The following is a 57,671-nucleotide window of genomic DNA, read 5'->3' as shown; positions in this document are numbered from 1 at the left end:
TGAAACCGATACTGCTGGGTATTTTATCCGCCTTTTTCTTCGCCATTACGTTCGTGCTTAACCGTAAAATGGAGCTGGGAGGAGGGAGCTGGCTCTGGAGCGGCTCTCTGCGCTACCTCTTCATGGTTCCGTTCCTGCTCCTGATCGTAGCGGGCCGCCACAACCTGCAGCCTCTCTTCCGCGTCATGCGGCTGCATCCGTGGAAATGGCTCCTGTGGAGCACGGTCGGCTTCGGGCTGTTCTACGCGCCCATGTGTTTCGCCGCGGCCTATTCCCCCGGCTGGCTGACCGCCGGAACGTGGCAGCTCACCATCATCTCGGGCTCCCTGCTCGCCCCGCTCTTCTGGGAGACGGCCATGACTCCGGGCGGTCCCGTGAAAGTCCGCAGCCGGATTCCGCTGCGCGGGCTCGCGATGTCGCTCGTCATTCTGGCCGGCATCTTCCTGCTCCAGCTTGAGCAGGCCGGCTCGCTGACGGCGAAGGATTTGCTGCTCGGCGTCCTGCCGATCGTGGTCGCATCCTTCGCCTATCCGCTCGGCAACCGCAAGATGATGGAGCTGTGCGGCGGCAAGCTGGACGTGTTCCAGCGCGTGCTCGGCATGACGCTGGCCAGCCTGCCGTTCTGGCTGCTCCTGGCGGGCTGGGCTTACGCGAGCGCAGGACTGCCGAGCCCCGAGCAGACCTTCCAGTCGCTCACCGTCGCGCTGTCTTCCGGCGTCATCGCCACGATTCTCTTCTTCCGGGCCACGGACATGGTCCGGGAAGACGTGTCCAAGCTGGCTGCCGTGGAAGCGACGCAGTCGGGCGAAGTGCTTTTTGCCCTGGCGGGCGAGGTGCTGCTGCTGTCCGCCGATCTTCCTTCGGCATTGTCGTGGCTCGGCATAGGGATTATTGTGGCCGGTATGGTACTGCACAGCCATGTGTCTCATCAGCGGCCCGCAGCCCGCTCCCAGGCAGAACTTTCGATGGAAAAGTAACCGAGAATTTCCGGTTATCCCCAGAAACCGTACTCCCCAAAGAGAATTTCCTCTTCCTGGGAGGCGGTTTTTTTCGATTCACCAGAAGTTATCAACAAAGTTATCCCCATAATCTACACCTTTAAAAGCCCATCTGTGCATAGAATGGAATTTCATTATTAACATATCCACAACAAGACTTGTCCACAGGAGGTTCGCCCATTGCTTACAAAGAACCGGAAAAAGGAGATGGGCAGGCAAAATCGAATGTATGTAGAGACACTTTTACGGGATACATGTAAAAACCCGCAGGAAACCTGCCAGAAACCCGCCCGGAGCATAGAATGAGTGCGCAAAATGAAGGAGCTTACTTTAAAACACGTGGACGCCAAGCATTCCGATCTATGGATGCTGATTGAAAAACTGGACGAGGAGCTGCTTCAGCGCTATCCCGCCGAGGACATTTTCGGCCTTGACCGGGACGATCCCCGTTTGGATCAATCTGTTTTTGTGGTCGCATACGATGGCGACCGGCCGGTCGGCTGCGGAGGAATTCGTCCGCTTGATGCGGAGAGCACGGAGCTGAAGCGCTTTTTTGTGGACCGGGATTATCGCAAAAGAGGAGCCGCGGGACGCATGCTCGCGTTTCTGGAGGACCGGGCAAGGGAGCGGAATTTCGTTTCGGTCAAACTGGAAACGGGCCCGGAACAGCCGGAATCCCTCTATTTCTATAAGAAGCATGGCTATGCGGAAATCGACAGATACGGCGAATATATCGGCAGTGAAGCGAGTATCTGTTTCGAGAAACGCCTGGCGGGCGGGCCTGCCCAATCTTCCAAAGCTCCTACCGGGTAGAAGCAGAAGCAATTCGGGCCGGTTCGGGCAAAGCTCCGATCATAGGGTGCAGGATGCGGATAAAGACGGCAGGATACAGATAAAGGCGGCAGATTACCGGTTGACCACCGTCATGTGACGCCGGGCACCGCGCGCTGGGAGCTTCGCGTGGTGAGGAAAAAGAATGAAATCAATAAGGGGAGGGATACAAAATGGCGGTAACGACTTTATATTTGACCCGTCACGGGCAGACCGAATGGAACGTGCTCCGCAAAATGCAGGGGCATCAGGATTCTCCGCTGACTTCCCTCGGCGAAACCCAAGCGGTCTGGCTGGGCGAAGCGCTGGAGGAGGTGCCGCTGGACCGCATCTATTCCAGTTCGAGCCCCCGGGCTGTCCGGACAGCCGAGATTATCCGGGGCGCTCGTAAGCTGGACATTGCGGAGCGGGACAGCCTCAGAGAGATGAACCTCGGGGAGTGGGAAGGACAAATTTTATCGGATATCGAGCAGCGCGAGCCGGAGCGGCATCATGCTTTCTGGAAAGCGCCTCATGAATTTCGCGCGGGTGAAGGCGAATCGTATGAGGACGTAAGGGAGAGAGCGGTCGGTGAGATTTTGAGGATCACGGAAGAGAATCCGGGCAAAAGCGTGCTGATCGTGACTCACACGGTTGCCCTCAAGCTGATCATGGCGTATTTCGAAAGCCGCGATCTGCGCGATCTGTGGGAGCTCCCTTATATCCATCCGACCTGCCTGTGCAAGGTGGAGCTGGAGGACGGCGTTCCGCGGATCGTTCTGCACGCCGATATCTCTCATTATAAAAATGAAATCGAAGGCGCATTCTGAGCGGAAATGATTGATTTTTTTCATAGAGTATGCAAAAATACCACAAAAGATCGCATTGGATAATCATTCCGGTCCAGATCTGACGTAGAACTAAAAGCTGACCCGTCCCGGTATGTCCGCCACTCTTATGAGGCGATAAATCTAATCTTGTTAGGAGGAAGATAGGCGCTAGTCTATCGAACCGCGATGAAATTTGTCTGCGTTGAGTGCAACAAGGTGTTTGCCGAATTCCGTTATACCTGTACGTGCAATGGAATGCTTGATATCTCTCAGGATTTTACCGGTCTGGATGCCGATGAACTGAAGCAGCGTTTCCACAATCGGCTTTCCGACAGACTTTCCCCTTATGCAAGCGGAGTATGGCGTTATAAAGAACTGATTTTCCCGGAAGTGGAAGATTCGGCGATCGTGACCAAATACGAAGGAAATACGGGGCTGTACCGGAGCGATGCGGTTGCCTCTTACGCGGGGACAAGAAGCGTCTGGCTTAAGGCTCAGAGCGAGAATCCGAGCGGTTCCTTCAAGGACAACGGTATGACCGTTGCGGTTACGCACGGCCGTTCCCTGGGCTATGACCGGTTTACCTGCACCTCCACGGGCAACACGTCGTCTTCTCTTGCGATGTATGCTTCTCTGGCGGGCCGCAAATCTTACGTGTTCGTGCCGAACAAGAACATTTCCCTGAACAAAGTGCTGCAAACGTTAGCTTACGGCGCTAATATTTTCTCCATCGAAGGAACTTACGATCACGGCATCAAGTTTCTGGAGGAAAGCAGCGAGAAGCTTGGTTTATATATTTGCAACTCGATCAACCCGTTCCGCATCGAAGGCCAGAAGAGCATCGTGTACGAGCTGGCGCAGGTGATGAGCTGGAAGCTGCCCGACTGGATCTTCGTACCCGGCGGCGCGCTGAGCAACGTTTCCGCTCTCGGCAAAGGGCTCTCCGATCTTTATGCGCTCGGTCTGATCGATAAGCTGCCGCGCGTGGCGCTCGTGCAGGCGGAGGGTGCGAGTCCTTTCTACAAGATGGTCGCGGAGGGCAAAACGGCGCTGGAAGCGGAGCCGAATCCGTACACGAGAGCCTCGGCCCTCAACATCGGCGATCCGCCGAGCTGGCGCAAAGCGCAGCGCACCCTCCAGGAGACGAACGGCGTTGCCGTATCCGTCACGGACGAGGAGATTCTGAACGCGAAGGCGGTTATCGACGCGTCCGGCATCGGCTGCGAGCCGGCTTCCGCGGCGACGGTAGCGGGTCTGCGCAAGCTGGTTTCCCAGCAGATTGTGGACAAAGACGAGACCGTGGCCTGCATTCTGACGGGTAACATGCTGAAAGATACGGATGCGCTCCGCGAGTACCACCTGGAGGATAACAAACCGTTCTCCAACAAAATCATTCCGTCCAGCCTGACCTACGACGACATTTTTGCCATGATAAAATAAATGAGGTGCCAAGCCCCGTTTTTCCCGTAAGGGAGGACGGGGTTTTTCTTTATTAAGGCCGGGCCGCACAGCAAAAAGCCGCCTTCTCGCGAAAACGGCTCTTTCATTAAGCGGATTCCTTCTCCCGTAGGAAGGGGGTTATTTTTTGCTTGTCATAATGCCGTAGGCGACCCGCAGGATGAGCCCCAGGAACAGGCCGGTACCGGCAATGATGTAAATGATCGTGAAGATTTTACCCAGCTCGGTATGGGGAACGAACTCGGGATGTCCGACCGTGCTCAGCGTCGCCACACAGAAATAAAGGGCATCCAGGACCGAGAGCCCCTCCACCTGCGTGTAAAAAATCGTGCCGGACATAAGAATCAGCAGTATCAGCACGAACAGAACTTGAAAATCCTTTTCTTTAAAAGCGTGCCATAAACCGCTGACGAGTCTTTTAAGGGTGAGTATAAACGATACCATGGTTTCACTCCTGCTTCAGATGAAAGTGCGGGCTGTCGATACCGGCAAAGTGTCCGCTGTTCGTTGTCCGTGTTCCGTATTCCGTATTCCGAATCCGAGTTCGTTTTCAAAGCGGCGGCTGCCGTACAAAAGCTCCGGATCGCCTTAAGGAACCGCTTAGCCGGGAACCCGCCTACCAGGTACGTCAGGCTTCCGGTTTGACGAGCGCCTTCTGGCTCTGAACCTCGTTGTTCAGCGCGAGCATCCGGGCGTCCAAGGAGGCGATCAGATCGGCAGTGTCCTTAAGCTCCTGACGAATCTCAGCCGGAACGCCTTCGTTGTATTTGTAGTAAATTTTGTGCTCCAGGCTTGCCCAGAAATCCATGGCCACCGTGCGGATCTGGATCTCCACGGGCACATGCTCGATCCGGTTGGTGAGAAAAACGGGAATCTCAATAATAAGATGAAGGCTTTGATAGCCGTTGGGTTTCGGGTGCTTGATATAATCTTTCGTCTGGACAACCCGCACATCGTTCTGGCCGCAAATCATGTCATGGATCCGGTAGATGTCGGTCGAGAACGAGCAGATGATGCGGATGCCGGCAATGTCACGGATATAGGCGCGGGTGTTGTCCATCGTGATTTCGAGATTTTTACGTTTGAGCTTGGCGGCGATACTCTCGGCCGCTTTGATTCTCGTTTTCATATGCTCGATAGGGTTGTAATCGTGAATGAACTGGAACTCTTCGTTCAGGATTTGCAGCTTGGTGCCGACCTCATCCAGAGCAAATTTGTAGGTGAGCAGAAAATGCGCCCAGCTTTTCATGTTTTTTATATCCACAATCAAAATAAATCCTCCTAACCGGCCGGAAAGTCTGCCGGGTTTTCGAAAGGTACGGTTGGTATAAATTTTACAGGCTGCGGACCCCGAACACAAATTCCTCCGTATTTCGGCTTAACGCAGCCGTTCCGGAATACTTATCCTTGCCCTGAAAAGCGCAGACATATCCCTGCTTTACGCCGGATATCCGAAACAAGGACGTTCTGCCGAACGCCCTTGTCAGGTTTCAGGTCAGCTCTCGATGATATGCCCGATAAGTTCTGAGACATCCCGTTGCCTGGCGAGCGGGGAGAGCGCTTTTCTGAAAAGCTGATAAGTGGCGGGTTCATGCTGTTCCAGCCATTTTAGAGACTTTTTGGGCCCCCAATACCAGCGGCTTTTGAGCTTAAAGTATATTTCCAGACTGTCCGTGAGCATCCAGTGATACCTGAAATCGCCCTCGGCGTCGCCTTTTCCTGCCCGTTTCAACATTTTTTGAAGCCATGCCTTCTGAAAATCAGCCTCTTCCGGACCTAATTTTTCCGGTCCTTTCGCGACTATGGCTTTAATCTTCTCCAGAAAAGGAGCAGCTAGCCCGCAGCTGTCGGTCACAATTACACCATCATGAATATGCAGAAAACGGATCGGATCGTCCATGGACGATGTGGGATGAATCCAGGCATCGAGCAGCAGGCCGTCTATCCGGGAGGTGTCGTTTCTTTTGAAATTAAAATCCGAGAAGATCATAAGATCCAGATCGCTTTCGTCCGTATAATCCCCGTTCGCGTAGGAGCCGTAGAGGATAATCGAATGCCCTTCGTACTTGTCCGACAAATAGTCCGCTGCTTTTTGTATGTGTTCGTTGTTCATTGATATCCCCCGCTATCTATAATATTGCGTTATTCCGCTATCTGTTAATGAAGCGGGGAGGTAATCAAATGGGTGATATTCCGTATCTCATGGACAATCCTCCTTAGGCAAAATGAAAATGGCGTTCAAACTTTGGGAAGTTTAAACGCCATTCAGGGTAGGTTCATTCGTTTTCGACATTTCATATCGTTCTCCGCCAGCCTTTAGACAGCTATTTTAGGAAATTTAGAGAAGTGCTTTGAGTTCCCGGCAAGCTTTATCGTATGCCTGCCACAGCTCTTTAAAGATGGTGCCCGATAGATGAACGGTTCCGTTCTTGGCCTGACTTTCGATTTTTTCGATGAGCTTCGAAAATTGATCGATTCCAAGGCTAAGACTTGTCGATTTAAGGTCGTGTGAAATATATTGGACGGCGGTCAGATCGCCCGCCCGCATTTTTTCTTCCAGCTGATTCAGCTTGGAAGGCGTCTGCTCCTGGTACATGCCGAGCAGCATGGCCAGCACGCCGGGAGAGCCGGGTTCATCCAGCCCGTTAAGCTCCCGGATAACCTCCGGGATGAGCACATGCTCGCTCAGGGGCTCGGGCGGACCGGCGGGAAGCCATCTGCGGATGACGGACTGGAGCTTCGAGAGCTGGATCGGTTTCGTCAGGAAGTCGTCCATCCCGGCTTCCAGGCAGCGCAACCGGTCGCTCTGCATGGCGCTTGCCGTCAGCGCGACGATGGCGCTCCGCGGATGCCGGCGGGCATTCTCCCATTCGCGGATGAGCTGAGTCGCCTGGAGTCCGTCCATGACCGGCATCTGCGAATCCATCAGCACGAGCGCGTAATCTTTGCGGGAGCGCGCTTCCAGAGCTTCTTCGCCATTGCTCGCCGTGTCGATGTGCATAAAGCCCAGCTTCTGGAGCTGGAGAAGGGCGACCTGCCGGTTGATGGCGTTGTCTTCGACAAGCAGGAGCGGCTGGCTCCGCTCTTCGTCCGTGAAGGCGGGGCCGATGCCGTTTCCGGTCGGCTGCAGGGCGGCAGCCGCTTCCTGCCGGTATTCCGCTTCAGACGGAATCGCGAGCTGCAGCTCAAACCAGAAGGAGGAGCCGATGCCCACCTTGCTCGTCACATCGATGCGTCCTTCCATCCATTCGACAAGCCGCTTGCAGATCGAGAGCCCGAGGCCCGTGCTCTTCTGAGCGTCCTCCCGCTGGGTATGAGCCTGGTAAAACGGCTCAAACACGCGATTGACGTGCTCTTCGGGGATACCGACCCCTGTATCCGTTACTTCAAAGCGCAGAGTCTGGAAGCTCGCCGAGCTTTGCAGCAGGCGGATCCGGATGTGAATCTCGCCGCCGTCGGTAAATTTTATGGCATTTCCCGCTAAATTAATCAGAATTTGTCGGATTCTTCCTGCATCTCCGGTCAGAAATTGGCCTACGGATTCATCGACGGTCCCCCTCAGCTTATTTCGCTTACGGGAAGCGTTCGGTTCCAGAAGTCTCAGGGCGTGATTCAGGAGTTTCCGGACCTCGAAGGTTTCGGGTTCCGGCTGCATATGGCCGGCCTCGATTTTGGAAAGATCAAGTATATCGTTAATGATCGTCAGAAGAAGCGAAGCGGACTCTTCGATAATGGCGATGGATTGTTTCTGCTCTTCGGTCTGCAGAGTGTCGGCGAGGAGTTCGGCCATACCGAGAATGCCGTTCATGGGTGTGCGGATTTCATGGCTCATGGTGGCGAGAAACATGCTTTTCGCCTCATTGGCTCTTTCGGCCTCCGCTTTGGACTGGACCAGTTCTACATTTGTTTTGGAAAGCTGTCTCTGCAGCGTAATCAGTTCGTTGTTCAGGGAGCTGAATTGGGTAAGGGCTTGTTCTTCGCGCTGTCTTGCCTGAATGACCTGCTGGGAAAGCTTCTCGATCGTTTGGCGATAATGGGCGATTTCCAGGCGTTCGTCCTCTGTTTTCATATTGGGATCCACGTAGAATCCTCCTTCCTCGGTAAACGAACGGTCTCAGGTGGACCGGGCTAGTTCGTTTCCGATACGGTGGTGTTTCCAGTGGTCCGCCAGCCGAATGGCTTCCTGCGCGTCGTTCGCATAACCGTCCGCTCCGACTTTGCGCCAGAGATCGCGGTCAATATTGAACGGCAGTCCGCCCACCAGAATGTGCACATATTGTCCTGCTTCACTGCTGCGGATTTCGGCAATTAGCTCTTCCACCAGATGCACGTGAAACGTCATCGTCGCCGAGATGGCGACTAGCTGTGCTTTCTTCTCGACAAGGGTGCGGATCAAACTGCGCGTAGGGACATTGGCGCCCAGATAGTAGGTGTCCCAACCGTTCAGTTCGAAGAGATCGGCGACCATGCGTAATCCGATTTCATGCAGCTCCTGTCCCACGCAGGCGGCCACCATCGTGTTACCGCTGCGCTCGGTTGCAAACAAGTGCGGATACAAGTGCGACATTATCATTTGTGTGGCAGCCGTGCACAAGTGTTCCTGCGCGACGGTAATCTGATTGGTCTGCCACAGCCGGCCGATTTCTCGTTGAGACGGTTGAAAGACATGGAGGTACAGGTCGGCTATAGCCATGCCTTCCTCCAGCTTCGTTAAAATGAGCTTCAGCGCCTCGCGGCGGTCCGCCCGCAGGATAGCCTCGGTATAAGCGATAGCCGTTTCCGAGAAAGGCCCTTCTTCGGGCAAGAAAGTTTCCGAAGCCTGGGCACATTGAATCTGATGAAGTCCGACTTCGAGGTACTCGCCGATCAGCGCGCGGTCCGCTTCCCCGAAATGAGCGTTAATCGCTTGTTCGATCATCTGGAAATTCAGCGCCAAATCTTCCCTGGAGACTTGATAGCCGGACAGCAGCTCCGTCATCCAGGATGTGTAGTGATTGAACAAGTCGGGACTTCTCATATATACGCTCTCGGCCAAGTACTTGATGCTGTAACCGGAGTCTTGAATCGTCAGCAAACGTCCGCGCTCGCCGAACCGTTCCACAAGATCCGGCTGCTTCTTGTATTGAAGCTGAGTCACATACTCCGCTAAATCCTCCGCCATTTGAAAAAGGCGTCTGCCCGTTTCCTCATGATTCATGATAGGGTGACCTCCTTTAAAGGCATCGTCGATACCACATTTTAGTAGACGGGAAACTCGGACGTTTCTATCATTATACCCTTTTTCGGCATAATTGGAAATTGTCTGGCTCGCGGAAAGGCTTAAAAAGTTAAGATAATGGACCGAAATGTATGTTAGGATGGTGCTATCTGCATGTTTCGGCATGATCTGAACAACTTATCAAGCGGGGGATAGACAATGAGGCGCTGGCTGGATCGTTCGCTGAAGCGGAAACTATCATTTTTGATGCTGGTATCCATAGGGATTCCGCTGTTGTCTTTCGGGATATTTTCCTATCAAATCGCTTCGTCGGTAACGGAAGAAAAGGCGAAGCAGTCCGGTTTCGGGCTTCTGACCCAGATGAGAACCAACATGGAGCTTATGGTCCAGGACGTAGAAAATATGTCCATCTTTCTGATCGGGCAGCGGGACGTGCAGCAGTATTTGTCCGATACCCAGTGGGATGCGCTAAGGCCTACCATTATTATAGGGTTTCTGACCAACCTGGCGTTCTCGAAACCTTATATTGCCGAAATTACGATAGAGTCGGCGAGAGACCTGCCCTCTTTATCCAATACCAGCATCGTCAGTTCCGGCATGCCCGACTGGCCGGGACCCAAAGACGCTGAACCGGGCAACCGTCCGAAATGGTGGACGCCGATGTATAAGAACCAGACGACGATCGGCGAGAAAACGGTGATTTCCCTCGTGCGGCCCATCCGCAGCGTGAATACGTTCGCCCATTTGGGCAGCCTGACGATCAGCCTGGATGAGAAAGTGATCGCCGACACCTTGCGCAAATCAAACATCAGCGAGGGCGGCAGCGTCCTGCTTGTGAACGAACAGGGCAAAATCATCGCCGGTGCCGGTATGGAGTGGCTGAACCGTCCCTTGTCCGAATGGATGCCGGGAATGCCCGGGATAACGGAGACCTCGGGGTCCTTTAATGTGGGACAGGGCGTCGACAGGAACACGGTTCTGTACGATACGGTGCCCGGGGTGGACTGGAAGCTGGTCGGTATTATGCCGTACAAAAACTTCCGCGAGCAGAACCGTTACGTGCTGCTCTTAACGGCGGCGGCCGTTGCGATCGCGGTAGTTCTCGTAGCCTCGCTCGTCATTTTCTTCGTCCAGCGCGTGACGAAGCCGCTGCTTATGCTGACCCGGTTCCTCAAGGATACCGATCCGGAGGAACCTATGAAAGCCCTTCCGGTCACGTCGGCCGACGAGGTCGGGCAGCTGATGCGGAGCTACAACCGGTTAAGCGACCGGATAGAGCGGCTGACCGAGCAGGTGAAGCTGAACGAAGCGCGGAAGAAGGAGACCGATATGCTTGCTCTTCAAGCGCAGATTCATCCGCATTTTCTGTACAATACGCTCTCATCGGTCCACTGGATGGCTCTGATGAGCCAGGATATGAAAATAGCCGAGATGGTCGGCCACCTCAGTGATTTTCTGCGGTTCAGCCTGAACAAGGGGGCGGAATACTGCGAGGTGCAGCAGGAAGTTTCCCACGCGGAGCACTACGCCGCCATTCAGGCTGTCCGCTATCCCGATAAATTTGATATCGAGTTTGTCGTGGACCCGGATATCCGGCAGAAGCAGGTATTGAAGCTGCTGCTTCAGCCGCTCATTGAGAATGCGCTCATACACGGCATCCAGAAGCAGCGCGAAAAAGGCAGCATCCGCGTCTACGCGCAGCGGATGGGCACGGAGCTGACTTTTATGGTGGAAGATACCGGGGTGGGAATCGAGCCGGATAAATTGAACGAAATCCGGGCGGCCTTGTCGGCCGCGGACGAGCCTGTCGTGCCGGGCAGCTACGGACTGCGCAACGTTCACCGGAGGCTCCAGCTTCATTACGGCAGCGAGGCGGGGCTGCATATCCGCAGCATCGTCGGAGAAGGCACGGTGATCACATTTATGATACCGATTGTGGAGGGGGCGGGGACAGCATGAATATTCTGATTGTCGATGACGAAGTCATTATCCGCACCGGTTTAAGCACGGTCATTCAGTGGGGAGAGCTGGGCTTTCGTCTCCTTCCGGCCGCGGAGTCGGCGGAAGAAGCGCTGGAACGTGCCGCCGCCGAGCATCCCCATATCGTGCTGACGGACATCCGGATGGGCGGCATGGACGGAATCACGATGTCCGAGAAGATGAAACAGATCCTCCCGGACAGTGAAATTATCGTGCTGACGGGCTTCGACGATTTTGCTTACGTTCAGCAGGCTATCCGCGGCGGCATAGGCGATTATTTGCTGAAATCGAGCCGGCCGGAAGAAATTATCCGGGCCGTGATGAAAGCCAAGCAGCGGATTGTGAGCAAGTGGGACGCCCGCAAGGCGGACAATATGCAGCGCGGCGCCTTTCGCAGCAGGCTGCTGGAGCGTCTGGTGACCGAAGGCATCGACGACGCCGATTCGCTGGAGCAGGTGCCCCAGGTACTGACCAAGCTCGGCCTTCCTCATCCGCCGGAAGCGGCGGCGGGCGTGTGCCTGCAGGTCATCCTGATCAGCGTGCAGGGCTGGGGCGACAGCCGCGCTGCGGGGAGCCTGCTCCAGTTCGCCGTCGACAACATGCTCGGCGAACTGCTGCCCTGCGAGACCCTGCGGCGCAGAGACGACATCGTCGTTCTGCTCCGGGCGGATAGCAGGGACGCGGATGCGCTGCGGAGCAGGCTCGGCCGCATCTCGGACAAGCTCAAGTGCATGCTGTTCACCGCCGCAGGCTCGCGTGTAACCGGTCTGGGGCAGGTGCCCCGCTCATACCGGGAAGCGGTCTATACCGCATCGTTCCGCGGCTTCGCGGGAGCGGAAACGCTGCTTGCCTACGAAACGGTGAAGGGCCGGAAGGGCGGGCGCACGGTCTGCTCGAAGGAGGAAGAATCCGGCCTGACGATTCTCCTTAAGAATGGCAACCCGATCGAACTGCGCAGCTTCGTGCAGAAGGCGCTTGACGGCGAGATCGCCGATGCCGAGGCAACGCCCGCTTCGCTGAAAGCCTACTCGGATTCGCTAGTCGTCGCGGCTCACCGCTGGCTGGAGCGGACCGCCGCGGCGCTCGGCATGCCGCAGCTTCCCCGCTTGCCCGAGAAGGACCCGGCCATACGCGTTCAGGGAGATCCTCTGGCGGGAGACGGAGCGGGTGCCGAAGGACAGGGCGATCTCCAGGAGAACCTGTACCTGCGCCTGCGCGTCATTATGGAAACTTATTATCAATACGTGTCGGAAGACGGCGTTCTCTATATCAAGAAGGCGATAGCTTATATCCAGGATAATCTCGACCGGACTCTGACTCTTCAGCAGGTGGCGGGGCACGTTCATGTTCATCCGAATCATTTCAGTGAAGTTTTCAAACGGGAAACGGGCGTGAACTACATTGAATTCGTCATGAGGGAGCGTATCCGCCGTGCCGCCGAAATATTAAGCGAGACTCCCGTCAAGGTCAGCGAGGTGGCCAAGAAGGTCGGCTACGAGGATATTAAATATTTCAGCCAACTCTTCAAAAAATACACGGGACAGACGCCGACGGAATTCCGTGCGGGACGCGAAGGCAAGCAGTGAGCGGGGGACCCGGTCCCGGCCGTTGACCGGATTTGTGTTTTTGGGAAATCGGATAACGTCCGCAAGCAGGAAATTCCGGCCCCGGATTCGGCAGGTTGAAGGCTCCCCGATTCCGTGGATAGCAGGAGGCCCCGGTTGCACGCGGCCCTGCAGGTGTTTAAAAGGAAGGCTCCGCGATGCTTGCCTGCATCTGCGGAGCCTTCCTTTGTTCCAGGTATTGGATGGGGGCGATGTATAAAAGGGCTGAATTTACCCCACCCTATCCCCGAAATCAACCCCCTTTTGACAATGGCTGTCCCCTTTTATACTAAAAAAGAATAGAGATAAGGAGGGGTTACACATGATGAAAAAAACGGCAAAAACAGGTATTGCGTTGATTCTGTCACTCTCATTGTTATCCGCATGCAGCAAAGAGCCGGCAGCAACGGGCACGGGCGACGCCGCTAAAGGAACCGAGAAAGTAAAGCTGTCCCTGTGGCACAACTTTACGGGAGAAGACGCACGCGCCAAAACGATGCGGGCGATCATCGAAGAATACAAAAAGGCGAACCCGAATGTGGACCTTGAAGTACAGGCGATTCCGCCGGACGGTTACAAAACGCGTTTGAAAACGGTTGCAGCGGCAAACGAAATGCCGGATCTGTTCCAAATGTGGCCGGGCGCTATGACCAAAGAATTTGTAAGCGGTAACTTGCTTCAGCCTGTAGGCGATCTGCTCGACAAAAATCCGGAATGGAAGAACGGTTTCCTCCCGAACTCCTTCGACGATTTTACGGTAGACGGCAAAGTGTACAGCATCCCGATGTCGTTGTCCCCGACCTCTATCCTTTACTACAACAAGAAAATTTTTGATGATAACGGCGTAACGGTACCTAAAACTTGGGATGAAATGATGAAAGCTGTCGAAACGTTCAAATCCAAGAAAATTACCCCGATCGCTCTGGGCAATAAAGCGGCATGGCTTGCGCAGTCCAGTATCCTCAGCTCTCTGGCCGACCGTTACACAGGTACGGAATGGTTTATGAAAGCGGCGGCACAAGACGGCGCGAAGTTCACGGATCCCGAATTCGTAGCTGCTCTGAAAGCGCTGCAGGACCTTGGCAAGGCGGGAGCTTTCCAGGAAGGCTTTAACTCCATCGACAACACTCAAATGGAGCAAATGTTTGCACAAGGCAAAGCGGCTATGATGATCGACGGCGGATGGGCGTTGACGAACCTGACCAACGGCGCGCAGCCGGAAGCGTTGAACAACATCGAAGTCACGGTGCTGCCTTCCGTTCCTAACGGCAAAGGCGATCCGAAATCCCTCTCCGGCGTTGTAGGCATTGGCCTCGGCCTCAACAAGAAAGTGGAGGGTGCGAAGAAAGAAGCGGCTGACAAGCTGATCCAGGCCATGGCCGGACCGGACGCGCAGAAGCGCACGCTGGAGTCCAACCAGCTCGTTTCCTATAAAGTCGAGCTGGACAAGAGCAAGGTTTCCTCTCTTTTCGCGAAAGTGAACGATCTGGTCAGCCAGGTAAAACGTACGCCGGTTTATGATTCCCAGCTTTCCTCCGCGGCTTCCGAAGTGATCAACAACGGAATCCAGGAGCTTCTGATGGGCGGCAAACCGGAAGATATCGCGAAGAAACTGCAAGATGCCCAGGCGAAAGCCCTAGGCAAATAACACGATTTCTTCAGTAAAAGAAGCGGGGCGCTGGTCGCCCCGTTTTTAACAAAGAGAAGCGGAGAGATTACCCGAACGGCGGAGTAAGACCCGACGGAACAACGGACGGCCCGATGTCGGCGCCTCCGGGAAGCCGGAAGATATACAAACGATGGAGCTCATAAACAAAACGATCCCGGCGAAAAGCCGGGCACTAAAATTCCGGTAGGAAAAAAGCACGGCGGAAACGGATCCGCAGCCTGCCTCGCATTATGCAGTCTGCCGCTGTTTCCGTACGCTGCTTCACCGGTGAATAACCATGCTTCCTGATAGGTTTAGTAGATATTATGAACCGCCTAGAAGGTACACCAACAGGAGGGGAGAGACGCCATGATTTCCACGTCAAGAAGGACCAACTTTATCGTGCTTGGTCTCCTGCCCGCGCTGCTTATTTACAGCGTATTTGTCATTATCCCGATTTTCTGGTCGGCGTATTACGGATTTTTCGACTGGAAAGGGATTGGAGAAGCCAAGTTCAACGGATTTGATAACTATGTCGAAGCTCTGAAGGATCCGATCTTCTGGCTCGCGTTAAAAAATAACCTGATCGTGGTAGCGGCCTCCGTCTTCGGACAAGTGCCGATCGCGCTCGTGCTGGCCCTGGTGCTGCGCAAGAGTAACTTTTTCCAGCGTTTCATCCGTTCGGCGGTATTTATGCCGATGGTGCTTTCGTCGGTCGTTGTCGGGATTATTTGGAGCTACATTTATCACCCGCAAATCGGGATTCTGAATTTCCTGCTCGATGCGGTAGGGCTGGAATCGTGGAAGAAAGCCTGGCTTTCCGACAAATCGGTCTCCATGCTCGCGCTGACCGTTCCGATTATCTGGAACTATATCGGGCCTTATCTGATTATGTTTATCGCGGCGCTTCAAAATATTCCTTCGGATATTGACGATGCCGCCATGATCGACGGGGCGACGGGAAGCCGCAAGCTGTTCTCCGTTACGCTGCCGATGATCTGGGATACCGTGAAGGTCACGATCGTGCTCTGTATTTCGGGAAGCTTGAAAGCTTTCGACCTGATCTATGTCATGACCGGGGGCGGTCCTGCGCATTCAACGGAACTGCTCGCCTCCTATATGTACAACAACACGTTCTCCGTCTACCGCTTCGGTTACGGCAGCGCCATTTCCACGCTGATTATCATCATCAGTCTGGTGCTGATCGCGGGAAGCCAGCGTCTCATGAGACGGAATCAGGCTGTATGACGAAAGGAGGAGGGCTAGTATGCCACAGATGACCGGAACCGCCGTTCCTCCCGTGAAAGGGACGGAACCCGCCCGCAAAGATAGCGTTTTTGGCAAGCTTGCCAAAAGCTCGATTTCAAATATTTTGCTCGCGGTATATGCGCTCGTTACGCTGTACCCGCTGATCTGGCTGTTTATCAGCGCATTCAAGACCAACGACGAATTTTTCGCTAAGCCTTTCGGCCTTCCGACGGAATGGAAATGGAACAACTTCGTGCAGGCCTGGAAAGTGGCCGACATCGAGACGGCCGTCATCAACTCGGCGATCGTCACGCTGGTCGCGCTTGTGCTTACCCTGGCGATCGGCGCACTGACCGCGTTCGTGCTCTCCCGCTTCTCGTTCCGCATGCGCGGACCGCTGATGGGCTACTTCCTGCTCGGCATGCTCATCCCCGTGCACAGTACGCTTGTGCCGCTGTTCATCATGCTGAAGAAAATCGGCATGCTCGATACGTACGGTGCGCTGATCCTGCCGTACGTCGCCTTCGAGCTGCCGGTAGCCATCTTCATCATCGCGGCTTACATGACGTCGGTGCCGAAGGAAATCGAGGAAGCGGCGCTGATCGACGGTACGGGCTACTGGGGCATTTTCACCAAAATGCTGCTGCCCCTGTCCGTTCCCGCGCTGTCCACCGTCGGAATTCTCGCGTTCCTGCGCTACTGGAACGATTTCGCGTTCGCGCTCGTGTTTATTAACAAGCCGTCTCTCAAGACGCTTCCGCTCAGCTTGTCGCAGTTCGCTACCGGCTTCGGCACGGACTACAGTCTGACAATGGCGGCCATGGCCATCTCGGTCATCCCGACCATTCTGATCTACCTGGCGTTCCAGGAGCAGATCATGAAGGGCATGGTTGCCGGGGCGGTTAAAGGGTAAGGAAGATACGTACGCACAGCAATAAATATCAAAAAGCCTCCGTAAACGGACACATCCGAGTGTTCCGCCAGGAGGCTTTTTGTGCTGGATAGGTAGCAGCAGGCCGAGCATCTACAGACTCACAGCCACATACGCGAAAATCACGATAAAAATCAAATAAGTTATCCCGACATTTTTCATGTAAGAGCTAAAGCCTTTGTTTCTTTTGTAATCCAGGTACCCACACAGGAAGGCCGCAGCGATCAGCAAGCACGACATAGCAAGTGTAAACAGGGGACTGAAATTCAGGAATTTTAACATCAACAATGCGGCAATGCTGAAGAAGGAATAAAGAAGAGCAATCAAACCATCACCTCCGGGCCATCGAACTACGCCAAAATTACGTTTTTATTTGTATATTTTACCATAAATTCTATCCGGAAAAGCGCCCTATCCGCTCGAGTAAAGACAGAAAAAAATCCCTTCCAAGCAAACAATTGTTTACTCGGCAAGGGATTTTTTCCGCTTTCTTCTATGCGAACGTTCGGGCCTTGTACAGCGCGCCTGACAGGCTTTGAACGGTGTGAGGGAATCAGCTGCCCGGAGGCAGGCAGGGCCGTGGTCCGTTACTGGACGCGGCTCTGTTTTTTGTTTCTCATTTTTTCGAAGGCCATGTCAACGAGTTTCGGGAGCACCGCCACTAAAACTCCTGTCGCAACCTTTTGCATCAAGGAAGATTTCATGACTCATTCTCCTCTCTTGTTCTGTTGTATTTCTTCTTAACCGGAGGGGAAAAGGATGAAACGGAAAGAAATCTTTTAACACAAATTACCATAAATGACCATTCTCTTGCTGCTTTAAAAATAGATAAAAAATGTCGGAATAAGCCCCTTTTTTAATATTTCTGTAAACAAAACTTAATAAATATACAGGATTGTAAACATTGACAGCTTTTAACAGGCGGAGGATAATAATTGTAACTTATGGAAAAAGGAGGGGTGACAGCGAGCAGGTTATCGTTTGTATTGGAGTTTGTGAAAGCAAGAATCGGTTGTACCCACACACATTAACCCTTTAAAGGAGTGTAGACATGTACGATAAAATCGTAGACATTTTGTGCGCTATCAAAGAAGATCAACCGGAACTCCGTCATTCCCTGTCCCCCGAAACGGACCTTAATAACGATATAGGCCTCGATTCTCTGCAAATGATCCAGTTTATGCTGAAAGTCGAGGATCAGACTGAACGTGGCCATCGACTACGACCAATTCGATTACGAGCATCTTGAATCGATCGAAGCGTTTATCTCTTTTTTGAAAAGCTGCCAGTCTCAGGAGCAGCCGCTGTACGAAGATGTCAAGCAGTAAGGCAGGCGCGATTCCGAAAACCGTCATGGGAACCTTTGATCCCGAAACGCGCTGGAGGGATCCGGATCTGGCCCGGCTGCCGGCAATGCCCGATAAGGACCGTGAATCGATTGTCCTTTGTATGGACGACCTGTTGTTTCCGTTCTGCGGACCGGACGATGTTTTATACAGCCGATGCAAAATCGACCCCGCGCTGCACGAGTACCTGGACGGGTTAGGCTTCTCCTTCCGGAATCGTTATCTCTACGATTTGAACGACGAGAGGGAGCCCATGCCGGGACCGGAAGACTTCAGGCGGTGCGTGTTCCGGATCGCGGCCGGTGAGGCCGCACCTGCCGCTCCGGACAACCGGGTGCTACAGGCCGCCGGTTCCGGTTATTCCGCCGGAGCGGCGCAACCGCCGGTAACTCCCGCTACGGCTGCCGGAGCTTCCCGGCAAGCGCATCCGGGGGAAGAAACCGGTGCCGCCGGAATCTTGTCTCCGTACGCGATTACGGCGGAGACGGAAGAATACGTGCGGGCCGCCGGGCCGCTGGGGTCCCTGCCCGACCTGGAGACGGTTGTGCGCGTCAATTCGAAGATGTACTCCAACCGTCTCCTGGCCGCCATCGGTGAGACGTGCTACGGCACGGAGGCGGGCAGCGCAGCGGAAGTGGAGGCCGCCGGGAACGAGCTTCTGAAGCAGGGGCCCTACCTGCTGAAAGACCCCTTCGGCGTTTCGGGCAAGGGCAATCTGCTCATCGACAGCGAAGCGATGCAGCGAAGAATCGCGGAGCACCTGCACAAACAGGAGAGAAGCGGACTGCGCTCTCATTTCTTGCTGGAGCCCCTGCTGAATAAAGCGGTCGATTTCAGCTCTCACTGGCTCATCCGGGAGAACGGTGAAGCGGAATTGGTCTCCGTTCAGCGGATGATCAACCACCAGCAAAATTACGGTGGATCGATCAAAGCGGATGAACCGTTTATTGCCCTGCTGGAGAACGCCGGCTATTTCGGTACTATGCAGAAGGCACTCCGGCTGCTGGCGGAGGACGGCTATCACGGCTTCGTCTGCTTCGACTCGATGATACTTGAAGACGGGGAAGTCGTATCCATCGTGGAAATCAACGCCCGCAAGTCGATGGGCCTCATTAACGCTTATCTCGATAAATGCTGGGAGAAGCAGGGCCGTACCGGCTGGCTTACGTTCCTTTCCCTCGGGCTTCCGGAAGGCTTCGCGTTCGTCAGTCTGCTGAACGCTCTGCGGACATCCGGTCTGCTGCTGGCGGACCCTGGCGGGTACGGGATCGTTCCTCTTTCATCCAATACCTTGATGGTCAATGAGATCCTCACCCGCCGCCGCATGGCCGAAGGAACGCTGAGCAAGCGGGGCATGCCGAAGGGGCGGCTGTATGTATCGGTAGTCGGCCGTGACGACGAACACCGCAGCGGGCTGATCGAAGGCTTGCGGCACGTTCTCGCCGACTTATCCGTTAAAGTATACAACTAAATCTGCAACTCGGGAGACTGCGCATGAACTCAACTTCGGTAACCTTGCTGGCGTCGGGGAATTCACTCGGCGCATACATTCCGGCTATGCATCTGCACACGTATCTGCGGGGCAGGGGAGTCGGATCGGACGTTCAAGTTCTGGAGAACTTGTATCACGAAGAAGTCAGGAACAAGATCCGGGCTACCAAAAAAGCGTTTCATGCGGACTTTTCCGTAGCCCGTATGGGGCATAAGCTGGCCAGACCCGTCGACACTTCCCTGAACGAGGAAGCGGTCCGGAGGCTGCTGGAGGACTGGATGCGGGCCGGCATTACGCGGTTTGCGGTGTTCACCGGCTTTTGGCTGCCGATTCTTGAGCGCTACAAGGCTGCTGCGGGCCGGCCCCTGGATATCCGGCTGATCCGGCTTGACGCGTGGGATACGCCGTCGTTCAAGGTGCACAAGCAGCTGTATCCCGGCTACGACAACGTCTGGTTCTATGAGCCCTCGGGGCTGTCCCCAAGCGGCTACATCGCTTCCGACGAAGCGGAGCCCCTGCCTTACGCGCAGCGCGCCGGACGCATCCTGATCCACGGAGGAGGCTGGGGGATCGGCACTTACGCCGAAACGATCCGCGAACTCCGCGCGCTGGGACGCCGGCTCGATGTGATCGTCTACGACCCCTCCGAAGTGGAGGAGGACGACGGGATTACGCGCTACTTCGGAACGGATGCCTCCTGGGACCCGTGGAGCCGGGACGCGCAGGGGCGGCACACGTTTCCGCCGATGGTCCGCTATGTCCGTGAGCAGGGAGTTCTCAGGGAGTATCCGCTCCGGGATTACTCCGAGTACACGGACTTGATGCGGGACTGCGCAGCAATCATCAGCAAGCCCGGGGGAGCTACCTTGAACGATTCGCTTTCGTTCGGAATCCCTTTTGTCATGCTGGAGCCGTTCGGCGACCACGAGCTCCATAATTCGGCCTACTGGGAATCCTGCGGTTTCGGTATCCGGTTTGCGGAGTGGCAAGCCCGGAATTTTTCGGAGCATCTGCTGGAAGGGATTTGCACGCGATTGCTGGAACAGCGGTCGAAAATCAACCATTTTGGGAGGAATACTTATGCAGCCGAAAACAGCAGTTACGTTTGACCAACTTACGTTCCGTAATATGAAAAGGACCCTCGTTCCGCTGGCGGAAACGGGAAGGAAGCGCAGGGAAGACCCGGCTTATGCGGCCCCCGTGCCTTACGAGATCGGAATCAAGCTCAATAACGGCTGCAACCTGCGCTGCAAGCATTGTTTCGAATGGAATCCGGAAGGTTTTCACCACGGCTTCGCCAAAGAAGTGAAGAACGACGAAATCGAAATTCCCGTGGTGGAGAAGCTGCTGGCCGAAACGAGAGAACGCAAATCGCGCGTGTTCCTGTGGGGCGGCGAGCCGCTTTTCTACTCCAAGTTCGATGAACTGGCGGAACTGCTGGCCAAAGAAGACCGGTACACAACCATTTGTACGAATGCGATCCTTATTGAGCAGAAACTGGATTCCATTCTGAAAATGTCGGAGAACCTGGTCATGCTGGTCAGTCTGGAAGGTTTCGAGAAGGAAAATGACGCGATCCGGGGCAAAGGCACGTTCAAGAAAGTGATTCACGCCGTCAAGCTGCTGCTGGATCTGCAAAAGCAGGGTATCTACAAAGGCAAGGTGTCCGTAGCCTTGACCGTAAACGATCAGATGGTCGGGCAGCTTTACGATTTTATGGAATACTTCGAAGAGATGGGCGTCGATTCCGTTTACTTCTGCTTTCCTTGGTACATCCCCAACGATACGGCCGAGAAAATGGACACCTACTTCGACGCCCATTTCCCGCACCTGGCCGCCCGTTTCGAGGAAGGACACAAAAACAGCTGGCATTCGTTCACGTTCCACATCTCTCCCGACAATTTCGATACGCTGATCGAAGATCTGAACCGTGTCAATTCCCGGGTGTGGAATGTTCGCGTCCGCTACCAGCCCGCTCTGGAGCCCGAGGAAGTGGAAGGCTTTATCCGGGGCAGCGAGAAGCCGGCCATGAAACGGACGAAATGCTTCTCGATCTCCAACCGGATGGACGTTATGCCGGACGGCAAAGTGAATCCGTGCAAATTTTTCCCGGAATTCAGCGTCGGCAATTTGAATGAAGAGAGCGTGGCGGATATTTTCCACGGCGAGGATCTCCGCAAGCAGCGTGAAGTACTGGCCTGCGGTCTGATGCCGATTTGTTCCAAATGCGTGCTGCTTTACAACAACGGAATTTAAACGTTTAAACTTTATGCCGCCCTATCAGGCAAAACAGGCAATCGTTCAGGAGGAGCAGGGATGGACTTCATCCGTGTGCGGGAGCTGCACAAATCGTTCGTATATTACCGGAAAGAAGCCGGGCTGAAAAATTCGCTGAAAAATTTATTCGCCCGTAAGTCACTGGTGAAGGAAGCGGTTAAATCCGTTTCCTTCGACATCGGTCCCGGCGAGTGTGTCGGATTTCTCGGGCCCAACGGGGCGGGAAAAACCACGACGCTCAAAATGCTGTCGGGCATTCTGTATCCCACCGGCGGTGAAGCCGATGTGCTGGGTTATGTGCCGTGGGAGCGAAAAAATGAGTTTAAACGGCTTTTTTCCATTGTGATGGGCCAGAAAAACCAGCTATGGTGGGATCTTCCCGCAAGCGAATCGATTTATTTGAACAAATGTATCTATGACGTGGACGACGATCTCTACCGCAAAAACCTTGCGGAATTATCGGAAATGCTGGATGTTCAGGAGCTTCTGAATGTGCAGGTGCGCCGGTTATCCCTGGGTGAACGGATGAAAATGGAGCTGATCGCCGCTCTTATCCACCGGCCACGGCTGCTTTATCTCGACGAGCCGACGATCGGCCTCGATTTTCCTTCCCAGAAGAAGGTCAGGGAGTTTCTGAAATATTACAATGAACAGTTCGGTGCGACGATTCTGCTGACGAGCCACTACATGAAGGATGTGGAGGATCTGTGCAAGCGGACGATCATCATCAACGAAGGAAGTCTGCTGTATGACGGGGACCTCCATAAGATCAACGATCTTTTCGGCGAGCAGAAAATTATCCGGCTGCAGTTTTCCGAGCCCGTTGCGGAACAACGGTTGGCCAAATTCGGCAAAATCGTCAGCGGAGACGGCTACAATGCCGTTTTGGAACTGCCGAAGCACCGCCTGAAGGAAGTGTCGCGCGCCGTACTCGACGCGTTTCCGATCGTGGACTGGACGATAGAAGACGTGCCGATCGAGGAAAGCATTTCGATGCTTTACCGCAAGGAATCCGCCGGATGAACAGACGCAAATTGTATACGGCGATTTTTTCGATGGGCGTCCAGCATTCGATGGAATACCGGTTTCACTTTTTTCTCGGTCTGCTCGGGGCCGCCTTTCCGATCATGGTCCAGTATTTTATCTGGACGGCGGTCTACCGGCATTCCGGACAGGCGGCGCTTTTCTCGTATTCGTACGGCCAAATTATTTTGTATACGATTTTGGCGGGGCTGGTTTCCAAGCTGATCGCCACGCAATTCGAGCACCAGATTGCCGACGATATCAAAAACGGCGGCCTTAACAAATATTTGATTAAACCGGTAAGTTATTTCGGTTACCGGCTGGTGTCCTTCTTCGGACAGAAGGCGATCTATTACGGAATTACGATGCTGCTGCTTATCGGGATTATCTGGATTTCGGCGGCGAGGAATGTGCTGGATGTCCAGGCCGCACGTCTGGTCTTGTTCGCCGTCACGCTGTTGGGAGGGCTCCTGCTCAATTTCCTTATTGCCTACTGCATTTGCGCCAGCGCGTTTTATTTGCATGAAATCTCGTATTTTTTCGTCATTACAAGTCTGCTCGTCAATATTTTGAGCGGAGGCATGTTTCCTTTGGAAATTTTCGGGGACACGGTTGTGAAGGCGCTTCAATACACGCCGTTTCCGTATACGATTTATTTTCCGGTCAACGTCCTCAGCGGCAAGACGGAAGCGGCGGCCATGTACCAGGGGCTGCTGATACAATGCGGGTGGATCGTGCTGTTCTTCTGGCTATCCCGCCTGACATGGCGTGTATCCATGAAGAAATATTCGGCGGTTGGGGGGTAGCGGACGTTCCATATGGTTAAAATCGCGAGAAAATACGCGCTCCTGTACGGCATGTTCATCAAAAACTGCCTCATCGCCCAGATGGAATTCCGGGGCAACTTTGTGATGAGCCTGCTGGTCGAATCCGTTTATCTGCTGGCCAAGCTGTTGTATGTGCTCGTCGTGTTCCGTACCGATCTTCACGTGGACGGGATACCGCCCGAGGGGCTGCTCCTTTTTATCGGCATGCATACGGTGGCGACCGGAATTTATGTCGGTCTGTTTTTTACAAATTTCATGAAAATTCCCGAGTATATCAAGGACGGGACGCTCGATCTCATGCTGACGAAGCCGGTCTCCCTCCAGTTTATGGCTTCCTTGCGCTATGTCGATCTGGCGCTTCCGATTCCCGATATTCTGGTCGGGTTCGTCATGGTCGGCATCGGCTGGCATGCCATGGACATTCCGCTGTCGTTCATGCAGCTCGCGGGATTTGCCCTGCTGCTTGTCGTCTCGGTCGTCATTACGTACTGTGTGATGATTATCCCGGCGCTGCTGTCGTTCTGGTTCGTCCAGACGGGCTCGGTGTCGGAGATCGCCCATTCCCTCTGGGACGCCAACAATTTTCCGATGGCCATCTATCCGGTCTGGGTCCGCCGGATCGGCACGTTCGTTATTCCCCTGTTCTTGATTACCAATTTCGGGCCGATGTTTCTGCTGGGGCAGCTCAGCTGGCTTTATGCGGGACTGGCGCTGGCCGGATCATTGCTGCTCTTCGCTGCCGTCCGGCTGCTTTGGAAGCAGGCCGTAAGGGGCTACAGCAGCGCGAGCAGTTAGAACGGCTCTATGGCCGATATACGGCCGGGAAGGGCAGTTCGCTTCGCGTAAAGCCATCCCGCCGAAACCGCCGATCCGGAGCTTCCGCTCTCTGCTTGAGCTTGAGCTGATATCAGGGCGGGGAGCTTCCGCTTTGTATTTGAGCTGACTACGGCACCGGGTGCCCGGTGATCCGCTTCGTGCATGTGGTTGACCACCGTCAAGTGACGCCGAGCTCGGAGCGGCTGCCCCTGCCGTTTCTCGTCCGGTTCATGCTTGCAGGAGCAGTGATCGCCACGAGCATACCCGGTTTACAGGAAACTCCCATCGTCCGCGTTTTCAAGTTTTTCCGGATTTTTATCCTACACTTAGAAAAGGAAGTGCCAAAGCATGCCGGATGTTGCGACAAGCGAGGGAATCATTTCGTTAAACTGCGTATTTCAGGAGCCGGAACGGATCGAGCTCTTGGAGGAGAAGGTGCCCGAGCCGGGACCGGGACAAATTTTATGTGCGGCCAAAAAGTCGCTGATCAGTACAGGAACGGAATTGGCCTGTCTGAGAGGACGCTTTGACGAGGGTACGGTTTGGTCCTCTTGGGTCCGCTATCCGTTCTATCCGGGCTACTCTATGGCGGCGGAAGTGCTGCGGACGGGCAGCGGGGTCGAAGGGATCCGCGCCGGAGACAGGATTATCTGCCCTGCCGGACACCGGCAGTACTTTGTGGCGGAATCCCGGGAAGCGGCGCTTATTCCCGATACGGTTAGCGACGAAGAGGCGATTTTTACGCAGATCGCGAAGGTCGCCCTGCTGGGTGTCCTGCGCGCGGAACCCGCATTCGGAGAAAGAGTAGGCGTCGTGGGGCTCGGCCTTATCGGTCAGCTCGTGGTCCAGTATCTGAATTCAAGCGGTGCGCGTCAGATTATCGCGATTGCTCCGGAGAGCACCCGTCTGGATCAAGCCCGCCGGAACGGGGCGACGGATCTGCTGAATCTTCCGGTGGCTGAAGCGTTCGGATCCGTGGAAGAGCTCACCGGTGGCAGAATGCTGGACACGGTGTACGACGTCACGGGTTCCTATGCCGTACTGCCGCATTGTACGCAGCTGACCCGGGACCTCGGCAAAGTGATCCTGCTGGGCGATTCGACGGAGCCCTCGAAGCAGACGATCGGTCCGAAGGTCGTCTTTAATTCGGTCAGCATACTGGGGATTCACGGGCGGATGATGGAGAGCTTTAAAGGCTGGACGGAAGCGGACATGAACGAATTCATCTTCGAATACATCCGTTGCGGGAAACTGGACGTCGCAAGCCTCATCAGCGAAAAAGTAAGCCCGCTCGAAGCGGTATCGGTGTATACCCGGCTCGCCGGGCGGAAATCCGATGCCATGGGCGTGGTGTTCGATTGGACGCAAATGTAAACGGCAGAGGGGGGATATGAATGAAAGCGTGTAACGAACTTACGCTGAAGGAAAAAATCGGCCAGCTTCTGATGGTAGGTTTCGAAGGTCTTGTGCCGGACGCGAATATCCGGGATCTTCTGCAGAACCATTTCGCCGGCGGGATTGTGTTTTTTCCCCGCAATCTGGACAATCCCGAACAAGCTTTCGCTTTAGCGGAAGAACTACAGCGGATGGCTGTGTCGGCGACGGGCATACCGCTGTGGCTCGGGACGGACCAGGAGGGGGGCATGGTGGTCCGGGTCAGAAAGGGGATCGCGCAGCTTCCCGCGGCAATGGCGCTCGGAGCGGCACGCAGCCCCGGGCTGCTTTACGAGGCCGCCAAGGGAACGGCGGAAGAGCTGAAGGCGCTGGGCATTAATATGAATTTCGCGCCGGTGGTGGACATCAACATCAACCCGCGAAATCCGATCATTGATGTCCGCTCGTTCGGAGACGACGCCGAGCTTGTCTCCGAGCTGGGGATCGCCGCCATGACGGGTTTTCAGGACGGCGGAATCGCCTCCGTCATCAAGCATTTTCCCGGGCACGGAGATACGGAGACGGATTCCCACGCGGAGCTGCCGGTCGTGAGGCACTCCCTCGAACGTCTGCGGTCCGTGGAGCTCGTGCCGTTCCGGCGGGCAGCCCTGACCGGGGCCGAAGCCGTCATGACGGCGCACGTCGGAATTCCGCTGCTTAGCGGCGGCGAGCCTGTTCCCGCCACGCTCTCCAGGGAAATCCTGACGGGACTGCTGCGGGAGGAGCTGGGCTTCGACGGGCTCATCGTGACCGACTGTATGGAAATGGATGCGGTGACGCAGGGCATCGGCGTAGGCGAGGCGGTCGTCCGTGCCGTGCTGGCGGGGGCGGATCTCCTGCTCGTCAGCCACACGTACGACAGCCAATTGGAGGCGGTAGCCGCCCTGGAGCGCGCAGTGGCGGACGGACGCCTGCCGGGAGAGCGGATCGACGCTTCCGTGGAGCGGATTCTTCGCCTGAAGGAGCGCCGCATCGGAGAGCTGCGGGAGCGCAGCTGGGAAGAAGCGCGGCATCTGCTGGAAAATCCGCACACACTGAAGGCGATAGAGCGGCTCCGCGAAGAAAGCATCACGGCCGTCAACCGTGAACCGGATTTCTGCAGGCTGTCTCCGGACATTGAGACGCTGGTGCTTTGGCCGCAAGTCTCGGCCGCCTGCAAATCCGAAGACGAGCCTGTACACGAGGCTACCCTGGCCGCCTTCCTGCAACCTTTTATCGGGGCGAAGCTTACGGAGCGCGTGTACGGAACCAGCCCGGAGCCGGATGAGATTGCGGCCTTGGCATCCGAAGCGCAGCGGTACGGGCAGATCGTCGCGGGCATTTTCCACACGGCTTCCAACCCGGGACAAACTGCACTGGTCCGCAGGCTGCTGGAGGGGGGAGCTAAAGTCATTCCGGTCTCCCTGCGCAATCCCGTCGACCTTGCGGCATTCCCGGAGGCCAAAGGCTTCCTGGCCTGCTATGAGCCTCATCCGTATACCCTGCAGGCCCTGGCCCGTGTTCTGACGGGTACGGCGGAGCCTGCCGGAACTCTGCCGGTTACCGTTCCGGATTACATCTCAGAAAGGGGAGAATCAGATGAACGCCGTTCAGCTTCCGTTATCGAATCCGCCACTTAAAGGCTTTTTACGGTGGGGCTACACACTTTCCATTACCAGCGGACACGAAGAAACGGTTCCCTGGTTTTACAGCAATTTTATCCAGTTGTCCTGCACGAAGAAGTTTTTGGAGGACGGCAGGCAGTGCTACGTCGACTTTTTCCGAGGCGAGCCCAATGAACTGAATTTCAACAATCCGTTCCTGCTCACATGCACCGTCAATTATACGTTTATGGAAAATCTGGCGCTGGATGACTGGCCGAAATTTTTTGCGGATCAGATTCGTAACGAGTATTACTGTATCGTTTTTCTGGACGAATCCAGGCTGTCGCCGGCGGCTTGCTATCAGCAGGAACCGTTTCCCCATCACCTTTTTCTGTATGGATTCAATTGGGAAGAACGGGTCTTTTATGCGTCCATGTTCGACCATACGGGAGTATACCGCAATCTGGAGATTTCTTTCGAAGAGTTTCTCGATGCCGTAAATTCCATGAAAAAGCTGCTGAAGGAGGGAAAAACGTCTGATCACCATACGTATTTTTACAAATACGAGGCGGAATTCCACTATCCTTTTGACAAAATAGCCGCGATCGACCAATTGCGTGACTATCTTAACGGGGAGACCCGTTTAAACCGGATCAATTATAACCCCGACGAGGATGAAGCTTTCGGGATCAGGGTTTACGACTATTTGCAGATGTACTATGACGCCGTAGAGCAAAACGATCCCCGGCTGGGAATGCGCAACGATGTGAGGCACCTTCATCTCCTGTGGGAGCATAAAAAAATGATGAGCGACCGGATCGAATATCTGGTGAATGAAGGGATCATTCCGTATGACGAGGAGCTATCGGAAGGCTATAAAGATCTGGCTAAGAGAGCAATGAAGCTGAGGGACCAGTATATCCGCCATGAAATCCGCGAGGATAAGGAAGTCTTCGAACGGTTAAGGCTCCGGTTCAACCAATTCCGGGATGAAGAGCCTGCACTTCTGCAAAAGCTGATTACCCTGCTCGGAGGTTGAAAAAAGCCCCGGAGAGAGAACCGCCGGAACCGGATGCGGCGCATACAGGAAAGCCGGGGTTCTTCATGGGCCTGTTAGATAGGGTATATGAAAAATTACGGCGGGCGGGCAAGGCGGAGGCCGGGGCCGGACAATGTTCTCTGGTGGTTGAACCGGCGCCATGTGACGCCGGACACCGCTTGCCGGGAGCTTTGCGCGGCGCAGAAGGCCGGAACTGGTGCGGAGGTTCAGCCCGCCGCTTCCGGAGCCGATGCCGAACTTTTGATCTGCTCAGCGAGCCGGGCGACAGCCGCATCAGGCTCGGTTACATAATACAGGTAGGACGAACGGCCGGTATCCAGCTTCCACCAGAGCCAGTGGAGCCTTGACTCATTACGAAGCTCCGCTTTGGATACCGGCGTATAAATCCGGCCGTCCGCATCGACGAGAATAATCCGGCCTTTGGAATTTTCATAAGAAAGCCGGAGAGGCTCTTGGCCGGGAATAAAGGCGGAGGTTGCTTCTTCTTTCCATACAGCTTGCTTCGTAAGGGCCAGGCTGGTAAACGATTCAATGACACTCCGGTCACGGTAAGTGAAATCTTCATCAGGCAGATAAAAAGAAGCGGGCTGCGAGCGGGTCATCAGGTCGCCATAACTCATGGAACCCGGCACGAGCCTGTTTAGCAGCGCGCTTAACACCAACGAGACCAGGACAACTGTGATGATCAGTCCTGCCGCCACTTTACGCCCGAAACCTTCGGGAAAACTCCATCTACCGAACCATTGAAAGAAACGCAGTGTCATTGTACCGCCTCCCGGATTATAATTGTAAGCGATTTCAATAAAGCTTGAATGTAGACTACGAATGCTTAGATTTCTATACTGGTGCCGTTCATACGTTGTGCTGACGATTCGTACGCGTATACATCATGCTTGGGATTCATAGGAGCCGCCGCACACTCGCCGCTTACCTCTAATACCAATATTCATCATTTGCCGCTTACCAATCACCACTCATCTGTAAAGCATATTTAAACGGATTCCACTGGTTAGACACTGATTTTGGAAAAAAGTTTTTTTCGGTTTGGATTCAAAGAACCGGTGTGCAAAATGAGCCGCACGGCATACGGACGCCGGGGCCCGCTAAAAGGCAAGCCGCATTTTATGCAGCTTGCCTGGCTTTCGTGGGAAAGGGCGGAAGTTCAGTATTCGGTTGTAATAACCGGCGTGCCGATGGTGATACGCTGCAGCCCGTTCTCGGTTACCGTGTGAACCGCGGCCTGCAGGTTGACGCGCTTTCCGCCGCTGATTACGGAAGCGTGAAGCTTGGGCGCGCTCATCGTTATGCTGACGGTCTCTCCGTCGGCATAACGCTCCAGCGGAGCGGCGCCGAGACGCTTCGCGAGCAGCGCCTGGAGTCCGTCGGCTTGAGCCGCGGCCCCTGCCGAAGGCCGGGCGGCGGCGCCCTGCAGGACGACGTTGCAGTCCGCCTGCACGCCCGCCGCTTGCAGGGCGCCCTCCAGGCTCTCACGGCGCGCTTCCAGCGCGGGAAGGCCGTCGGCTGTGCGCGCTTCCAGCCGGGCGATGACGAACGCGCTGCCGTCGTCAAGGCGGGCGAGCTGCAGCGACAGCCCGCCGCCGCCCGCCGCAGAGCCGCCGCCCGCCGCAGAGCCGCCGCCCGCCGCAGAGCCGCCGCCCGCCGCAGAGCCGCCGCCCGCCGCAGAGCCGCCGCCCGCCGCATAGACGGCGTGGCCGGACGCGCGGCTGACAGCGCCCGCCGGCAGCGACAGCCGCGCCGCCAGCGCGTCGCCCGCTGCGGCGAGCGCGTCGTCGCCTGCCGCGGCAGGCAGCGGAGCCGCGTAGCGCAGCGTGACGGCGGCGTCCGGCGCGAGCACGCCGTCCGCGGCAGCCAGCAGCGCGGCGAGGTCGGAGCGGCCTGCGTCCGCGGGCGTCGGCTTAGCGGCGGCGGACCAGCCGGCGAGCAGCAGCGCGGCCAGCAGCGCGATGCTCCAGAGCAGCCCGCGCGCGGGTTTGCGGAGCCGCGGCTCCGCCTGCGCTGTAGGGGGCTGTCCCGTGCCGGTGCCGTTCAGCGTCAGCTCTTTCCGTGCCTGCGTCAGCGGACTCTTTTGCAGGAGGCTCTTCGTCATCGCGCTTCTCATCATCACTATCGCTCCGTTTCCGTTCGAATCTAGCAATCTAGTAACAGCCTTGCCGGAGCGCGCAGTTTTTATACGTTCTTCTTAATTGAAAGCGGCAATTCTCCTTTGCCTTGTCGTTCCCATACTCGTGCGATCCTTTTCACCAAAAAAGCAGGGCGGGCCCCCAAGCGGCTAAACACGCTTGAAAACCAGCCCTGCTGCGCCCGCTAAATTACCGCCGCGGGCTGCCGGAGTTCGATCGCCGGTAAACATTTACGGCTTCGTTATCGGCGGAAGTTTACATCTTCCCGGTTGCTCAGAAGATCGGGATTGTCGTGAGCGGCATGGGGAGTGGCTTCGTATACGTCACTCTTCGTTTGCCCGTCGGCGGCGGGACTGTCGTCACGGTTTTCACGAAGAATCTCGGTGACCAGTTCCCACTTGTCTTCGGGAGTATCGACCACGATGAGAATATCTCCGCGTTCCACGCGGTTGTGATAATTCTCGATTTCTTCCTCGGGTATGCCCGCACCGACAAGGGCGCCCGTTACTCCGCCCGCTCCGGCTCCGATCGCCGCACCGGACAGAGCGGCGGCCAGCGGTCCCGCGGCCAGAATAGGGCCGATGCCGGGCACGGCCATCAGGCCGATTCCCGCGATAAGCCCCGCGGCACTGCCGATAGCGGCTCCTCCGATGGCGCCTTTTTCTGCTTTCGTATCCTCTTTGCCCGGAAGTTCCTGTCTTTCCGTATAGGGTCCGAATTCTTCTCTATGTTTGGCGAGAACGGATATATCCTCGTCTCTGTAGCCATGTTGTTTTAACGCCTCGATAGCTCGAAGGGCATCCCCGCTCGAATGAAAAACACCTCTTGCTTTTCGTGTCATTACAGGCAACCTCCCTTAAAAGTGGATTACCCATCGTTACCCGGCAGAGCTCCGAATGAATCGGATTAGTAGACGCGAGGAGGTTTATTGATCGGGGTTCTTCCGGCCCCACTCTCTGAATACCCGTTTCACTTCCTCGAAGAGAATCGGCTTGGAGATGAAATCCTGCATGCCGCTCTCCAGACATTTTTCTTTGTCGGCCGGACGAACGGAAGCGGTAACGGCGATAATGGCGGGATAACGGCCGGGAGGCAGCAGCCGGCGGATCAGCCGGGTGGCCTGCAGACCGTCCATGACGGGCATCTGCATGTCCATAAAAACAAGGTCATATTCCGTCCTTGTAACGGCCTCCACGGCTTCCATCCCGTTCTCCGCGATATCCGCCCCGTAGCCGAGCTTTTCGAGAAACTTGATGAACAACTGACGGTTTACGGGGTGATCTTCCACCACGAGAATTTTGAGCGGAGCGGGACGGGAATTCAGCCGGGTGATCATCCAATCCTGCTGCTCCTCGCCAAGCGCCTGTTCTTCTTCGGTTTCTTCCTTATTTATTTGCGCGTTCGGAAGGGTGAAGCGGAACACGGACCCGGTTCCCTCCGTGCTTTCCACGGAGATCGTGCCGCCCATAAGCTCGACAAGCCGTTTGCAGATTGACAGACCGAGTCCCGTTCCGCCATATTTGCGGTTCAGCACCGGATGCAGCTGGGAGAATGACTGGAACAGGTGGTCCAGCTTGCCGGCGGGAATGCCGACTCCCGTGTCGGCGACGGAAAACCCGAGCAGGACGGGCTTGGAGTTTACGGCGGCCAGACTTTCCACGGAGACCGTGACAGAGCCGCTGTCCGTAAATTTGAGCGCGTTTCCGACGAGGTTAACGAGCACCTGCCTTACCCTGGAGGCATCCCCCGTATACAAATGCGGAACATCGGGCTCGATCCTGGAGATAAGCTCCAGCTTTTTCTCGGCGGCTTTCGGAGCGAAGAGCTCCAGTGTGCTTTTTACGACAGCGTGAAGATCGAAGGGCTCCGTAATGAGCGTCATTTTACCGGCGTCGATTTTGCTGAAATCCAGGATGTCATTCAAAATCTGCAGCAGGGCGTCGCTGCTTTCACGGATGATGTCGGCATAATCCCGCTGTTCATCGTCTAGCCTTGTATCGAGAAGAAGGTCGGTCATGCCCATGATGCCGTTCATCGGGGTACGGATTTCGTGGCTCATCATTGCAAGAAATTCCGATTTCGCCCGGGCGGCCTGCTCGGCGATTTCTTTGGCGCGGATAATTTCTCTTTCATTGGTGATATCCGTAAAAACGACGACCGCTCCCATAATCTCCCCTTTGTCGTAGAGAGGATTGACCCGGTATTCGACAAGGAAGCTTGATCCGTCCTTCCGCCAGAAAACTTCTTCCTGGACAAGCCGGGAAAGCCCGTCCAGCATTGTGGCGTGAATCGGACAATCTTCGTGGGGATAATCGCTTCCGTCCGCTTTCGTATGATGGATACCGTCGTGGATATTGATCCCGATCAGCTCTTCCTGCGAATAAGCGAGCATCGACGCTCCCGCCGGATTCACGAACATGACGTTGCCGTCCCGGTCCAGGCCGTAAATGCCCTCCGACACGGACCCGAGAATCAGGGAATGCTGATAGCTCAGGTGCTCGATTTCTTTGACATATTTTTTACTCTCCGTAATATCGCCGGCAATTCCGTACACACCCACGATTTCATCGTCGACGACGATCGGAACGTTCGTGACGCTGATATCGATGAGCGACCCGTCTTTGCGAATCAGCGTGGTTTCGTAGTTTTGCGGGATGCCCCGTTTGGCGTTGTGGAAATGGGTTAAAGTTTTTTCCAGCAGGGAAGGCTCAATTAGGGAAGCAAACGAATGATGAAGCAGTTCTCCGCGGGTGAATCCGGTCATTTTTTCCAGATTGGCGTTTAAGGAAACATAGTTGCCTTCGAGGTCGAACGAGTAGACGCTGGACGGATTATAGTCGAAGAGGGACTTGTATCTCTGCTCGCTTACTTTCAGTTTGTTCTCCGCTATCTTGCGTTCGGTAATATCCCGGGAAATCGCGATAATTTCCTGGACGGCCCCGCTGTTCTCGTCGTAGGTGTACCGGCCGCTGCTTTCGAACCAGATATACTCTCCGTTCTTGCAACGGATGCGGTAGGAGACGGTATACATGCCGACTTCGGCGAGATTGGCCTGTAAATATTCGGTGACGAGAAACACGTCGTCAGGGTGAAAAAAGTCGTATGCGCTCATGCCGATCAATTCTTCCGGCTCGTACCCCAGCAGAGATCGGCAGGCGGGGGAGGCATACAGATAGACGGCCTGATCGTCGGCGGAATGCCGCGAAATGAAATCCAGTGAATTTTCGGAAATGAGCCGGTACTGCTTCTCGCTGGCCCGTATCCTTTCTTCCATTTTTCTGCGTTCGGTAATATCGCGGCCGATGCCGAGAATCTTCTCTACCTGTCCTTCGGCGTTGCGGACGGCTTTCACGGTCGTTTCGAACCAGAGGTAATGCCCTTCCTTGTGCCGGAAACGGCCCGTCAGCAGGTCGGCGTCTTCGCCCGGGTTTTCGGAGCAGCCGGGTCTGATTTCTTCGGGAATGTAATAATCGCCGATGGAGGTGCCGACGACTTCACCGGGCTCGTACCCGAGCAGTTTATAAATAGAGGGGGACACATACTCGCAAATCCCTTGAGGGTCCGTAAACGTAATAATGTCGCCGGCGTTTTCGGAGATCAGGTTGTACAGCGCCTCGCACTCCAGCAGCTTACTGCGGACGGTCTTCTGCTCCGTAATATCCCGGCCCATTCCGTAAACGCCGACTATTTCTCCGTCCACGACGATCGGAATATAAGTAATGTCCACATGGAATACGGCCTCGTCTTTCCGGCAAAATTCTACCTCGAAACTCGGCGTTTCTCCCCGAAGAGCCCGCTCGAAATAGCTTCTGCCCTGTTCGACGTGCTCGCTAAAAAGAGTTTCACGGCCGAGGCTTATGAATTCTTCTCTGGAATAGCCGCTGATCCGCTCTGCGGAAGGATTGGCGTCCAGATAACGTCCCTGCGTATCCATGACGTAGATAGCATCGGGATGGTGCTGAAATAACGATTTATAAATGCCGCCTTCCGAGATCGCCTTTTTAAGCTTAGCGGTTTTGGTTATTTCCACGGTGACAGCTTCCTTTCTTACCTTCAAAATCTTTCGGCCGCGGAATCCGGCTTCCTGTTTATCATCCTATATTTCTTTACTGTCGGAAAGGGTAAATTGAATCTAATTCAGGGTTGATTTTTATTGGCGGCATTTGGTAAGATAAAATCCCTCTACACGCATTTCACGCTGAAACGATCGTCTACTGATGAACCGGAGGTGTTGGATGCTTTTTGCTGTCTTGGCGCGTAAAGCTTACGCGCGGAATTTGCAGTACCGGGGCGCGCATATGATTCATAACGTGTCCAGTTTTATGTTCGGATTTGTGTACGTGTCCTTATGGGCAGGTATAGGCGAGAGTCATTCGCTGGGTGAATACGGAGTCCGAGGAATGACCGCTTATATCGCTTTTAACCAGGCCTCTTTATGGCTGGTGCTCTTCATCACGAACGGTCTCGGCATGGAGCAGTCCGTACGCACCGGACAAATTGCCCTGGATCTGATGCGTCCCGTTCCCCTGTTTCTGCATAAGATGTACCGGGAATGGGGACAGATCGCTTACCAGTTCGTGTACAAATTTCTTCCGATCTACATCCTCTATTTTTTCCTGTTCTCGATCCCGGTTCCCGGGAAGCTCTCCGTTTACGGCTGGACCGCTCTATCGCTCCTGCTCGCCGCTTATATTTCCATCTGCATGAATTACCTGATCGGCGCCGCCGCCATGTGGACGACCGAATCCCGCTGGCTTTACTGGGTGAACTATGCGTTCTCCATGCTGCTTTCCGGCTTTTTTATCCCGCTGGAATGGCTTCCCGCCTGGCTTCGCCAGCTTAGCTGGCTGACTCCGTATCCTTATCTGCTGTACGTTCCGGTGTCGCTGTTCACGGAAAGAACGACGCCTGCCGCTCTGCCGGCAGCGCTGTTTTGGTGCGTTCTTTTTACCGGGCTGTGTTTGCTGGCGACAGGCGGAATGCGCAGAAAGCTGGAGGTGCAGGGAGGATGAGAAGCGGACTGCGGATGTATGTGCTGCTGATCCGAGCCTCTCTGAGAAGCCGGATGCAGTACAAGTTCAACTTTATTTTTTCTTCTCTGATGGCGGCCCTCGTCAATGCGGCGGAGTTTCTGATGGTGGCGCTCGTGCTGGACCGTTTCGGAAGCGTAAAGGGCTGGTCGCTGTATGAGGTGGCTTATTTGTACGCGGTCATTATGCTGTCCAAAGCGATCTACCGGTCCCTGGCTTCCGATGTGCATCACCTGGAAAAGTATCTGGTGAGCGGGGATATGGACGCTCTTCTGATCCGGCCTCTGCCGGTGCTTTTCGTGCTGATGACTCAAAATTTCCGTCTGCTCGTCGGAGAATTCGGGCAGGGCCTGCTCATCCTCGCGTATGCGATGTCCCATATGATGCGGGCGGGCCAGATCGGATGGCAGGCCGTTCCGCTGACAGTCGCGGCCATCGGCTCCGGAGCCCTTATCCTGTTCGCCATCGGGCTGGCCACGGCTTCGGCCGGTTTCTGGCTGACCCGGATCGAAGAAGCTGCAGAACGTAACGGAGGACGCGGCAAGATCCGCCGCCCAGTATCCGCTGGACGTGTATCCCGGCTGGCTCCGCTACATTCTGCTGACGTTCCTCCCGGTCGGACTGGCCAACTATGTGCCGGCTTCCGTCATCATCCGGCATGAATACGGCACATGGGCGCTGACAGCGGTAGCGGTCATGGCCCTCGTCTTCGTCCTGCTGGCCGGCAGGCTGTGGAAGCTGGGCATTTCACGTTACCAGAGTACGGGAACGTAGGAGAAGCCGTGATGCCGTTTTGCCGCGGATCGTGCGCTCCTTCCCTCAGACAGAACGGCCGTGCGGCTGCGGCCTGATGTCAGCGGAGCCTGCCGTCCTTCCGCAACGGATTCGTATGAACGAAGGAGGCGAGTCCTTTTGGGAGCCTGGTTCGTCTTCTCTACATAGAGAGAGATAGACAAGAACCGAAGGAGCGGAGTGACGAACGTGAAACGGATCAAACGAGGAACCCTGCTGATGGCTGTCCTTGCGGCGGCCGGTGTCTGGTTATGGAACGAAAGAAAAAATGCGGTGCCCGATATTGAGGTCAGGTCCGCTCTGCTGATGGAAGCGGAGAGCGGACGCGTGATTTACGAGCGGAACGCGGAGGAGAGTCTGCCTCCGGCTTCCATGTCCAAAATGATGACGGAACTGATCGTTTACGAGGAAGTGAAGGCGGGCCGCGCTTCCTGGGAGGATCGGGTGAAAGCGAGCCCGTACGCCAGCGAGGTGACCGGTGCCCAGATCGGGCTTGAGACCGGGGAGGAGCTTGCCCTCAAAGATATGCTGGCCGCGATGGCCATCGTGTCCGCCAACGATGCCGCCGTAGCGGTGGCCGAGCATCTCGGCGGAACCGAGGATGAATTTGTCGTGAAGATGAACGCGAAGGCGAAAGAAATCGGGCTGTCAGGCAAAACGGTATTCGCCAACGCGAGCGGGCTGACAAGAGCTGACCTGGGGCCCTTCGCTCCCCGGAAAAATTCGGATGAGACGCTCATGACGGCTAAAGACGCGGCCAAACTTGCGGCTTATCTCATCCGGGAGCATCCCGGAATCCTGGAGCTGACCGCCAAAGCGGACTATGCCATGCCGGGCAGGTTCGGGACGCTGAAAACGACCAACCGCATGCTTCCGGGTACGAAAGATTCCTTTTCCTATACGGGGACCGACGGGCTGAAGACCGGGTTTACGGATCAGGCCGGTTACTGTTTTACGGGAACGGCGGTCCGGGACGGCAAAAGGCTGGTCTCTGTCGTAATGGGAACGGAAACGGCGGAGAAGCGGTTCGAAGAAACACGCAAACTGTTCAATTACGGCTACGGCACAAGCCGGACTCTGACGGAATGGATTAAAGACATGATGCGCTGAATGGGGGCGCGAACAGAAGGAGGGGAGATTACTGATTACCGCGACGAATTTAAACAAAACATTCCGTACGCCGGTCGTCCGTCAAGGGCGGATGGCCGGTCTTCGGAGCCTGGTATCCAGGGAATACCTTTCCAAAACGGCGGTGAACGACGTTAATTTCACGATCGGCCGGGGAGACTTCGTAGGGTTTATCGGTCCTAACGGAGCGGGAAAATCCACGACGATCAAAATGCTCACGGGCATTCTGCATCCGACTTCGGGAGAAGTGCGGATTTCCGGCCTCAGCCCGCAGCGCGACCGCAGGCGGGTGGTCGCCAAGCTCGGCGTGGTATTCGGCCAGCGAAGCCAGCTTTGGTGGGACCTGCCGGTCCGGGATTCCTACGAGATTCTGGGGGCTATGTACCGGGTCCGGGACGAGGACCTGAAGCGCAAGCTTGCGGAACTCGGCGAACTGCTCGGCCTCGGCGAATTTATGGATACGCCGGTCCGCAAGCTCTCGCTCGGTCAGAGGATGAGAGCGGATCTGGCGGCAGCCATGCTGCACGATCCGGATATCCTCTTCCTCGACGAGCCGACGATCGGCCTGGATGTGGCGGCCAAGCAAAGCATCCGCGGCTTTTTGCATAAGCTGAACAGGGAGGCGGGTAAAACGATTCTGCTCACTACGCACGATATGGACGATATCGAGCAGCTTGTGTGAGAGGGTAATCGTTATTAACGGCGGAAACATCGGATACGACGGTACCGTGGAAGGCATGCGGCATCGGATCGGACTGCCGACGATCATGACGATCCGGTACCGGGGAGCGTACGATTTTGGCGGCGGAGAGGCGGGGAGAGAGTATCCGTTCCGCGTCAATGCGGCGGGGGAAGGGGAGCTGGTGCTGGAATTTAACCGCACGGATATCGGCCCGATGGAGGTTCTGCAGCTTGCGGGCGGATGGGGCGAAATTGCCGACGTACATATGCAGGAGCCGGATTTCGAAGATATTGTACATCGTGTGTATTAGTACAAAACAAGGTACAATGGATGAAGAAATCTAGAGAAATTCCGGGCGTCCGGGACAGGTTGGAGGGCGCAGCGAGACAAGGGGCGCCCGGAGTTCCATCAACGCTCAGGAGGAATTACAATGACTTTTACCAAACTGGTGGATGTATTCGTGCCCGTCACCGATTTGAAGCGGTCGGTGCCCTGGTACGAGCAGGTGCTGGGCCTTCGTTTACTGGGCCGGGACGAACGGCATGCCAGACTCTCCTTCCTCGAAGGGACCTGTCTCACCCTGGTTGAGCAGGCGGAGCTTAACCGGTACGACGACGCTCCCTTCAACGTGAACGTCTACGACGCGGAGAAGTCGTATGAGGCCATGACCGGAAGCGGGGTGGAGATCGTGGAAGCGCTCGCTCCTTTTCACCATATGCAGTGCTTCAAAATCAGCGATCCGGACGGCAATCCCATCGGCGTAGTGGGCTGGAGAGAAGAAGCTCACGCCGGGAGCGAAGGAGCCATCCGGCTTGGCGGGGCTTTCCTGCCCGTCCGGGATTTGCAGCGTTCCGTGCAGTGGTACGAGAGCAAATTGGGCGCCGTGGTACTTCACCGGTTCGCTTACAAGCCGCCTGCCCTGGAACAGGAAGTGGAAGCGGTTTCCTTCGACAATTTTAACGTATGCCTGTTTGAGACTCCGCGATTTACCGCCTTGTCTCATATGGCGTTTACGATCGGATCGACGGATCCCCGGAACGATTTCGAAACGCTGCGGGCCGACGGAATAAAACTGTCCGCGCTCACCAGAGAGTTCAACCGGGACCGGTTCGGCCTGCTGGATCCCGACGAGAACGAAATAGGCGTCATCGGCATTTTACAGGTAAATTGAACGGTATATCAGGTTTTTACAAAAGGGTCTGCTGTTTGGCGAAAGGGTCTGTTCCGGTTGAGCCGGCGGACCCTTTTATCTTTGCGCAGGTGACTGAGCTTCCCGCACGGCCTGCGGCGTAGTATATTGAGGACATAAGCTTTTACGGCGGCGCCGGCTGTACCCGGTTAAACGACCGGCCGGTTCACAAGCGAAAATCAAAGCAAGGGGGATACGTTCATGTCCATCCGTACCCGGCTGCTGCTTTCTTACATAGCCATGCTGGTAATCCCGCTTATTCTGGTCGGATTGACGGTAACCGGGCTGTATTTTATGCTCATCCAGGATCTCAAACGGGAGTACCACATCGACATTACCCACGGCAATCCGCTCAAAGAAGTCGCCCAGATGGAAGACCACAATTACAACAAAATCCGCAGCGCCATCGCGGAGGACCCCGGAAGCGCGGGCGATCCCGAGCAGTGGAAACAGTGGGAGGCTCTTGTGGAACGCGTAAACATGGGGCTTATTATCCGTAAAGACGAGCAGATCCTGTATATTTCACCGAGGATGAATCACCCGGACGTGCTGAATTCGCTGCCGGCGTTCAGTTACTATTCGGGCTTGACGGATTCTCAGCTCGAGAACAATTTTTATCTGCTGAGGCACCACGATTTTGCATTTCCCGACGGGGGGAAAGGCAGCTTTTTTATCGGGACGCACGATACGATCGGCAAAAAATATTTTATCAAATACGGTCTTATTTTCCTTGCCGTGCTGATCGCCGTGCTCGTAGTGACGAACGGGATGATGACGTACCTGATGTCGAGAAGCCTGATTACGCCGATCCGCGCCCTGCAGCGTTCCGCGGAGCATATCAAGGAAGGGCGGCTGGATATTGAAGTGCGTCCGGCTTCCAGCGACGAGATCGGCGAACTGGCGGTATCTTTCGAAGAGATGCGCCGCCGACTTAAAGAATCCATCGAGCTTCAAATGCAGTACGAAGAGAACCGGAAGCAGCTGATCTCGAACATTTCCCACGATCTGAAAACGCCGGTGACGGCCATCAAAGGCTACGTCGAGGGAATTATGGACGGCGTTACGAACTCCCAGGCCAAATTCGACCGCTATCTCCAGACGGTCTATTCCAAAACGGTCGATATCGACCGGATGATCGACGAGCTGTTTCTGTACTCCAAGCTGGATTTGCGTAAGCTGCCTTTTCAGTTCGAGGAGGCGGATTTAACGGCTTATTTGAAAGATTGCGTCGAAGACATGCAGTTCGATATGGAGAAAAAGGGAATCAGGCTTACGCTTGAACTCTCTTCGGAGGAGCCTCTTCCGGTCGTAATCGACAGGGAAAAGCTGAGGAGGGTGCTCACGAATATTACGGAAAATGCCCAGAAGTACCGGGATAAGCCGGAAGGGCACATCCGTATCTTCGTTCTGGAGCGGCCGGAATTCGTAGTAATCGGCATTCACGACAACGGGCAGGGCATCCCGTCCGATGTGCTGCCCCATATTTTTGACCGGTTTTACCGGGGGGACCCGTCGCGCAGCTCGCAAACCGGGGGGAGCGGGCTGGGTCTCGCCATCGCGAAACAGATCGTGGAAGAGCACGGAGGCACGATCTGGGCCAACAGCCGGTTCGGGGAAGGGACGACCATTCAATTTACCGTGTGCAAAAACCGGAAAGAGAAAGGAAGGATGGCAACATGAAAGAAGGCGGACGCATTCTGATCGTCGAGGACGATGTAAGCATTGCCGAGCTGGAGCGCGATTATCTGGAGCTGGACGGATTTACGGTCGATATGGAGCATCACGGCGAAACGGGCCTTAAGCGGGCTCTCGTCGAATACTACGATCTTATTTTGCTGGATGTGATGCTGCCGGGCACCGACGGCTTTGCCATCTGCGAGCGGATCCGGGTGGAACGGGATATTCCGATTCTGATGGTTTCCGCCAAAAAAGAGGACCTGGATAAAATACGGGGCTTCAGCCTGGGAGCCGACGATTATATCATCAAGCCGTTCAGCCCCGGAGAGCTGGTAGCTCGCGTGAAAGCGCATCTGTCCCGGTATGAGAGGCTGAAAGGGCAGCAGGATCAGGACAAGGACGAAATCCGTATCCGTGGTCTCGTTATCAACCGGGCTTCCAGAAGGGTCTATGTCAACGGCAAAGAAATTCCTTTCACAACCAAGGAGTTCGATCTGCTGACCCATCTGGCTACCCATCCCAACCGCGTGTTCAGCAAAGATCAGCTGTTCGATCATCTGTGGGGCATGGACGCAATCGGCGATATTTCGACCGTCACGGTTCATATCCGCAAGCTCCGTGAGAAAATCGAGCCGAACCCGTCGGACCCCGCCTATATCGAGACGATTTGGGGAGCGGGTTACCGGTTCAAGCCGTAAGGGTTCAAAGGGGAGGCCCCGGGTTCCGGCGGCCCGCTTTCGGCCTCAAGATTTTCACCCGAACCGGTGTAAGCGATCGTGCCGGTCGGATTGGTGTAAGGGCCGATCGGCCGGAACTGGCGGATATGCTTGATCCGCGCCTGCAGGCTGACCGGGCCGCTGCCGCCAACCTGCATCACCGAAGAGGCGGATACGCCGAGCACTTTGACGGGGCCTACCCGGATAGGGCCGAGATTGCAGGTTGTTTTAACCGCTTCCGGCGGGAACCGTACTTCGGGATAAGGCCGGGCGAAGAGGGAATACGCTTCGAACGCGCCTTCTTCGTCCAGATAAACGGGAATTTCCCGCTGAAGGGCAAGCGCTCTGAACCGGCTGTGTATGCCGCCGTTGTCGCCGACCTGGAAAACCGAAGCGCTGGAGACCGAGAGTACCTTTGCCTGAGCGAGCCAAACGAGCCTTCTGGCCATGGATCAGGTATGGGGCAGCGGAACGAGAGGTCCCACAATGACCGATTCCGGAGGGGTATCGAACATGGACGATGCGGTGATGGAGTCCGTGTCCCCGATAAGGAAGGTCGAAGAACTGGATACCCCGATGATATAGACGGAGCCTACCTGCAGACATTTATTTTCCACATACAAATCTACCTTCACGGATGTCCATCTCCTTTTCCTTCCTCATAATGAGCCAAATAATTGCGGATGCCGGCGCGTATGTCGGCTTTTGTTTTTTCGATAAGTTTCCATGTTGCGCTCCCCGGCGGCTCCTGTCCGCCCCCATGCAAGAGATCCGGAGAGGAAGCATACTGCCGGACTCTCGCTTCGATCTGCCGCCGCAAATCGTCCATAACCCGTCTGCTCTCATCCGCCCCTATGTTCAAGTGGCGCTTGGCCGCCAGCTCAATCAGCTCTTCCATGGCTTCGCGGTCGAGAAAATCGTGAAGGTGCCGGTTGGCGGCTCCTTCGTCAGCGGATGCTCTGGCTTCGCCGGTTGGAGCGGGTTCCCGGTTCTCATGCGGATAGAAGCCGCCGGAAGACGGATCTTCGTTATCCGGGGAGCCGGCGTCCATTCCGTTTACGGCAAAATCCTCGATCTCGTCCACGGCCGCGGGCGAGACGCCGATCGTCAGTGTGCCGTCAAGCTGCTCTACTTTCAACTGATCGAATTTGTACTCGATGCGGTCGATATGTATGCCGCGCTGCCGTTTCAGTTCCTCGATCTCTCCGCGCATCGCGGCGGCGTTTTCTTCGAGCTTGGCGATGCGGGCTTCCTGGCGCTGAATATGCGTCCACATCTGCTGAAGCTGGTAGGCATACAGATTGGGATCGCCGGGCCCGTAGCCGTACATAAGCTCACCTCTCTTTCGCTTTCGCAAAAATGCCGCCGGAGCTTACCTCCGGCGGAAGTGTGATGCGGCCGGAACGGCCGGGTAAACGGCAGATCGGCGCGCGATTGCAGCGGATGTGCACGGTGCGCGGGGCACGACCACCGGCGCGACCCGCGCGAGCGGCCGCACTGCCTGCTGCCGCGCCCTGCGTCGGTCCGCGCATGGGCCACGCCTTGCAGCGGTCGTGCACAGCGCCGCGGCACGAGCGCCAGCCGGGTCCTGCGCGAAACGCCGCGGTGCCCGCAGCCGCGGGCTTGTGGCAGCGGGCGCCAGCGCCGCCCCGCGCGTGGGTCGCGCCGCCTGCTGCTCCCGCGCGAGCGGCCACGCCCGCCATGCCGGCTGCGAGCCTCGCGGCAGGCTCCGGCCTATGAGGCGCCCGGGCGGCGCATCGGCTGCCGCCCCGGCCCTGCGGCGGCCGCCACGGCATCCACGGCGGGAACGGCGGCTGCAGGTGGGGGCCCGGACCAAGCAGGCCGCCCGCTCCGTCGCCCGCCGCCGCATCTGCCTCGGCGGAGCCGGGTCCCGCCGCCGGCTTGCCGGGCGCGCCCTGCCCGGCAGGACCGGCCGTGCCGGAAGGCTCGCCTCCCGGGGCGGCACCGGGAAGGCCGCCGCCGGCCGCTCCGCCGAAGCCGGCCAGGCTGCCCTTGCCCACTTCCGGAGCGGGAGCGGTGAAGCCGCCCGTGTTGTACTGGTTCGAGAGCGCACGAATGCTGCCCGCGCTCCCGACCTGCAGGACGGACGAGTTGGACACGGCATCGACCCGGAGCTGATGGATCGTAATCGTCTGGTGAATGGTCCAGCTCATGCCGTCGCCGTTTTATTTGCCTCGGCTTCGATGGCATCACCGTCGTTCGTATTTGTGGCGCTGACAGCATTATATACATGCGGTAAATCACCGGTATTAAAAGAACCTGCTCCTGCATACGTCTTTGATGTGCTGTTGGGAGATATGACCAGGCAGTCCCCGAATTGAACGACAGAGCTGGGGCCTACAGTCAGTATCTTTACGTTTCCGACGATGGCCGGCATAGGCGTTCTCCTTTGCTGCGTCTTCTTTTATAGCTTATGTGGGGGAGCGCCCAGATGTTCATACTGCTTTCGGCGATTTAACGGTTTCTGCAAAGAATGTTCACCTCAGGGCGGTCCGCGTTCATATAATGCAGAAGAAGCGGGGGGAGCTGCGATGAATCAGCCGGACATGAATAAATGGCTTAAATGGGAGCATGTCGAAAAATTTCTCGATCAGCCCCAGAAATATATTGAGAATATCAAATGGATCGAAGGGTTTGTGCGTGACGTTTTCGACCGTACACTGCCACCGCCGCCCCAGATGAACGCGGATGTTCAGCAGACGCCGTCCAAACCACAGCAAAAGACCCAGAGGACATCGTCCCATCAGGGGAGAGAACCCGTTAACGGCGATACGTTCGAAACCCATACGGACGTTTTCGTCCGTCTTAAAATTCCGAAACGCGAAGATCCGCGTTCGCTGCAGGTACTGGTGAAAACGAGCCATGTCAAAATTCTCGGACTGACGGACGAACCGAGGAAAATCATAAAGCTGCCCAGCCCGGTTCTTCCGAAGACGGCGAAGGCCACTTACAAGGAAGGCGTTCTGCAAATACAGGTGCGCAGGCGGAGGTATAAAGACAGTTACCATGAAGCGTATATCGAGTATTAAAATGAAAAAGAAACCGGCCTATAAGGGACCGGTTTCTTTTTTGTGCCGAAAGCAGGCTTCAGGCCGTTGGCTTCTTTGATTCGGCCGGGCGGCGGAACGAAAGATGCGGAAACGGCAATCATTGGGGCAGCGGGTTGACAAGCTTGCATCGTTCATGCGGATGCTGACGAAAGACGCGGAGTGCGATCATCCGGGCGGCCTGCCGGAAAGCGTGCCATTGGCGGTCGGAGCCGGTCGGAGCCAGTCATAGCCGGTCGAAAAACGCACCGCTTAAGATGGTGAGAAGGAGCCGTCCCCGGTGTGAGCCGTCTCTTGCTTGCAATTCCATGAGGCCGTCCCGTCCAGGCCATCCTAATCTTTCGGCAGCCGGACATGAACCTCTGTGCCGATATCCGGCTCGCTCTGGATTTTGAGGGTTCCGGCATGGAGCTTGACGATGTTCTCGGCGATGGCGAGTCCCAGTCCGACGCCTCCGTTTTTGCGGCTGCGCGCTTTATCGACGCGGTAAAACCGGTTGAACAGCTGCGGGATATCGTCCTTCTCAATGCCGATTCCTTTGTCCACGACGGAAATCTGCAGGTGACGGGGCTGCTCCCGCACGATAATGTCGATCGGCAATTGACTGTACTTGATCGCGTTATCGAGCAGAATGATCAGGAGCTGGCGGATCTTCTCGGGATCGCCTTTCATCTTCAGAGGCGTGTCCTCGTCCGGCAGATCCAGACGCACCTCCCGGTCGAACGTCAGCTGAATGGAAGCGGCCGTGGCCTGAACCAGAGAGCGCAGCTCGAATTCCTGCCATTCGGTGCGCTGTCTTTCGTCCGAATCCGCCAGGGTGAGCAGGCTCTTCGTCATTTCCCGCAGCCGGACGGATTCGCTTAGAATGGCTTCGATCGCTTCGTCGCGGATTTGGGGATCGTTGCTGGCCCAGCGCTTGAGCAATCTGGCGTAGCTCTCGATAATCGTGAGCGGGGTGCGCAGTTCGTGGGAGGCGTCCGCAAGGAACTGCTTCTGCTGCTCGAAATGCTGCTCCAGGCGGCCGATCATTTCATTAAACGTCTGGCCGAGCTGGGCGATTTCGTCTTTTTTGCGCGTCGATTTGATTTCCAGCCGCCTGAATGTTCCGCTCCGTTCAATGCTTTCCATCGTCTGGGCAAGCCTGTGGATGGGGTTAAACACCAGACTGGCATAGATATACCCGATGATAACGGATAAGACAAGCGCGCCGAGCGTCGTATAAAAAAGAGCGAGAAACAGCACCTGCACATTATCGTTCAGGGTGACCAGCTTGCGGGCGATTTCCAGGGAAGCGATCTGACGCTCGTTTTCCATGACCGGCACCTGCACATACAGGCAAAAACCGTTGTCCGTGGAGACCAGCTTGGAGATGGAGCCCGTAGACGTTATAAACTTGGCGGGACGCTGGAGGAGCGTTTCGTCCGTGTAAATTTCTTTTTGCACCGTGGAGTCCGGTCCGATAAGCCGGATCAGTTCGTTGGCGACGAGAAAGTCTTTGAGCAGAAAAGGATTTTCCCAATATTCCGGGTGCTGCACCACATTTTCCTGAAGCAGCAGCTTGGCCGCTTTGCGTTCGATATTTTGTGTCTCGTTGCGTGAGTTGTTTTCGATAAAAAGGTAGTAGATAAAAAAGTTGACCCCCAGAAGAATCAGAAAGAGCAGGGAGGTCTGAAGGAGAGCAAACCGCAGCTTAAGACTCATCGGGGCCACTTCCTTTAATGAGATAACCGACACCCCGGATCGTATGGATCAGCTTGCCGGGAAAATTTTTTTCGAGCTTCTGCCGCAAGTAACGGATGTACACGTCCACAATGTTCGTGTCGCCGACGAAATCGTAGCCCCATACATCGGAGATGATATCTTCCCGGGATTTCACTTCCCCTTTGTGCTGGATCAGATACTGGAGCAAGTCGAACTCTTTGGGTGTAAGATCGACGGATTTGCCCGTGCGTGTAACCTCGCGGCTCTTCAGATTCATGACGATGTCATCCGCCTGAAGCATCTGCTCGTTCTCCGCCTGGCTCTGCTGGGTCGTCAGCCGGAGCAGGTTGCGGATGCGGGCGAGCAGCTTCTTCGATGGCGAACGGCTTCGTCACGTAGTCGTTCGCCCCCTGGTCGAGGCCGCTTACCCGGTCGGGCACCGCGTCCCTGGCCGTCAGGAGGATGACGGGGACCGCGGACTGCTGCCGCAGGCGGCGCAGCACTTCCAGCCCGCTCAGCTCCGGAAGCATGATATCGAGCAGGATGAGATCCCACGGCTCCGCCAGCGCCATATCCAGACCTTCGCGCCCGTCTTCGGCCAGACTGACCTCATAGCCTTCATGCTGCAGCTCCAAGTCTGCAGGACGCGTGCAATTTTACTTTCGTCTTCCACCAACAAAATTTTGCTGCTCATCCCGCACCTCCGCTTTTACAGATAGTGTTTGTGGTGGGGGCCGTTTCCATACGGAAGGGAGGAAAATTAAAGGAGGATCCGGCAAAGTATTGCAAATAAAGGGCCGCTTTTAGACAAAAGGGCAAAATTGTATAGCGGTTTCGCTGCCGGGACCCGTTGATTTTGCAAATTAAAGATGATATTGTTTTGACTACAGAACTAAAATAGGATTTTGGTCAAAACGGAGGTGCCGAATGGATCAGCGGCGCGATAACATTCTCGATGCGGCGAAAAAATCGTTTGCTTTGTTCGGATACAAAGGAACGACGGTCGATCAGATCGCCAAAATCGCCAGCGTAGGGAAGGGAACGCTGTACCTGTATTTTGAGACAAAAGAAGATTTGTTAAACGAGATCGTCAAATCTCTGATCGCCGAGATGAGAAAACTGGCCGATGCCAGCATTTCCAAGGGCGGTACGATCATGGAGAAGCTGCATTCCGCTACATACAGCATTCTGGTTTACCGCAAGGAGCATGAACTGCTGCTGAAATTGTCGCAGGAAGTCGCCCAGTTCGGTACGCCGGCGGCGCAGCATGCTCTCCGGGAGATCGAGGAAGGCGTCATCGGCTATATCAAGCAGCATCTGGAAATTGCCGTCGCGGACGGAAGCATCAAGCCGTGTGATCCCGAAATTACCGCGTTCGTCCTGGTGCGCATGTACCTGGTCCTGCTCGTCGACTGGGAAAGAAAGCATCCGCCTCTTACCAACGAGCAGATTTCGGATCTAATCCAGCTTTATATGATGGACGGAATCGCCCTCTAAGGGCGGTTTGTCCGTTTACACCCTAAATTATGAACTAGAGAAAGCATCCTGGGAGGGAAATGTTAGATGAAGTTTGTTAGACCTGTTGTATACGTAGTGATGGCCGGATTGATCGGCGGGGGAACTTTCCTGCTGTCTTCCAAGGAGGCCCTGAGCAGCACCCAGAACCGTCCGGCGAATCTGCCGACCGCATATATCGAAGCGAATCAGGTGGCCGCGAGCTTTAAAGCCGGGGGCCGCGTGACCGAAATACTGGTCAAAGAAGGGGACACCGTGAAGAAAGGCCAGGTTCTGGCCCGGATTCAAAGCCAGGAAATCGAGGCGAAGGTAGCCCAGGCCAAAGCGGCCGTAGCGCTTTCCCAAGGAAAAATCGCCGAAGCGAAGGGCGCGGAAGCGACGGCTCAAGCGAAAAAACAGCAGGGTCAGGAAGCGGTGACGCTGACCGCGGAAACGGCCGCGAAACAAGTGAAACAGGCCGAAGCGGTCGTGAAAGCCGCTCAGACGAAAGTAGACGCGCTCAAGAACGGGGCGAGACCGGAAGAGAAAAAGCAGGCTGAAATTCAGCTCAATGCGACCAAAGAGGTTTTCCAGACAGCGGAAGAAAGCTACAACCGGGTGAAAAAAATGAAGGAAGAGGGGCTTGTCGCCCAGACGGACGTGGATAAAGCGAAGGTCAGCTACGAAGAGGCCAAAGCCAAATACGAAGTGGCGCAGCAGCAGTACGCGCTTGCCCAGCAGGGACCGCGCGCGGAGGAAATCCAGGCCGCGGAAGCGCAGGTGGAACAGGCCAAAGCGGCCGTCGAGCTGGCTAAGGCGAACATGGATCAGGTGAAAATCCGCCAAGGTGACGTGAATGCCGCTCAGGCGTCGATCCAGCAGGCGCAGGGCGCCGTCAAATCCGCCCAGTCCGGACAGCAGCAGGCCCAGGCGGCCCAAAGCGAAGCCGAGACTTACCTGAGCTACACCGAGCTGCTTGCTCCATCCGACGGCATCATCATTTCCCAATCCGCTCAACTGGGCGAAATGGTAGGCTCCGGCTTCCCGGTATTTACGATGGAAACTTCCGCGGAGACGAAATGGGCGCGTTTCTATCTGAAAGAAACGGACGCGGCCGGTCTGAAGGCAGGGGATACCGTGACCGTAAAAGTGACGGCTAACGGCGCCGCCGTGACCGGTAAAGTCAGCACGGTCGCACCGGCTGCGGACTTCGCCGTGAAGAAAGCGACGCAGAACGCGTCCGATACCGATATCCGCTCGTTCGGCGTGAAAGTCGAGCTGCCTCAGCTGCCGGAATCGGTTCTGACGGGAATGACGGTACAATGGGAAGGAAAAGCGGGTGATACCGTTGCCCCTTAAAGTCGGAAGCGTGATCGCCGAGGAATGGCGGCAAATTTTCAAAGACCGCCGGTTGATGGCAATCCTGTTCCTCGTGCCGATCCTTTACACAACCTTATTCGGATCGATTTATATCCAGCATAAAGTAACCGAAATGCAGACCGTCGTCTTCGACGAGGACAACAGTCAACTGAGCCGCCAGATCGTGCAGGCGTTCGATCAGAGCGAAACGTTCCAGGTCATTAACGCCTACCATTCGGAGGCGGAGGTGACGGAAGCCATCTCCCGCGGAGAAGCGAAGGTCGGGGTCATTATCCCGAAGGAATTCGAAGCCCGCATCAAACACGGCGATGTGCAGCCGGTGATGACGCTTATCGACGGCGCCAACATGATGATCTCCAACTCCGCGACACGTGCGGCCAATGAGATCGTCACGACATACAGCTACGGCGTCAGCGGCAAGAAGCTCCAGCAGCAGGGCCTTCAGGATGAACAGGTCAGCACGACGTTCTCCGCGGTCCCGTTCCGCTACCGGGTGCTTTACAACCCGACGTTCAACTACAGTGATTTTATGATTTTCGGCCTGGCAGGCGCGATTTTGCAGCAGGTTCTTCTGCTCGGTATCGCCCTGACCATCACCCGCGATAAGGAAAGAGGGCTCTGGAACCGCTTTGCCGAGTGGAAAAAGATGCCGTGGCGTCTTGCTTACGCGAAATCGGTCCCGTATTTTATCATCGGCATGCTGAATGCGGTCGTGGTGTTCACGATCATGCTGTTCGGATTCGATCTTCCGATGCGCGGACAGATTCTGATGGCTATGCTGCTCTCGGCCTGCTTCAACTTTGCGGTGCTTGGCATCGGGTATTTCATCTCCCTGTTCTCAAGCGCTCAACTCGGCTCCACCCAGATCGCGATGCTGATTGCGGTGCCGTCGTTCATGCTGTCCGGCTACACGTGGCCGTTTGAAGCGATGCCGAAGGCGCTGAGCATTCTCGGACATATGCTGCCGCTCACCTACTTCTTAGAGGGTGTCCGCCATGTATTCGTCAAAGGCAACGGCTACGACGTGATCGTCAAGGACTGCATCGCGCTTGCATTGACGGGATTCATCACGTACTTCGCGGCCTTCCTGCTCACCCGGTTCGCCATGTTCCGCAAGCAGACGGATGAGCCGGTTCAGGCCGGGCTGCCTGCTGTCCAGTCGGAGAGCACCTCTCTTACGGTGTAAAAGTTTTGTTCCGGCCGGCACCATGTCAAACAACGTTTCACCGGCGCGCGAAAGCTGTTTCTTTTATAAAGCAGGCGCGCCGTTTACATAAGTCTCAGTCATCAGCGTTTTCGGTCCCATGTCCCTCAGCCTGCGTTTAGTTCTTATCATACCTTGGAAAAGAAGGGATTTTCGATGAAAAAAATCATAGCTACGCTGACCGCGTCCGCTTTTGTATTCGGCATGATGCCGGCCGCATGGGCGGCGGATACCCATTCGCCCTACTACGAGATCAAAGACGGCAACCTTGTTCAGCTTCACGCGACAACCGATAAGCCTCTCGATAAAGACGAGGTGCGCCTGCCCGCGCTGGAGAAAACCGGCAAACTGACCTTGGACAGCGTGCTGGAACGGACGCTTAACAACTCCTACAATATGAAATTGCTCTACCTGAAAACAGCCGCGCTCGGCAGTAAAAGCAGCGATCTCAAGAATCAGAGCGAAAACCTGTACGGAGGCAGTTTCGAAGGCTATAAGCTTCCGGCTTCCCCGCAGGATTACATGACGCCCGAGGCGATGAAGAAGTATCAGATCGACCCGGCTAAAGCGACTCCGGACAGCTTCTTCTGGATCGGTCCGGTTGTCGAAACGAATACGGTGCTGAACAAGGTCATCGAAGGTCAGGGCCAAATGGTTAATGGCATTAACCAGATTTTGCAGGCCCAGCGCGAACAGATGAAAACTACCTCGCATCAGCTCGATACGGATATGTGGAACAACCTGCTCCAGACCGACGAAGCGATTGAGGGCATCAAGCTTCAAGTGACGGCGCAATACGTGCAGCTTCTCGGCTCCAAGAAGCAGATCGCCCTCATGCATGAGTACAAAGGCGTGGCGGAGAAAGAGACGAAACGCGCCCAGGTGCTGAGCGACGCCGGTCTCGCCTCTCCCGAAGATGTGGAAACCGCCCGCAAAGCGGTGAACAAAATCGGCGACGATATTCAGACGCTGGAGAACAACTACCGGCTGGGTCTCGTACAGCTTTGCTTCGATATCGGCGTGGAATACAGCCCGGATCTGCTTCTTGAAGAGCCGTCCGCCGTGTCCGGAAACGTGCAGCCGGTTGCGAAGAAAGATACCGAGACGCTGCTGGCCAATTCTTTTAAGCTGAAAATGGATCACAACGGCATCGACGAAGCCATCTGGCAGCAGCAGAATACCGTGACCAAGAATACGTACGGCGGCCAGTATCAGAACATCAACACGGGGATCGCTTACCAGAAGCAGGAACAGACGAAAGCCGAGCTGGTCAAAAAGATCTATGCGACCTACAGCGATGCCGAGAACGCTTATCAGACCGTGCTGAACGAGCAGCGTAACCTTAAGGACGCGCAGGCCGACGTCGCCAAAATGAAAATCCGTTACGAAAACGGATTTGTCTCCAAGCATGATTACGAGAAGTTTTCGTTCAAGCTTCAGCAGGCTCAAACCACGCTGGAGGGTGCCCGGCTGAAATACTTCGCGCTGGTGCGCAAAGCCGAAGCGATGGACAGAGGATTTATTTCGTAAAAAGCAGCCGTTTCAAAAATTAGGCTGATGAGCGGATAGCGGAGCTTTATGCAGTTAAATGTATACGAACTTAATATGGCTGCCATGAATGGAAGGGGCCGGTCCTTGGGATCGGCCTTTTTTTGTATCTAGGGAAGGGTTGACTGCCGGAAACGGGATGGCACCAATCAAGGCAGATGAGAGGCATCACCGGTATAGGGTGGCTTTTATGCAAGGGTCTGTCGCATGCACACCACCGCACATCGAGCACGGCGAGCGTCCGCCTCCGGCAGCCCCGCTGCCCGAACGCAAAAAAGACGTACAAAATTGTCTCCAATTTTGTACGTCTTTTTGCGTATACCCGGCCGCTTGCGTATCCGGCCGGGCTGTGAAGGGCACCGCCGGGGCGGCTTACAGCCCTTCGAAGCTGAAGTCGTCGTCGCTAAGCGGCTCGACGCGGAGAGCGCGGACGTAGCCGTTGCCTTTTTTCGAGAAAAAGTCATGCTGCTTCGTCTGCGTCCGGATTCCGTTCAGAACGACGGGATGAACCGGTTCTTCCGGGAAGTAAGGATCGCGTCCGAGGTTCATCAGCGCTTTGTTGGCGTTGTAACGCACATAGCGCAGCACATCGTCCTGCAGGCCGAGCGGAGTGTAGAGCTCCTCGGTGTAAAGCTTCTCGATCTCGTACAGCTCCAGGAGCAGCTTGATCTGCTCTTCGGCGGCTTCCTGCTGCTCGGTTTCGCTCAGAGTCGCGAACAGCTCCTGCGCCAGCGTACCGACGTACAGGCCGTGGATGCTTTCGTCGCGCAGAATGAGGTCGATGATCTCGCCGCTGTTCGTCATTTTGCCTTGTCCGGCCAGGTAGAGCGGATAGAAGAAGCCGCTGTAGAACAGGTAGCTTTCGAGATAAACGGAAGCCGTCATCGCCAGATAAAGGTCTTTGTCGGACTGGATGCTGTTGTAGTAGCGGTTGATGAGATCCGCTTTCTGCTGCAGGCGTCCGTTTTCTTCGACCCAGCGGAAAATGCCGTCGATCTCCTCGTTGCTCGCCAGTGTCGTGAAGATGCTGCTGTAGGACTTCGCATGAATTTGCTCCATCATGCCCATGAACGACAGCACCGCTTTGCGCTGGAGCCCGTCCATGTGCTCGACGAGCCTCGGCATGCCGACTCCGCCTTGAAGGGTGTCCAGCAGCGTCAGGCCGCCCAGAACCTTCTTGTAGACATCCTGCTCGTCGGGGCTCATCTCGATCCAGACCATTTTATCGTCGGAAAGGGGAATTTCTTCTTCGGTCCAGAACTGCATCACGTTCTGCTGCCAAAACGACCAGGTGTAATCGTCGTCGGGTTTATTCCAATTGACGGCTTTCATCATTTTCTCTCCTTTGGATGGGGCGCGCTGCAAATCCGGCATGAGTCGCTGCCGTGCATAACCGTAGGCAGCTTTATGCGGGGCTTCCAAGTTCGGGCCCAGCATAAAGCTGCTTATAGGGTAAGCGCCATACGGATGTTTGCGGCCTGCACGGAGCGTTTATTACGTTCGTGCCGCGAGCCGGCTTCTTTTAAACGAATCTATTCTTAACCCGGCTCTCTCTTAAACGGAGCAGCTCAGGCATTCTTCCATGGTCAGCCGCTTCGTGCGGGTGTAGTAGAGCGATTTGAGGCCTTTTTTGGCGGCATACAGGTAGTTGCGGGCCAGCTCGCGGGTCGAGATGTCGCTGTTTACGTGCAGCACCGTGGAAATGCCCTGGTCCACATGCTCCTGGATTTCCGCGATAAGATCGATGATCTTGAACGGGTCCATCCGGTAAGCCGACTTGTAGAAGAACATGTTTTCTTTGGACAGGTACGGCATCGGATAGTAAGTGGTCGAGTTTGCATACGTGCGCGTTTCGATCTGGTCGACGATCGGCATAACGCTGGAAGTCGCGTTTTGCACGTACGAGATGCTCTGTGTCGGCGCGATGGCCAGACGGTAAGCATGGTACAGGCCGTGCTTCATGACTTGCTCTTTGAGAGCTTTCCAGTCTTCCGGAGACGGAAGATCCATGCCTTCGAAAAGAGCTTTGACTTTATCGGATTCGGGACGGTAATCTTTCACTTCATACTTGGCAAAATAGGTGCCCTTCGCATATTCGGACCGTTCGAAATCGGCGAAAGTGACGCCGCGGTCGCGTGCGATTTCCATGCTTTTCTCCAGCGAGTAGAAGTTGATGGCCATGAAGAAGGCGCGGGCAAATTCTTTCGCTTCCGGGCTTTCGTAGGCGATCCGGTTTTTGGACAGATAACCGTGCAGGTTCATCGCGCCGAGACCGACGGAATGAAGCTCCTTGTTCGCCTTTACAACGCCCGGCGCGTTCGCTACCGTCGTGTTGTCGCTGACGGAAGTCAGCGCTTCGATGCCGCTGTGGACGGAGTCGCGGATGCTTTTCGTTTCCATCACGTTCACGATGTTAAGCGAAGCGAGGTTGCAGGAAATGTCCCGGCGGATAATATCGCCTTGGCCGTAATCGCCGATCTCCGTCGTTTCCTGAAGCTGGAAAATCTCCGTGCACAGGTTGGACATTTTCACTTTGCCGATGTCTTTCAGAGCATGTCCGCGGTTTGCGTTGGAACGGTTCATGATGTACGGATAGCCGGATTCGAGCTGGATAACGGCAATCTTGGTCAGCATGTCGCGGGCGCTCATTACGACTTTCTTCTTCACGTTCGGGTTGGCGAGCAGCTCTTCATACATCTCGTCGATATTCATATCGTCGAGGTGACGGCCGTATTCCTTATAGACGGAGAACGGGGCGAACACGTGCAGCGGCTTGTTCTGCTCGGCCAGCTCGTAAAATTTCTGCGGCACGATCAGGCCGATGGAAAGCGTCTGGATACGGGATTTCTCGTCCGCGTTGATCTTTTTGCAGTCGAGGAATTCGATGATGTCCCAGCCGAACACGGAGTAGTAGACCGCTCCGGAGCCCCGGCGCTGACCCATCTGATCCGCGTAAGAGAAGGCATCCTCAAGCAGCTTCATGACGGGCATGATGCCTTTGGCGGCGCCTTCGACGCCTTTGATCGGCTCGCCGCGTCCGCGCAGCTTGGACATGTTTACGGCTACGCCGCCGCCGATTTTGGACAGCTGCATGCAGGTGCCGATGACGTACTGGATGGAGTTCAGGGAGTCGTCCATCTCCAGCAGGAAGCAGGAGACCATTTCGCCCCGGCGGCTGCGTCCTGCGTTCAGGAACGTCGGCGTGGCCGGCTGGACGCGCTGCTCGATGATCGCCTTGGCGATCCGCTGCGCTTTGCCGAAGTCGCCTTCACCGAGGTGAAGGGCGACGATGGCGGCGCGGTCCTCGTACGATTCGAGGACTTGCTTTTTATCATTGGTGCGCAGGGCGTAATCTTTATAAAATTTCGAAGCGGCCATGTAGGACTGGAACTTAAAGCCGCTTTCGCGGATCGTTTCGTGGATGGCTTCGATCTGCTCCAGCGTGTACTGCTCGTACACGTTCTCGTAGAAATCTTCGCCGATCAGATAATCGTAGCGTTCTTTGATGCTGCCGAAAGGAACGGTCTGCCCCTGCACTTCTTCAAGGAAGGCGTCCAGCGCTTCGCGGTCTTTCTCCAGACGGTAAAAACCGTCTTCCCCCGGTATCATGAGTTCGTTGTTCAGTTCAATATGCTTCAAGATGGCGCACCCCTTTATGGAATCGTTCCACGTCGCTAGACGTGCCGGAAAGTTCGAATTTGGCAAGCACCGGAACACCGTATGCCGATGAAATGCGGTCGGCGCTCAGGGCAAAAGATTGTCCCCAGTTCTGGTTGCCGCTTGCGGCGACACCGCGCAGAAAGGAAGAGTGATGTTTCAGAAAGTCCAGCACTTTGCCGGGAATTTGACCGAATCCGGTCGTATAAGTAACAAGGACGAACGGCTCCTGGATCGTCAAATCCTCTTCGATCCGTACGGCCTTCAAATTCAGCTTGTTAATGAATCGTTGAACATTTCCCGTACGGGAATCGTAAACTACCAGCATGGAAGCATCTTCCTTTCCACTCTATCAAAAATACGGGGCGCGCCGGCTACGGGAAGTAGTCGGCGCGCCCGGATGAAAGCCGCTCTTTGTGACAAAGAGCGGCTCTGGATTCACAGTCAGTTCCCGGCCTCTTCGCCTGCCTCTGACGGCTCGGCGAAAAGGCCGGCTGAAGCCGCGCGTACAAGCCGGCCGTCCGGTTCCCCGCCCGAAGGCGGTGGAGGGGACAGCCGTGCTAGCGGCTGCAATGTGAAAAACGTCCGGACACCTCCCTATCTCCCGTAGGTTCAGCGGTGTCTTTCAGACAGGCAGGTCTCCTGGCTCCAGGTTCATTGCGCCCCTCCGCGGCCTTCCCGACGGCATCCGTCAGTGGCGGTATGGGTGGGGCGCTCCCCGTTGACAGTGGCGGGACCGCGCCGGATTCGCACCGGACTTCCCTTTTGATTCCCGCCTCGGGGGCGGGAAACCTGTCCAATCTATATATAGTCTATATATAGTGAATATGTAGGTGATAGATATGAATTTACCTCAATATATTGTGGTTTGTCAACTGTGCGTAAGGACTCAACAAGGGGAGAAAAACCGAGATAAAAGGCGAAAAAGGTGTGATAACCTGCCGATAAACGGGCGAGATTTTATTTCCGTTTCTTTTTATTTCGACAAAGTTTGCGGGCGCCGGCAAGCCATACGGCCAAGCTGATTTTCATATGCTGAACGGGTGGTTTCAGGTGCAGCCCGTTAAAAAAAGATCAAGCTCCTTGGATAGAGCTTGATCCCTTTTTACATGTTTACATTTTTTTTGTTGTTCTTTTTATAAAGACTCATTATGCCTGCAAGTATCCATTCGATCACGTGCAGAGCGACAGACAAAGTGAGAGCGGACAAAAAATCTTGGATATATACGCCGGGAATCAGATGAGCAAAAACATAGATCAGAAGACAGTCCGCGATAATCGTGATGATTTGTCTGCCGTAAACGGAAGGGGGCCTCTTGAGTCCGTAACGGATCATGGCATGGAGGAGGGGATGAATAAAAGTCTCGAAGATCAGGAAGCTCAGCAAGATGACCAGGGAAAAAGTGAAGAGATCCGCTTTGCCCGTAAAACTGATGAGGGAGCCGGTATGTTCAAACCCCCGGAAAAATGTCATATATAAGAAAGCAAAACCGATTACCGGCCCGATGATGAGCAAGGAAAAAACCGGAATCGCCCAAATTTTCGTCTTCAAGGACGGCACAGGTTCGTGGTCCCGGCGCGATAAATAATTCAGCAGGACGTTTAAACCGAAAAACAAAAGCAGCAGCATGCCGGTGAGCCAAGCGTAACTAACCATAAAGGTTTTCCTCCGGGTGAATTT

48 protein-coding genes, 4 pseudogenes and 1 riboswitch (1 of these 53 running past the window's edge) are annotated in these 57,671 nt (G+C 55.5%); of the genes and pseudogenes, 32 read left to right on the top strand and 20 right to left on the bottom strand.

Annotation, left to right across the window (positions count from 1 at the left end; genetic code table 11):
- The 4 genes from ABC395_RS23135 to thrC form a co-directional block, all read left to right on the top strand.
- Positions 1 to 977: the 3' portion of a DMT family transporter gene (locus ABC395_RS23135; protein WP_413006169.1), read on the top strand. The gene continues 1 nt to the left of window position 1, outside the view; the window shows 977 of its 978 coding nt (coding positions 2-978); only part of the start codon is in view: it crosses the left edge, with 2 bases visible at positions 1 to 2; the stop codon is at positions 975 to 977.
- Between the two features lie 336 nt (positions 978 to 1,313).
- Complete coding sequence (locus ABC395_RS23130) at positions 1,314 to 1,811, top strand: GNAT family N-acetyltransferase (RefSeq protein ID WP_413006791.1); 498 nt, start codon at positions 1,314 to 1,316, stop codon at positions 1,809 to 1,811.
- A gap of 191 nt (positions 1,812 to 2,002) precedes the next feature.
- Positions 2,003 to 2,638: a histidine phosphatase family protein gene (locus ABC395_RS23125; protein WP_413006168.1), complete on the top strand. Its 636-nt coding sequence runs from the start codon at positions 2,003 to 2,005 to the stop codon at positions 2,636 to 2,638.
- 186 nt (positions 2,639 to 2,824) lie between these two features.
- Complete coding sequence (thrC, locus tag ABC395_RS23120; protein ID WP_413006167.1) at positions 2,825 to 4,078, top strand: threonine synthase; 1,254 nt, start codon at positions 2,825 to 2,827, stop codon at positions 4,076 to 4,078.
- 138 nt (positions 4,079 to 4,216) lie between these two features.
- On the opposite strand, the gene ABC395_RS23115 is transcribed toward thrC, so the two are convergent.
- The 5 genes from ABC395_RS23115 to ABC395_RS23095 form a co-directional block, all read right to left on the bottom strand.
- The gene (locus ABC395_RS23115; protein ID WP_103996395.1) at positions 4,217 to 4,540 is read right to left on the bottom strand and encodes a potassium channel family protein; all 324 of its coding nucleotides are present in this window, start codon (positions 4,538 to 4,540) and stop codon (positions 4,217 to 4,219) included.
- 184 nt (positions 4,541 to 4,724) lie between these two features.
- Positions 4,725 to 5,345, bottom strand: a complete 621-nt coding sequence (locus tag ABC395_RS23110) for a GTP pyrophosphokinase (protein ID WP_181024459.1) — start codon at positions 5,343 to 5,345, stop codon at positions 4,725 to 4,727.
- A gap of 246 nt (positions 5,346 to 5,591) precedes the next feature.
- Positions 5,592 to 6,209 (bottom strand): nucleotidyltransferase domain-containing protein, encoded by a 618-nt coding sequence (locus ABC395_RS23105; RefSeq protein ID WP_413006166.1) that lies wholly within the window; start codon positions 6,207 to 6,209, stop codon positions 5,592 to 5,594.
- Between the two features lie 225 nt (positions 6,210 to 6,434).
- Positions 6,435 to 8,177: an ATP-binding protein gene (locus tag ABC395_RS23100; RefSeq protein WP_413006165.1), complete on the bottom strand. Its 1,743-nt coding sequence runs from the start codon at positions 8,175 to 8,177 to the stop codon at positions 6,435 to 6,437.
- 33 nt (positions 8,178 to 8,210) lie between these two features.
- Positions 8,211 to 9,293, bottom strand: a complete 1,083-nt coding sequence (locus tag ABC395_RS23095; protein WP_413006164.1) for a cobalamin B12-binding domain-containing protein — start codon at positions 9,291 to 9,293, stop codon at positions 8,211 to 8,213.
- A 219-nt stretch (positions 9,294 to 9,512) separates the two neighbouring features.
- Between ABC395_RS23095 and ABC395_RS23090 the strand changes: the two genes are divergently transcribed.
- The 15 genes from ABC395_RS23090 (at position 9,513) to ABC395_RS23020 (ending at position 28,562) form a co-directional block, all read left to right on the top strand.
- Entirely contained in the window at positions 9,513 to 11,273 is a 1,761-nt protein-coding gene (locus tag ABC395_RS23090; protein ID WP_413006163.1) for a cache domain-containing sensor histidine kinase, read from the top strand.
- Entirely contained in the window at positions 11,270 to 12,880 is a 1,611-nt protein-coding gene (locus ABC395_RS23085) for a response regulator (protein WP_413006162.1), read from the top strand. Before ABC395_RS23090 ends, ABC395_RS23085 begins: the two co-directional genes overlap by 4 nt.
- A 343-nt stretch (positions 12,881 to 13,223) precedes the next feature.
- Complete coding sequence (locus ABC395_RS23080; protein ID WP_413006790.1) at positions 13,224 to 14,546, top strand: sugar ABC transporter substrate-binding protein; 1,323 nt, start codon at positions 13,224 to 13,226, stop codon at positions 14,544 to 14,546.
- Positions 14,547 to 14,915: 369 nt separating this feature from the next.
- On the top strand, positions 14,916 to 15,794 hold the full coding sequence (locus ABC395_RS23075) for a carbohydrate ABC transporter permease (protein ID WP_103996403.1): 879 nt from the start codon (positions 14,916 to 14,918) through the stop codon (positions 15,792 to 15,794).
- A 19-nt stretch (positions 15,795 to 15,813) separates the two neighbouring features.
- On the top strand, positions 15,814 to 16,707 hold the full coding sequence (locus tag ABC395_RS23070) for a carbohydrate ABC transporter permease (RefSeq protein WP_413006161.1): 894 nt from the start codon (positions 15,814 to 15,816) through the stop codon (positions 16,705 to 16,707).
- A gap of 1,069 nt (positions 16,708 to 17,776) precedes the next feature.
- Complete coding sequence (locus ABC395_RS23065; RefSeq protein WP_413006160.1) at positions 17,777 to 17,974, top strand: phosphopantetheine-binding protein; 198 nt, start codon at positions 17,777 to 17,779, stop codon at positions 17,972 to 17,974.
- Positions 17,975 to 18,039: 65 nt separating this feature from the next.
- The gene (locus ABC395_RS23060; RefSeq protein ID WP_413006159.1) at positions 18,040 to 19,542 is read left to right on the top strand and encodes an ATP-grasp domain-containing protein; all 1,503 of its coding nucleotides are present in this window, start codon (positions 18,040 to 18,042) and stop codon (positions 19,540 to 19,542) included.
- A gap of 23 nt (positions 19,543 to 19,565) precedes the next feature.
- A complete protein-coding gene (locus ABC395_RS23055; RefSeq protein ID WP_413006158.1) occupies positions 19,566 to 20,672 on the top strand; it encodes a hypothetical protein in 1,107 nt (368 codons plus the stop codon).
- Positions 20,644 to 21,819: a radical SAM protein gene (locus ABC395_RS23050; RefSeq protein WP_413006157.1), complete on the top strand. Its 1,176-nt coding sequence runs from the start codon at positions 20,644 to 20,646 to the stop codon at positions 21,817 to 21,819. Before ABC395_RS23055 ends, ABC395_RS23050 begins: the two co-directional genes overlap by 29 nt.
- Positions 21,820 to 21,879: 60 nt before the next feature.
- On the top strand, positions 21,880 to 22,863 hold the full coding sequence (locus tag ABC395_RS23045; RefSeq protein ID WP_413006156.1) for an ABC transporter ATP-binding protein: 984 nt from the start codon (positions 21,880 to 21,882) through the stop codon (positions 22,861 to 22,863).
- Entirely contained in the window at positions 22,860 to 23,669 is an 810-nt protein-coding gene (locus ABC395_RS23040) for an ABC transporter permease (protein ID WP_413006155.1), read from the top strand. The genes ABC395_RS23045 and ABC395_RS23040 overlap by 4 nt, the downstream gene beginning before the upstream one ends.
- 12 nt (positions 23,670 to 23,681) lie before the next feature.
- The gene (locus ABC395_RS23035; protein WP_413006154.1) at positions 23,682 to 24,485 is read left to right on the top strand and encodes an ABC transporter permease; all 804 of its coding nucleotides are present in this window, start codon (positions 23,682 to 23,684) and stop codon (positions 24,483 to 24,485) included.
- Between the two features lie 369 nt (positions 24,486 to 24,854).
- Positions 24,855 to 25,880, top strand: coding sequence for a zinc-dependent alcohol dehydrogenase (locus tag ABC395_RS23030; RefSeq protein ID WP_413006153.1), 1,026 nt, complete (start codon positions 24,855 to 24,857; stop codon positions 25,878 to 25,880).
- A gap of 20 nt (positions 25,881 to 25,900) precedes the next feature.
- Positions 25,901 to 27,559 (top strand): glycoside hydrolase family 3 protein, encoded by a 1,659-nt coding sequence (locus tag ABC395_RS23025; RefSeq protein WP_413006152.1) that lies wholly within the window; start codon positions 25,901 to 25,903, stop codon positions 27,557 to 27,559.
- On the top strand, positions 27,519 to 28,562 hold the full coding sequence (locus ABC395_RS23020) for a hypothetical protein (protein WP_413006151.1): 1,044 nt from the start codon (positions 27,519 to 27,521) through the stop codon (positions 28,560 to 28,562). Before ABC395_RS23025 ends, ABC395_RS23020 begins: the two co-directional genes overlap by 41 nt.
- A gap of 227 nt (positions 28,563 to 28,789) precedes the next feature.
- Here the strand turns inward: ABC395_RS23020 and ABC395_RS23015 are convergent, their stop codons facing one another.
- The 4 genes from ABC395_RS23015 to ABC395_RS23000 all read right to left on the bottom strand — a co-directional run bounded on the left by ABC395_RS23015 (position 28,790) and on the right by ABC395_RS23000 (position 34,754).
- Positions 28,790 to 29,347 (bottom strand): hypothetical protein, encoded by a 558-nt coding sequence (locus ABC395_RS23015; protein ID WP_413006150.1) that lies wholly within the window; start codon positions 29,345 to 29,347, stop codon positions 28,790 to 28,792.
- A gap of 398 nt (positions 29,348 to 29,745) precedes the next feature.
- Positions 29,746 to 30,705, bottom strand: coding sequence for a YwmB family TATA-box binding protein (locus ABC395_RS23010; RefSeq protein ID WP_413006149.1), 960 nt, complete (start codon positions 30,703 to 30,705; stop codon positions 29,746 to 29,748).
- A 260-nt stretch (positions 30,706 to 30,965) separates the two neighbouring features.
- Positions 30,966 to 31,565, bottom strand: a complete 600-nt coding sequence (locus ABC395_RS23005; protein ID WP_413006148.1) for a general stress protein — start codon at positions 31,563 to 31,565, stop codon at positions 30,966 to 30,968.
- A gap of 84 nt (positions 31,566 to 31,649) precedes the next feature.
- Complete coding sequence (locus tag ABC395_RS23000) at positions 31,650 to 34,754, bottom strand: PAS domain S-box protein (RefSeq protein WP_413006147.1); 3,105 nt, start codon at positions 34,752 to 34,754, stop codon at positions 31,650 to 31,652.
- 205 nt (positions 34,755 to 34,959) lie between these two features.
- On the opposite strand from ABC395_RS23000, the gene ABC395_RS22995 reads away from it, so the two are divergent.
- From ABC395_RS22995 to ABC395_RS22965, 7 genes and pseudogenes are all read left to right on the top strand, one after another.
- Positions 34,960 to 35,736: an ABC transporter permease gene (locus tag ABC395_RS22995; RefSeq protein WP_413006146.1), complete on the top strand. Its 777-nt coding sequence runs from the start codon at positions 34,960 to 34,962 to the stop codon at positions 35,734 to 35,736.
- Positions 35,733 to 36,528, top strand: a pseudogene (locus tag ABC395_RS22990) (ABC transporter permease). The gene ABC395_RS22995 and the pseudogene ABC395_RS22990 overlap by 4 nt, the downstream one beginning before the upstream one ends.
- Before the next feature lie 207 nt (positions 36,529 to 36,735).
- On the top strand, positions 36,736 to 37,656 hold the full coding sequence (locus tag ABC395_RS22985) for a D-alanyl-D-alanine carboxypeptidase family protein (protein WP_413006145.1): 921 nt from the start codon (positions 36,736 to 36,738) through the stop codon (positions 37,654 to 37,656).
- A gap of 31 nt (positions 37,657 to 37,687) precedes the next feature.
- A pseudogene (locus tag ABC395_RS22980) lies at positions 37,688 to 38,666 on the top strand (ABC transporter ATP-binding protein).
- Between the two features lie 120 nt (positions 38,667 to 38,786).
- On the top strand, positions 38,787 to 39,527 hold the full coding sequence (locus ABC395_RS22975; protein WP_413006144.1) for a VOC family protein: 741 nt from the start codon (positions 38,787 to 38,789) through the stop codon (positions 39,525 to 39,527).
- A 219-nt stretch (positions 39,528 to 39,746) separates the two neighbouring features.
- Entirely contained in the window at positions 39,747 to 41,225 is a 1,479-nt protein-coding gene (locus tag ABC395_RS22970; protein ID WP_413006143.1) for a sensor histidine kinase, read from the top strand.
- Positions 41,222 to 41,920 carry a response regulator transcription factor gene (locus ABC395_RS22965; protein ID WP_413006142.1) on the top strand — a complete coding sequence of 233 codons (699 nt, stop codon included), beginning with the start codon at positions 41,222 to 41,224 and terminating at the stop codon, positions 41,918 to 41,920. The genes ABC395_RS22970 and ABC395_RS22965 overlap by 4 nt, the downstream gene beginning before the upstream one ends.
- On the opposite strand, the gene ABC395_RS22960 is transcribed toward ABC395_RS22965, so the two are convergent.
- The 5 genes and pseudogenes from ABC395_RS22960 to ABC395_RS22940 form a co-directional block, all read right to left on the bottom strand.
- Positions 41,902 to 42,387, bottom strand: coding sequence for a spore germination protein GerPE (locus ABC395_RS22960; protein WP_413006141.1), 486 nt, complete (start codon positions 42,385 to 42,387; stop codon positions 41,902 to 41,904). The genes ABC395_RS22965 and ABC395_RS22960 overlap by 19 nt on opposite strands.
- A gap of 3 nt (positions 42,388 to 42,390) precedes the next feature.
- Entirely contained in the window at positions 42,391 to 42,573 is a 183-nt protein-coding gene (locus ABC395_RS22955) for a spore gernimation protein GerPD (protein ID WP_103996429.1), read from the bottom strand.
- Positions 42,570 to 43,268 carry a spore germination protein GerPC gene (gene gerPC, locus ABC395_RS22950; RefSeq protein WP_413006140.1) on the bottom strand — a complete coding sequence of 233 codons (699 nt, stop codon included), beginning with the start codon at positions 43,266 to 43,268 and terminating at the stop codon, positions 42,570 to 42,572. Before gerPC ends, ABC395_RS22955 begins: the two co-directional genes overlap by 4 nt.
- Before the next feature lie 691 nt (positions 43,269 to 43,959).
- Positions 43,960 to 44,112: pseudogene (locus ABC395_RS22945) on the bottom strand (spore germination protein GerPB); the annotation flags it as partial.
- Positions 44,109 to 44,336 (bottom strand): spore germination protein, encoded by a 228-nt coding sequence (locus ABC395_RS22940; RefSeq protein ID WP_413006139.1) that lies wholly within the window; start codon positions 44,334 to 44,336, stop codon positions 44,109 to 44,111. The gene ABC395_RS22940 and the pseudogene ABC395_RS22945, both read right to left, overlap by 4 nt.
- 154 nt (positions 44,337 to 44,490) lie before the next feature.
- Between ABC395_RS22940 and ABC395_RS22935 the strand changes: the two genes are divergently transcribed.
- Both ABC395_RS22935 and ABC395_RS22930 read left to right on the top strand, forming a co-directional pair.
- The gene (locus tag ABC395_RS22935) at positions 44,491 to 44,988 is read left to right on the top strand and encodes an Hsp20/alpha crystallin family protein (RefSeq protein WP_413006138.1); all 498 of its coding nucleotides are present in this window, start codon (positions 44,491 to 44,493) and stop codon (positions 44,986 to 44,988) included.
- A 103-nt stretch (positions 44,989 to 45,091) separates the two neighbouring features.
- A complete protein-coding gene (locus ABC395_RS22930) occupies positions 45,092 to 45,238 on the top strand; it encodes a hypothetical protein (protein WP_413006137.1) in 147 nt (48 codons plus the stop codon).
- A 101-nt stretch (positions 45,239 to 45,339) separates the two neighbouring features.
- On the opposite strand, the gene ABC395_RS22925 is transcribed toward ABC395_RS22930, so the two are convergent.
- Both ABC395_RS22925 and ABC395_RS22920 read right to left on the bottom strand, forming a co-directional pair.
- Positions 45,340 to 46,707 (bottom strand): sensor histidine kinase, encoded by a 1,368-nt coding sequence (locus ABC395_RS22925; RefSeq protein WP_413006136.1) that lies wholly within the window; start codon positions 46,705 to 46,707, stop codon positions 45,340 to 45,342.
- Positions 46,697 to 47,401: pseudogene (locus ABC395_RS22920) on the bottom strand (response regulator transcription factor). Before ABC395_RS22920 ends, ABC395_RS22925 begins: the two are co-directional and overlap by 11 nt.
- A 233-nt stretch (positions 47,402 to 47,634) precedes the next feature.
- On the opposite strand from ABC395_RS22920, the gene ABC395_RS22915 reads away from it, so the two are divergent.
- The 4 genes from ABC395_RS22915 to ABC395_RS22900 all read left to right on the top strand — a co-directional run bounded on the left by ABC395_RS22915 (position 47,635) and on the right by ABC395_RS22900 (position 52,315).
- Entirely contained in the window at positions 47,635 to 48,204 is a 570-nt protein-coding gene (locus ABC395_RS22915; protein WP_103996437.1) for a TetR/AcrR family transcriptional regulator, read from the top strand.
- 66 nt (positions 48,205 to 48,270) lie between these two features.
- On the top strand, positions 48,271 to 49,560 hold the full coding sequence (locus ABC395_RS22910) for an HlyD family secretion protein (protein ID WP_413006135.1): 1,290 nt from the start codon (positions 48,271 to 48,273) through the stop codon (positions 49,558 to 49,560).
- The gene (locus ABC395_RS22905; RefSeq protein ID WP_413006134.1) at positions 49,541 to 50,767 is read left to right on the top strand and encodes an ABC transporter permease; all 1,227 of its coding nucleotides are present in this window, start codon (positions 49,541 to 49,543) and stop codon (positions 50,765 to 50,767) included. The genes ABC395_RS22910 and ABC395_RS22905 overlap by 20 nt, the downstream gene beginning before the upstream one ends.
- Before the next feature lie 174 nt (positions 50,768 to 50,941).
- Complete coding sequence (locus ABC395_RS22900) at positions 50,942 to 52,315, top strand: TolC family protein (RefSeq protein ID WP_413006133.1); 1,374 nt, start codon at positions 50,942 to 50,944, stop codon at positions 52,313 to 52,315.
- Positions 52,316 to 52,705: 390 nt separating this feature from the next.
- On the opposite strand, the gene nrdF is transcribed toward ABC395_RS22900, so the two are convergent.
- The 4 genes from nrdF to ABC395_RS22880 all read right to left on the bottom strand — a co-directional run bounded on the left by nrdF (position 52,706) and on the right by ABC395_RS22880 (position 57,647).
- Positions 52,706 to 53,665, bottom strand: a complete 960-nt coding sequence (gene nrdF / locus ABC395_RS22895; RefSeq protein ID WP_413006789.1) for a class 1b ribonucleoside-diphosphate reductase subunit beta — start codon at positions 53,663 to 53,665, stop codon at positions 52,706 to 52,708.
- Positions 53,666 to 53,887: 222 nt separating this feature from the next.
- Entirely contained in the window at positions 53,888 to 55,972 is a 2,085-nt protein-coding gene (gene nrdE, locus ABC395_RS22890) for a class 1b ribonucleoside-diphosphate reductase subunit alpha (RefSeq protein WP_413006132.1), read from the bottom strand.
- A complete protein-coding gene (gene nrdI, locus ABC395_RS22885; protein WP_413006131.1) occupies positions 55,959 to 56,318 on the bottom strand; it encodes a class Ib ribonucleoside-diphosphate reductase assembly flavoprotein NrdI in 360 nt (119 codons plus the stop codon). Before nrdI ends, nrdE begins: the two co-directional genes overlap by 14 nt.
- Positions 56,319 to 56,605: 287 nt before the next feature.
- A riboswitch (cobalamin riboswitch) is annotated at positions 56,606 to 56,801 on the bottom strand.
- 294 nt (positions 56,802 to 57,095) lie between these two features.
- Positions 57,096 to 57,647, bottom strand: a complete 552-nt coding sequence (locus tag ABC395_RS22880; RefSeq protein ID WP_413006130.1) for a hypothetical protein — start codon at positions 57,645 to 57,647, stop codon at positions 57,096 to 57,098.
- Positions 57,648 to 57,671 lie beyond the last annotated feature (24 nt).

It is taken from the genome of Paenibacillus canaveralius, assembly GCF_047238265.1.
Taxonomy (GTDB): domain Bacteria; phylum Bacillota; class Bacilli; order Paenibacillales; family NBRC-103111; genus Paenibacillus_F.
This window is presented reverse-complemented; position numbering and strand designations above follow the sequence as displayed.

Bases quoted from the DNA above. Each gene is read 5' to 3' on its own strand.
- ABC395_RS23130 (WP_413006791.1), top strand. From the start codon at position 1,314: ATGAAGGAGCTTACTTTAAAACACGTGGACGCCAAGCATTCCGATCTA.
- ABC395_RS23125 (WP_413006168.1), top strand. From the start codon at position 2,003: ATGGCGGTAACGACTTTATATTTGACCCGTCACGGGCAGACCGAATGG.
- thrC (WP_413006167.1), top strand. From the start codon at position 2,825: ATGAAATTTGTCTGCGTTGAGTGCAACAAGGTGTTTGCCGAATTCCGT.
- ABC395_RS23115 (WP_103996395.1), bottom strand. From the start codon at position 4,540: ATGGTATCGTTTATACTCACCCTTAAAAGACTCGTCAGCGGTTTATGG.
- ABC395_RS23110 (WP_181024459.1), bottom strand. From the start codon at position 5,345: ATGAAAAGCTGGGCGCATTTTCTGCTCACCTACAAATTTGCTCTGGAT.
- ABC395_RS23105 (WP_413006166.1), bottom strand. From the start codon at position 6,209: ATGAACAACGAACACATACAAAAAGCAGCGGACTATTTGTCGGACAAG.
- ABC395_RS23095 (WP_413006164.1), bottom strand. From the start codon at position 9,293: ATGAATCATGAGGAAACGGGCAGACGCCTTTTTCAAATGGCGGAGGAT.
- ABC395_RS23090 (WP_413006163.1), top strand. From the start codon at position 9,513: ATGAGGCGCTGGCTGGATCGTTCGCTGAAGCGGAAACTATCATTTTTG.
- ABC395_RS23085 (WP_413006162.1), top strand. From the start codon at position 11,270: ATGAATATTCTGATTGTCGATGACGAAGTCATTATCCGCACCGGTTTA.
- ABC395_RS23080 (WP_413006790.1), top strand. From the start codon at position 13,224: ATGAAAAAAACGGCAAAAACAGGTATTGCGTTGATTCTGTCACTCTCA.
- ABC395_RS23075 (WP_103996403.1), top strand. From the start codon at position 14,916: ATGATTTCCACGTCAAGAAGGACCAACTTTATCGTGCTTGGTCTCCTG.
- ABC395_RS23070 (WP_413006161.1), top strand. From the start codon at position 15,814: ATGCCACAGATGACCGGAACCGCCGTTCCTCCCGTGAAAGGGACGGAA.
- ABC395_RS23065 (WP_413006160.1), top strand. From the start codon at position 17,777: ATGTACGATAAAATCGTAGACATTTTGTGCGCTATCAAAGAAGATCAA.
- ABC395_RS23060 (WP_413006159.1), top strand. From the start codon at position 18,040: ATGTCAAGCAGTAAGGCAGGCGCGATTCCGAAAACCGTCATGGGAACC.
- ABC395_RS23055 (WP_413006158.1), top strand. From the start codon at position 19,566: ATGAACTCAACTTCGGTAACCTTGCTGGCGTCGGGGAATTCACTCGGC.
- ABC395_RS23050 (WP_413006157.1), top strand. From the start codon at position 20,644: ATGCAGCCGAAAACAGCAGTTACGTTTGACCAACTTACGTTCCGTAAT.
- ABC395_RS23045 (WP_413006156.1), top strand. From the start codon at position 21,880: ATGGACTTCATCCGTGTGCGGGAGCTGCACAAATCGTTCGTATATTAC.
- ABC395_RS23040 (WP_413006155.1), top strand. From the start codon at position 22,860: ATGAACAGACGCAAATTGTATACGGCGATTTTTTCGATGGGCGTCCAG.
- ABC395_RS23035 (WP_413006154.1), top strand. From the start codon at position 23,682: ATGGTTAAAATCGCGAGAAAATACGCGCTCCTGTACGGCATGTTCATC.
- ABC395_RS23030 (WP_413006153.1), top strand. From the start codon at position 24,855: ATGCCGGATGTTGCGACAAGCGAGGGAATCATTTCGTTAAACTGCGTA.
- ABC395_RS23025 (WP_413006152.1), top strand. From the start codon at position 25,901: ATGAAAGCGTGTAACGAACTTACGCTGAAGGAAAAAATCGGCCAGCTT.
- ABC395_RS23020 (WP_413006151.1), top strand. From the start codon at position 27,519: ATGAACGCCGTTCAGCTTCCGTTATCGAATCCGCCACTTAAAGGCTTT.
- ABC395_RS23015 (WP_413006150.1), bottom strand. From the start codon at position 29,347: ATGACACTGCGTTTCTTTCAATGGTTCGGTAGATGGAGTTTTCCCGAA.
- ABC395_RS23010 (WP_413006149.1), bottom strand. From the start codon at position 30,705: ATGATGAGAAGCGCGATGACGAAGAGCCTCCTGCAAAAGAGTCCGCTG.
- ABC395_RS23005 (WP_413006148.1), bottom strand. From the start codon at position 31,565: ATGACACGAAAAGCAAGAGGTGTTTTTCATTCGAGCGGGGATGCCCTT.
- ABC395_RS22995 (WP_413006146.1), top strand. From the start codon at position 34,960: ATGCTTTTTGCTGTCTTGGCGCGTAAAGCTTACGCGCGGAATTTGCAG.
- ABC395_RS22975 (WP_413006144.1), top strand. From the start codon at position 38,787: ATGACTTTTACCAAACTGGTGGATGTATTCGTGCCCGTCACCGATTTG.
- ABC395_RS22970 (WP_413006143.1), top strand. From the start codon at position 39,747: ATGTCCATCCGTACCCGGCTGCTGCTTTCTTACATAGCCATGCTGGTA.
- ABC395_RS22965 (WP_413006142.1), top strand. From the start codon at position 41,222: ATGAAAGAAGGCGGACGCATTCTGATCGTCGAGGACGATGTAAGCATT.
- ABC395_RS22960 (WP_413006141.1), bottom strand. From the start codon at position 42,387: ATGGCCAGAAGGCTCGTTTGGCTCGCTCAGGCAAAGGTACTCTCGGTC.
- gerPC (WP_413006140.1), bottom strand. From the start codon at position 43,268: ATGTACGGCTACGGGCCCGGCGATCCCAATCTGTATGCCTACCAGCTT.
- ABC395_RS22940 (WP_413006139.1), bottom strand. From the start codon at position 44,336: ATGCCGGCCATCGTCGGAAACGTAAAGATACTGACTGTAGGCCCCAGC.
- ABC395_RS22935 (WP_413006138.1), top strand. From the start codon at position 44,491: ATGAATCAGCCGGACATGAATAAATGGCTTAAATGGGAGCATGTCGAA.
- ABC395_RS22930 (WP_413006137.1), top strand. From the start codon at position 45,092: ATGCGGAAACGGCAATCATTGGGGCAGCGGGTTGACAAGCTTGCATCG.
- ABC395_RS22925 (WP_413006136.1), bottom strand. From the start codon at position 46,707: ATGAGTCTTAAGCTGCGGTTTGCTCTCCTTCAGACCTCCCTGCTCTTT.
- ABC395_RS22915 (WP_103996437.1), top strand. From the start codon at position 47,635: ATGGATCAGCGGCGCGATAACATTCTCGATGCGGCGAAAAAATCGTTT.
- ABC395_RS22910 (WP_413006135.1), top strand. From the start codon at position 48,271: ATGAAGTTTGTTAGACCTGTTGTATACGTAGTGATGGCCGGATTGATC.
- ABC395_RS22900 (WP_413006133.1), top strand. From the start codon at position 50,942: ATGAAAAAAATCATAGCTACGCTGACCGCGTCCGCTTTTGTATTCGGC.
- nrdF (WP_413006789.1), bottom strand. From the start codon at position 53,665: ATGAAAGCCGTCAATTGGAATAAACCCGACGACGATTACACCTGGTCG.
- nrdI (WP_413006131.1), bottom strand. From the start codon at position 56,318: ATGCTGGTAGTTTACGATTCCCGTACGGGAAATGTTCAACGATTCATT.
- ABC395_RS22880 (WP_413006130.1), bottom strand. From the start codon at position 57,647: ATGGTTAGTTACGCTTGGCTCACCGGCATGCTGCTGCTTTTGTTTTTC.